The organism is Paenibacillus sp. FSL R5-0475 (genome assembly GCF_038004585.1).
In the GTDB taxonomy this organism is placed as follows: Bacteria; Bacillota; Bacilli; order Paenibacillales; family Paenibacillaceae; genus Paenibacillus_AQ.
Genome location: NZ_JBBORK010000001.1, coordinates 2,824,047 through 2,881,717, shown reverse-complemented (window position 1 = coordinate 2,881,717; position 57,671 = coordinate 2,824,047). Strand labels below are relative to the sequence as shown.

At 44.2% G+C, this 57,671-nt stretch carries 52 protein-coding genes and 1 pseudogene (2 of these 53 cut by a window edge); all 53 read left to right on the top strand.

Translation table 11 applies throughout. From position 1 onward, the window contains the following. Positions 1-455: the 3' portion of a FliA/WhiG family RNA polymerase sigma factor gene (locus MKX41_RS12890; RefSeq protein WP_042189430.1), read on the top strand. 334 nt of this gene lie to the left of the window's left edge; only the last 455 of its 789 coding nucleotides appear in the window; its start codon lies beyond the left edge, outside the window; it ends in the stop codon at positions 453-455. Positions 456-483: 28 nt separating this feature from the next. Then, on the top strand, positions 484-1,887 hold the full coding sequence (locus MKX41_RS12885; protein WP_076299235.1) for a DUF342 domain-containing protein: 1,404 nt from the start codon (positions 484-486) through the stop codon (positions 1,885-1,887). Positions 1,888-2,036: 149 nt separating this feature from the next. Further along, positions 2,037-2,348 (top strand): hypothetical protein, encoded by a 312-nt coding sequence (locus MKX41_RS12880; protein ID WP_445164939.1) that lies wholly within the window; start codon positions 2,037-2,039, stop codon positions 2,346-2,348. 39 nt (positions 2,349-2,387) lie between these two features. After that, entirely contained in the window at positions 2,388-2,966 is a 579-nt protein-coding gene (locus tag MKX41_RS12875; RefSeq protein ID WP_339796794.1) for a hypothetical protein, read from the top strand. Then, positions 2,963-3,607, top strand: coding sequence for an endolytic transglycosylase MltG (locus tag MKX41_RS12870; RefSeq protein ID WP_339796791.1), 645 nt, complete (start codon positions 2,963-2,965; stop codon positions 3,605-3,607). The genes MKX41_RS12875 and MKX41_RS12870 overlap by 4 nt, the downstream gene beginning before the upstream one ends. 161 nt (positions 3,608-3,768) lie before the next feature. After that, positions 3,769-4,470 (top strand): 30S ribosomal protein S2, encoded by a 702-nt coding sequence (gene rpsB / locus MKX41_RS12865; RefSeq protein WP_036688493.1) that lies wholly within the window; start codon positions 3,769-3,771, stop codon positions 4,468-4,470. A gap of 132 nt (positions 4,471-4,602) precedes the next feature. Continuing rightward, entirely contained in the window at positions 4,603-5,253 is a 651-nt protein-coding gene (tsf, locus tag MKX41_RS12860; RefSeq protein ID WP_042189425.1) for a translation elongation factor Ts, read from the top strand. A gap of 105 nt (positions 5,254-5,358) precedes the next feature. Next, on the top strand, positions 5,359-6,087 hold the full coding sequence (gene pyrH / locus MKX41_RS12855; protein ID WP_036688491.1) for a UMP kinase: 729 nt from the start codon (positions 5,359-5,361) through the stop codon (positions 6,085-6,087). Beyond that, entirely contained in the window at positions 6,087-6,641 is a 555-nt protein-coding gene (gene frr, locus MKX41_RS12850) for a ribosome recycling factor (protein WP_042189424.1), read from the top strand. Before pyrH ends, frr begins: the two co-directional genes overlap by 1 nt. A gap of 78 nt (positions 6,642-6,719) precedes the next feature. Then, positions 6,720-7,487: an isoprenyl transferase gene (locus MKX41_RS12845; RefSeq protein ID WP_042189423.1), complete on the top strand. Its 768-nt coding sequence runs from the start codon at positions 6,720-6,722 to the stop codon at positions 7,485-7,487. A gap of 21 nt (positions 7,488-7,508) precedes the next feature. After that, positions 7,509-8,312, top strand: coding sequence for a phosphatidate cytidylyltransferase (locus tag MKX41_RS12840; RefSeq protein WP_042189422.1), 804 nt, complete (start codon positions 7,509-7,511; stop codon positions 8,310-8,312). Positions 8,313-8,332: 20 nt separating this feature from the next. Next, positions 8,333-9,472, top strand: a complete 1,140-nt coding sequence (locus MKX41_RS12835; RefSeq protein WP_042189421.1) for a 1-deoxy-D-xylulose-5-phosphate reductoisomerase — start codon at positions 8,333-8,335, stop codon at positions 9,470-9,472. Between the two features lie 247 nt (positions 9,473-9,719). Further along, the gene (rseP, locus tag MKX41_RS12830) at positions 9,720-10,994 is read left to right on the top strand and encodes an RIP metalloprotease RseP (protein ID WP_042189420.1); all 1,275 of its coding nucleotides are present in this window, start codon (positions 9,720-9,722) and stop codon (positions 10,992-10,994) included. Between the two features lie 25 nt (positions 10,995-11,019). After that, positions 11,020-12,468, top strand: a complete 1,449-nt coding sequence (proS, locus tag MKX41_RS12825) for a proline--tRNA ligase (RefSeq protein WP_042189419.1) — start codon at positions 11,020-11,022, stop codon at positions 12,466-12,468. Positions 12,469-12,837: 369 nt separating this feature from the next. Then, positions 12,838-17,166: a PolC-type DNA polymerase III gene (locus MKX41_RS12820; protein WP_339265620.1), complete on the top strand. Its 4,329-nt coding sequence runs from the start codon at positions 12,838-12,840 to the stop codon at positions 17,164-17,166. A 199-nt stretch (positions 17,167-17,365) separates the two neighbouring features. Then, positions 17,366-17,833, top strand: a complete 468-nt coding sequence (gene rimP, locus MKX41_RS12815; protein ID WP_042128863.1) for a ribosome maturation factor RimP — start codon at positions 17,366-17,368, stop codon at positions 17,831-17,833. Between the two features lie 26 nt (positions 17,834-17,859). Next, positions 17,860-18,957 carry a transcription termination factor NusA gene (gene nusA / locus MKX41_RS12810; protein WP_042189417.1) on the top strand — a complete coding sequence of 366 codons (1,098 nt, stop codon included), beginning with the start codon at positions 17,860-17,862 and terminating at the stop codon, positions 18,955-18,957. Between the two features lie 27 nt (positions 18,958-18,984). Next, complete coding sequence (gene rnpM / locus MKX41_RS12805; protein ID WP_042189416.1) at positions 18,985-19,293, top strand: RNase P modulator RnpM; 309 nt, start codon at positions 18,985-18,987, stop codon at positions 19,291-19,293. Continuing rightward, positions 19,286-19,607: pseudogene (locus MKX41_RS12800) on the top strand (YlxQ family RNA-binding protein); the annotation flags it as partial. The gene rnpM and the pseudogene MKX41_RS12800, both read left to right, overlap by 8 nt. Continuing rightward, positions 19,602-22,247: a translation initiation factor IF-2 gene (gene infB, locus MKX41_RS12795; protein WP_340970911.1), complete on the top strand. Its 2,646-nt coding sequence runs from the start codon at positions 19,602-19,604 to the stop codon at positions 22,245-22,247. The pseudogene MKX41_RS12800 and the gene infB, both read left to right, overlap by 6 nt. Before the next feature lie 18 nt (positions 22,248-22,265). Continuing rightward, positions 22,266-22,613, top strand: coding sequence for a 30S ribosome-binding factor RbfA (gene rbfA, locus MKX41_RS12790; RefSeq protein ID WP_042128856.1), 348 nt, complete (start codon positions 22,266-22,268; stop codon positions 22,611-22,613). Between the two features lie 70 nt (positions 22,614-22,683). Beyond that, entirely contained in the window at positions 22,684-23,661 is a 978-nt protein-coding gene (locus tag MKX41_RS12785) for a DHH family phosphoesterase (RefSeq protein ID WP_339242105.1), read from the top strand. Further along, positions 23,658-24,572, top strand: a complete 915-nt coding sequence (truB, locus tag MKX41_RS12780; RefSeq protein ID WP_042189413.1) for a tRNA pseudouridine(55) synthase TruB — start codon at positions 23,658-23,660, stop codon at positions 24,570-24,572. Before MKX41_RS12785 ends, truB begins: the two co-directional genes overlap by 4 nt. A gap of 37 nt (positions 24,573-24,609) precedes the next feature. After that, positions 24,610-25,557, top strand: coding sequence for a bifunctional riboflavin kinase/FAD synthetase (locus tag MKX41_RS12775; protein ID WP_340970902.1), 948 nt, complete (start codon positions 24,610-24,612; stop codon positions 25,555-25,557). 148 nt (positions 25,558-25,705) lie between these two features. Next, positions 25,706-25,975 carry a 30S ribosomal protein S15 gene (rpsO, locus tag MKX41_RS12770; protein WP_036656390.1) on the top strand — a complete coding sequence of 90 codons (270 nt, stop codon included), beginning with the start codon at positions 25,706-25,708 and terminating at the stop codon, positions 25,973-25,975. A gap of 392 nt (positions 25,976-26,367) precedes the next feature. Beyond that, positions 26,368-28,470, top strand: coding sequence for a polyribonucleotide nucleotidyltransferase (pnp, locus tag MKX41_RS12765; RefSeq protein WP_340970901.1), 2,103 nt, complete (start codon positions 26,368-26,370; stop codon positions 28,468-28,470). 247 nt (positions 28,471-28,717) lie between these two features. Continuing rightward, positions 28,718-29,701 carry a polysaccharide deacetylase family protein gene (locus tag MKX41_RS12760; RefSeq protein WP_340970899.1) on the top strand — a complete coding sequence of 328 codons (984 nt, stop codon included), beginning with the start codon at positions 28,718-28,720 and terminating at the stop codon, positions 29,699-29,701. A 76-nt stretch (positions 29,702-29,777) separates the two neighbouring features. Next, the gene (locus MKX41_RS12755; RefSeq protein ID WP_042189409.1) at positions 29,778-31,046 is read left to right on the top strand and encodes a M16 family metallopeptidase; all 1,269 of its coding nucleotides are present in this window, start codon (positions 29,778-29,780) and stop codon (positions 31,044-31,046) included. Then, positions 31,021-31,467 (top strand): dUTP diphosphatase, encoded by a 447-nt coding sequence (gene dut / locus MKX41_RS12750; protein ID WP_197071224.1) that lies wholly within the window; start codon positions 31,021-31,023, stop codon positions 31,465-31,467. The genes MKX41_RS12755 and dut overlap by 26 nt, the downstream gene beginning before the upstream one ends. 195 nt (positions 31,468-31,662) lie before the next feature. Further along, positions 31,663-32,559, top strand: a complete 897-nt coding sequence (gene dpsA / locus MKX41_RS12745; protein ID WP_340970894.1) for a dipicolinate synthase subunit DpsA — start codon at positions 31,663-31,665, stop codon at positions 32,557-32,559. 1 nt (position 32,560) lies between these two features. After that, positions 32,561-33,157: a dipicolinate synthase subunit B gene (locus MKX41_RS12740; protein WP_042189406.1), complete on the top strand. Its 597-nt coding sequence runs from the start codon at positions 32,561-32,563 to the stop codon at positions 33,155-33,157. Between the two features lie 355 nt (positions 33,158-33,512). Then, positions 33,513-34,736: an aspartate kinase gene (gene dapG, locus MKX41_RS12735; RefSeq protein ID WP_340970891.1), complete on the top strand. Its 1,224-nt coding sequence runs from the start codon at positions 33,513-33,515 to the stop codon at positions 34,734-34,736. A gap of 13 nt (positions 34,737-34,749) precedes the next feature. After that, complete coding sequence (gene dapA, locus MKX41_RS12730) at positions 34,750-35,625, top strand: 4-hydroxy-tetrahydrodipicolinate synthase (RefSeq protein WP_340970888.1); 876 nt, start codon at positions 34,750-34,752, stop codon at positions 35,623-35,625. Between the two features lie 510 nt (positions 35,626-36,135). Then, entirely contained in the window at positions 36,136-37,815 is a 1,680-nt protein-coding gene (locus MKX41_RS12725) for a ribonuclease J (RefSeq protein WP_042189403.1), read from the top strand. A gap of 215 nt (positions 37,816-38,030) precedes the next feature. Further along, the gene (locus MKX41_RS12720; protein ID WP_340970881.1) at positions 38,031-38,810 is read left to right on the top strand and encodes a ClpP family protease; all 780 of its coding nucleotides are present in this window, start codon (positions 38,031-38,033) and stop codon (positions 38,808-38,810) included. Then, the gene (locus MKX41_RS12715) at positions 38,807-39,019 is read left to right on the top strand and encodes a YlzJ-like family protein (protein ID WP_042128829.1); all 213 of its coding nucleotides are present in this window, start codon (positions 38,807-38,809) and stop codon (positions 39,017-39,019) included. The genes MKX41_RS12720 and MKX41_RS12715 overlap by 4 nt, the downstream gene beginning before the upstream one ends. Before the next feature lie 78 nt (positions 39,020-39,097). Then, positions 39,098-41,758 carry an FtsK/SpoIIIE family DNA translocase gene (locus MKX41_RS12710; protein ID WP_076299228.1) on the top strand — a complete coding sequence of 887 codons (2,661 nt, stop codon included), beginning with the start codon at positions 39,098-39,100 and terminating at the stop codon, positions 41,756-41,758. Between the two features lie 651 nt (positions 41,759-42,409). Further along, positions 42,410-43,276: a spore cortex-lytic enzyme gene (sleB, locus tag MKX41_RS12705; RefSeq protein WP_339242088.1), complete on the top strand. Its 867-nt coding sequence runs from the start codon at positions 42,410-42,412 to the stop codon at positions 43,274-43,276. 136 nt (positions 43,277-43,412) lie between these two features. Then, entirely contained in the window at positions 43,413-44,690 is a 1,278-nt protein-coding gene (gene yfmF, locus MKX41_RS12700; RefSeq protein WP_042189400.1) for an EF-P 5-aminopentanol modification-associated protein YfmF, read from the top strand. A 2-nt stretch (positions 44,691-44,692) separates the two neighbouring features. Continuing rightward, complete coding sequence (yfmH, locus tag MKX41_RS12695) at positions 44,693-45,973, top strand: EF-P 5-aminopentanol modification-associated protein YfmH (protein ID WP_076285440.1); 1,281 nt, start codon at positions 44,693-44,695, stop codon at positions 45,971-45,973. A 39-nt stretch (positions 45,974-46,012) separates the two neighbouring features. Further along, entirely contained in the window at positions 46,013-46,741 is a 729-nt protein-coding gene (gene ymfI / locus MKX41_RS12690; protein ID WP_339271710.1) for an elongation factor P 5-aminopentanone reductase, read from the top strand. 136 nt (positions 46,742-46,877) lie between these two features. Beyond that, entirely contained in the window at positions 46,878-47,141 is a 264-nt protein-coding gene (locus tag MKX41_RS12685) for a DUF3243 domain-containing protein (RefSeq protein WP_042189396.1), read from the top strand. 176 nt (positions 47,142-47,317) lie between these two features. Beyond that, on the top strand, positions 47,318-48,085 hold the full coding sequence (locus MKX41_RS12680; protein WP_042128818.1) for a DUF3388 domain-containing protein: 768 nt from the start codon (positions 47,318-47,320) through the stop codon (positions 48,083-48,085). A gap of 48 nt (positions 48,086-48,133) precedes the next feature. Beyond that, positions 48,134-49,096 carry a helix-turn-helix domain-containing protein gene (locus tag MKX41_RS12675; protein ID WP_340970866.1) on the top strand — a complete coding sequence of 321 codons (963 nt, stop codon included), beginning with the start codon at positions 48,134-48,136 and terminating at the stop codon, positions 49,094-49,096. Between the two features lie 79 nt (positions 49,097-49,175). After that, the gene (locus MKX41_RS12670) at positions 49,176-49,337 is read left to right on the top strand and encodes a hypothetical protein (protein ID WP_179086684.1); all 162 of its coding nucleotides are present in this window, start codon (positions 49,176-49,178) and stop codon (positions 49,335-49,337) included. A gap of 201 nt (positions 49,338-49,538) precedes the next feature. After that, on the top strand, positions 49,539-50,030 hold the full coding sequence (locus tag MKX41_RS12665) for a YajQ family cyclic di-GMP-binding protein (RefSeq protein ID WP_042128814.1): 492 nt from the start codon (positions 49,539-49,541) through the stop codon (positions 50,028-50,030). 153 nt (positions 50,031-50,183) lie between these two features. Further along, entirely contained in the window at positions 50,184-50,771 is a 588-nt protein-coding gene (pgsA, locus tag MKX41_RS12660; RefSeq protein ID WP_036688397.1) for a CDP-diacylglycerol--glycerol-3-phosphate 3-phosphatidyltransferase, read from the top strand. A 109-nt stretch (positions 50,772-50,880) separates the two neighbouring features. After that, positions 50,881-52,167 (top strand): competence/damage-inducible protein A, encoded by a 1,287-nt coding sequence (locus MKX41_RS12655; RefSeq protein ID WP_042189391.1) that lies wholly within the window; start codon positions 50,881-50,883, stop codon positions 52,165-52,167. Positions 52,168-52,466: 299 nt separating this feature from the next. Further along, on the top strand, positions 52,467-53,534 hold the full coding sequence (gene recA, locus MKX41_RS12650) for a recombinase RecA (protein WP_042128809.1): 1,068 nt from the start codon (positions 52,467-52,469) through the stop codon (positions 53,532-53,534). A gap of 165 nt (positions 53,535-53,699) precedes the next feature. Then, the gene (locus tag MKX41_RS12645; RefSeq protein ID WP_094870271.1) at positions 53,700-54,431 is read left to right on the top strand and encodes a regulatory protein RecX; all 732 of its coding nucleotides are present in this window, start codon (positions 53,700-53,702) and stop codon (positions 54,429-54,431) included. A 316-nt stretch (positions 54,432-54,747) separates the two neighbouring features. Next, entirely contained in the window at positions 54,748-56,289 is a 1,542-nt protein-coding gene (gene rny / locus MKX41_RS12640; RefSeq protein WP_042128807.1) for a ribonuclease Y, read from the top strand. Between the two features lie 142 nt (positions 56,290-56,431). Next, complete coding sequence (locus tag MKX41_RS12635) at positions 56,432-57,226, top strand: TIGR00282 family metallophosphoesterase (protein WP_042189389.1); 795 nt, start codon at positions 56,432-56,434, stop codon at positions 57,224-57,226. A 200-nt stretch (positions 57,227-57,426) separates the two neighbouring features. Further along, positions 57,427-57,671, top strand: partial view of a stage V sporulation protein S gene (locus tag MKX41_RS12630; RefSeq protein WP_019910496.1) — the 5' portion only. The gene runs 16 nt beyond the window's last position; only the first 245 of its 261 coding nucleotides appear in the window; the start codon lies at positions 57,427-57,429; its stop codon lies beyond the right edge, outside the window.

The window sequence follows — 57,671 nt, the reverse complement described above, 5'->3', positions numbered from 1 at the left end:
AAAAAATCGAGGACGCTTATCAGCAGTTGGAACAGAAGTATTTGAGATCCGTTAGTGATGAGGAAATGAGTCTATACCTGAATATTAGTGTAACTGAATTTCAAAATATGTTGCAGGATGTGGCTGTAATGTCACTATGTTCACTGGAAGACCCGATTCGTGAAGAGGAATCAGAGACCCGAATGTCCATACTGGTGGACGATAAAGCTAAGAATCCGGATAGCAAGGTAAATGAGTTCTACTTACGCGAAGCCCTCACCAAAGGTATTGAGAAATTAACGGTGAAAGAACGGACCGTTGTGTCCCTTTTATATTATGAAGATTTATCATTGAGCGAAATCGCAGAGGTCATGTCACTATCTCCTTCACGGATTTCGCAGCTTCATTCCAAGGCTATTTTGCGGCTGAGGGGAACGCTTGAGAAGAATCGCGATCTACTTATGCAGAACGATTAACCGTTAGTGGTGACAAGGGGGAGCAAAATTGATCGGTCAAAATGCTTTGGATCAGTACTTAAGTATTACTTTTTCGGATGACAAAGGGATCGCGTATTTGCAGTTCTCCAAAAAGGATGAGAATTTTTCCTGCTCTCCTACAGAATTGGAAAGCTTCCTGCACAGTCACAATATTCGCTACGGGGTCCAGCGTGATATTGTTGGACGTATTTGTAGTCATCCGGAGGAGTTTTTTTGGAGTAAAGTCGCTATTGCTACAGGTGAACCTGCAGTAAATGGAGTCGACGGAAGTATTATGCTTACTGTTGATCTGGAAGAGGATCGCAAGCCGCTTGAAAAAGCGGATGGTAAGGTGGATTATAAAGATTTAGTTCGGCTTCGTAACGTCCTCAAAGGAAAGCTGATAGCTAGAATTATCCCTGCTCAGCCTGGTAAGCATGGTAAGACTGTAACTGGTGATGAGCTTGCTTTCAGAGCTGGAAGGGAAGCTCATTTTAAAGTGGGTAAGAACGTACTCGTTGATAACAATGGAACCTCGATGTATGCTGCAATTGACGGTCTTGTTACTTTAACTGATAGCGGTAAAATCAATGTATTTCCTGTGTATGAAGTGAATGGTGATGTGGACTACAGTACTGGGAACATTGATTTTGTAGGTACCGTTGTTATTCGAGGAAACGTACTTTCAGGATTTTCTGTAAAGTCCGCCGGTGATATTCGTGTGGTTGGTGGAGTTGAAGGAGCGGAATTAATCTCTGGGGGATCCATCGAAATTACGGGTGGAATTATCGGCTATAACAAAGGACATGTAACTGCTGGGAAAAATGTTAAGGTCTCTTTCATTCAAGATGGTAATGTAACAGCTGGTGAAGATGTCATTGTATCCCAGAGCATTATGCATTCCAATATACGTGCGGGCAGAGACGTTCTTTGTAATGGGGCTAAGGGATTGATAGTTGGCGGAACTGTACAGTCAGGGGAAAGAGTCGTAGCACGTACCATAGGCAATACCATGTCCACAGCGACTTCTATTGAGGTAGGAGTAGTACCTGAGCTCAGAAATGAGATTAACGAGCTACGTCAATCACTGCGTCAATTACTTGAAAATGAGGACAAAACGTCTAAAGCGTTGTATCTATTAAATCAATTGGCAACTAATGGTCAACTCCCTGCAGATAAAGTGGCACTTCGCGTTAAATTGAATGCTACTAAACAGTCTCATCAACGTGAGGAAAAAAGAATTAAAGAACGTGTACTAGAGATTGAAAGAATGCTAGAAGATACAGGCAGAGCTAGAGTTGAAGTGATCAAAACGATCTATGGCGGATCCAAAATTATGATCGGTAGATATACACGATTTGTAAAGGACCCCACAGAACGCGTTGTGTTTGTTTATAGTGAAGGTGATATATCCTTAACGCCATACAATTAATCAGGTGGGCAGCAATAGCGGCCGGCCATTCTTGAAATATAAGAAAGTATAAGTTTCACGTTATACATTATCCTTATATTTTTACGAGAAACGGTTATCGTCTTCATAAAGATGACAACATCGTTTCTTCTTATGAGAAGAGGGTTATGATGAGCCTAAAACCAGTGGAACTGCAAATTGCACTACCTCGGACTACGGAAGCGGGTAAGGTTCAGAATGAATCTCAGCAGCGCCCCGCTATTGATCAGCATCAACTGGCCGGACAAAATGTGAAACAAAGTCAGGAAATGACCATGCGAAGCGCTGAAGTGGATGAATCTTCTGAATCTGCTTTACGCGATGGCGGAGATAAAGGCAATCAACATTCCGGAGGGAATCCTTCCTCGGAGAAACGTTCGAAGTCAGGCACTCGTGATGCGGAACATCCTTACAAAGGACAGCGCATTGATCTGAGTCTTTAATAAGTAATTATATTTGATATGTAAAAGGAGATAAGGCACTTGCAACCATGGGTGTATATTGTGCTAGTAGGTGTCGCCGCTATTCTTTATGCCCTTTTACTTCCAGCGCGTATGAAGGAAGGAAAAGCAGAGCAGCAAAGCCTCAAAGAAACGGAGGCAGCGCTTGAGCTATATATGGCGGACATAGAGCGCGAGAATGAAGAGCTAGCACAGTTGGTCAGCAGTATTAAACAGCAATCACAAACTAATCATGTAGCAATGCAAGGGCAGATTAGTGATTTGCAGCATCAATTGACAGAATTACAACAAAGCTCTTTATTACTAGAGGGCCGAGTAACTAACGAAGAAAAGCGGTTAAGAGAGTTGGAAGTTTCGGTTGAGAAGGGTTCGTATGCTAAGGTTGCGGCGATCGGAGACCCGTCTGCCGGAGCTGAATTGAGTTCAATACAACCAGAAGTGAAAGCGAAACCCATTAGTTCTATTAAATTGCGGTATCCAAGATTATTTGAACTACATGAGCAGGGGAAATCGATAGACTCCATTGCCAAGACGGCTGGACTTCAGCGGGGAGAAGTGCAACTGATTCTGCAACTCGCCAAACAGGAGGAATCGGTATGATGAAGAACCGTTCTTTTTTGTTCGGTCTTGGCACAGGGCTAATTGCAGGCGCACTATTACTTCAGTTAATGATATCCGGTGGAGCGGCTCCACTCACCAAGGAACAGGTAATACAAGGTGCTGAGAAATTGAACTTGAAGGTTATCGACGAATCTACTGAACCTCCTTCTGATGAGTCTGCTTTGGAGGATGCTGTTCAAGGTCAGAAGACAGACGGCGTTAATGAGGGAAGTACGGAGAACGTGGAACCTTCTAAGCCTACAGTAGCGGCTTCTCCCGCTCCTGTAGTATCTCCTACAGTATCTGATAACCCTAATAAGGTTGTCCCTCCTAAAGAGCCCTCAACGCCTAAAGAAGGCACTATTGAGAAGCCAGAGGTCACTACTGCACCATCTGCTGTTGCACCTGATAAGCCTAAAGCCACTGCGAATGCAGGGGTTGTTGTTCGTATACCTTCAGGTAGCACACTGACAAAAACAGCAGATATTTTGGAGAAGGCTGAAGTCATTAAGGACAAGGCTAGTTTTCTTAAAGCCGCCAATCAACGCCAGATCAATACGAAGATTCAATCGGGTTCTTATACCTTTAATAAAGACGAGAGTCTAGATTCTATACTAGAAAAATTAATAAGTTTTCAATGATCGTTGCATACACTAATAAAATATGGTATAGTAATTGACGGTGTTAAAACACACGCCGGTTGATTTCGACAAGGGGTGCTTTCTTCTGAAGAAAGTCTTGCTGAAAGATGACGCACGGCGGAGGAGACACACAATAAACCAAACTTAGGAGGTGTGTGAAGATGGCAGTAATCTCCATGAAACAGCTTCTAGAAGCTGGGGTACACTTCGGTCACCAGACTCGTCGTTGGAACCCAAAGATGGATCGTTATATCTTCACTGAAAGAAACGGAATTTACATTATTGACTTGCAAAAAACAGTCAAGAAGGTAGAAGAAGCTTACAACTTTGTGAAAAGCGTCGCTGGTGACAACGGCACAATCCTATTCGTAGGAACAAAGAAACAAGCGCAAGATTCCGTAAAAGAAGAAGCAGAACGTTCCGGTATGTTCTTCATTAACCAACGTTGGTTGGGCGGAACTCTTACTAACTTCCAAACTATCCAAAAACGTATTGATCGTTTGAAGAAATTGGAATCTTGGGAAGAAGACGGCACTTTCGAAGTTCTACCTAAGAAAGAAGTTATCCTTCTTCGCAAAGAGAAAGATCGTCTTGAAAAATTCTTGGGCGGTATCAAGAACATGAAAGGTCTACCAAGCGCGTTGTTCATCATTGACCCGCGTAAAGAGCGTATTGCAGTTGCAGAAGCTCGCAAATTGGGTATTCCAATCGTAGCTATCGTTGATACTAACTGTGATCCAGACGAAATCGACTACGTAATTCCAGGTAACGACGACGCTATCCGCGCCGTGAAATTGTTGACTGGTAAAATGGCAGACGCTGTTGTTGAAGCTCACCAAGGCGAAGACACAACTACTGCTTAAGTAGCGACTAACACATACAAGAACTTAAATGAAAAGGGTGGTTGGCAGGTGGATAACCTCTCACTGCCCTTTTTTTAGGATAAAAGCCTTGAATAATGTAAGAAAACGACAATTACCTGGAGGGAATAAACAATGGCAGTTGATGCAAAAGCAGTAAAAGAACTTCGTGAAAGAACAGGCGCTGGTATGCTTGATTGTAAAAAAGCGCTTGAAGAAGCTAATAACGATATCACTAAAGCGGCTGAATTGCTTCGTGAAAAAGGTTTGTCCGCAGCAGCAAACAAAGCAGGACGTATTGCTACTGAAGGCGTTGTAGAATCTTACATCCACGCTGGCGGCCGTATTGGTGTACTTGTAGAAATCAACTGCGAAACTGACTTTGTAGGTAAAACAGATTCCTTTAAGGATTTTGCTCGCGATATCGCTATGCAAATCGCTGCAGCAAACCCGCGTTATGTTCGTCGTGAAGAAGTTCCACAAGAAGATGTAGAAAAAGAAAAAGAAATCCTGAAAGCTCAAGCTTTGAATGAAGGTAAGCCTGAGAAAATCATTGAAAAAATGGTTGAAGGACGTATTGGTAAATATTACGAAGAATATTGCTTGCTTGAGCAAACCTTCGTTAAAGACCCAGACAAAACGATCTCCCAATTGCTGAACGAAAAAATCAGCACAATCGGAGAAAACATCTCGATCCGTCGTTTTGCTCGTTTTGAACTAGGCGAAGGTTTGGAAAAGAAAGTGGATAACTTTGTTGAAGAAGTTATGGCACAAGTAAATAATTAATATCAGCTTCATCATAAATGTGAAGAATTGAATAAAGGCAAGCATCAGAAGAGCGGAACACGTACACGTAGTGTTCCGTCTTTTGCAGAAAGTGAGGGTATACATTTGGAACAGCCGGTATTTAAGAGAGTAGTCCTTAAGGTAAGTGGAGAGTCTTTGGCAGGACAAAACGGATATGGTATTGATGCCGACATGATTATTTCCATCGCTGAACAGATCAAGGAAGTAGTAGAGCTTGGCGTTCAGGTTGCGATTGTTTGTGGTGGAGGTAACATTTGGCGCGGGATCGCTGGTAGTGCAAGTGGCATAGATCGCGCTACTGCAGATTATATGGGCATGCTGGCAACAGTAATGAATTCACTTGCTCTGCAGGATGCATTAGAACAAATCGATGTGCCAACAAGAGTGCAGACTTCGATCTCGATGCAGCAAATTGCTGAACCGTACATTCGTCGTCGTGCGATTCGCCACTTGGAGAAGGGCCGTGTTGTTATTTTTGCAGCAGGCACAGGAAACCCTTTCTTCTCTACAGATACTACTGCAGCACTTAGAGCAGCAGAAATCGAAGCAGAAGTTATTCTGATGGCGAAGAACAAGGTTGATGGTGTATATTCAGCAGATCCGTTTAAAGACAGCACAGCCGAGAAATTTGAACAGCTCACTTACATGGATGTTCTGAACAAAAACCTTGGTGTTATGGATTCAACAGCTTCATCTCTATGCATGGATAATAATATACCGCTCATTGTATTTGCCATTACTGAACAAGGCAATATCAAACGTGTCGTTCTCGGTGAGAAGATCGGAACGATTGTTAAAGGGAGTGTAGATTAATGCCACAATCGGTCAAAAAAAATGCCGAAGAGCGTATGGAAAAAGCGATTTCATCGCTGAAACGTGACTTGGCAACATTGCGTGCAGGACGTGCAACAACATCACTGCTAGATCGCATTCAAGTTGAATATTATGGTTCCCCAACTCCAATCAATCAGCTGGCGAACATCAGTACTCCGGATTCCCGGACACTGTTAATCCAGCCGTGGGACAAAACATCGATGTCTGACATTGAACGGGCGATTATGAAATCTGATATCGGTTTGACGCCTGCTAATGACGGCACAATCATTCGTCTTTCTATCCCTCCGCTGACTGAAGAACGTCGGACGGATTTGGTGAAATTGACGAAGAAATTTGGTGAAGAAGCGAAAGTAGCGATCCGCAACATTCGCCGTGATGCCAACGATGATATTAAGAAGATGGAGAAAAACGGTATCTCGGAAGATGAGTCTCGTGGCCATCAGGAAGACATTCAAAAGACAACGGATAAGTTCATAGCCGAGGTCGACAAAGTGCTTGTATCCAAAGAAAAAGAGATTATGGAAGTATAAAGATATTCTAGAGACTTAAGGCCCCTCCGTTAATGGTGGGGTTTGTCTCTTTCTGATAAGAGCTTGGAGGAAACGGAAATGATCAAACGGGTTCAAGCGTGGCTGAGCCGTAAAGACAGGCAACAGCCAGTCGAGATTTCACCGGATAACATTCCCCGGCACGTGGCTGTTATTATGGACGGCAATGGGCGTTGGGCTAAGCGTCGCGGGTTGCCGCGCGTTGTGGGTCATCAGAATGGCATGAAGGCTGTTAAACGTGCTACAATCGCTGCAGACGAACTGGGTGTTGAGTTTTTGACGATGTATGCGTTCTCGACAGAAAATTGGAAACGACCAAAGGAAGAAGTCGATTATCTGATGCGCTTGCCAGTGGAGTTTCTAGCCATTGAGCTTGATGAACTGATTGAGAAGAATGTCCAAGTACGTATGATGGGGGATACTGATGCATTACCTTCATATACACGTAAGGCTATGGAAGAAGCGGTTTCCCGAACACAGGGCAATACTGGACTTATATTGAATTTTGCTCTCAATTATGGGGGACGTAAAGAAATTGAGGACTGCATGCGCAGCATTGGTAAGGACATCCAATCAGGGGCTTTGTCACCGGAAGATATTACGACTGATCTAATCGATAGCCGAATGTTATCTGGTGGGTTACCAGATCCGGATTTGCTTATACGTACAAGCGGAGAAATGCGACTTAGCAATTTCATGCTATGGCAGCTTGCTTATAGTGAGCTGTGGTTTACTGATGTGTATTGGCCTGAATTTGATAAGGAGCATTTGCATCAGGCAGTTGCTGAATATCAACGCCGTACACGCCGTTATGGTGGACTGAAGTAGCTTGATAGGAGATGGAAACCTTTGAAGCAGCGATTGATTACCGGAATTGTTGCCGGAGCACTATTTTTAGGCTTATGCGTGTTGGGAAACTGGCCATACCAGTTGTTACTTACTGCCATGGCTTTTATCGGGTTTTATGAATTTGTGAAAATGATAGGGATACCTGCGCTTTCCGGTTCTACCGTTCTTGGTTATGCAGCCATTCTAAGTTTTATGATCCCTTGGAATTTGCTTGGGATCTCTGCACCCTTATCGTGGGAACAAGGAATTTGGATTCTGCTGCTGTTGTTCCTTTTAGTTACAGTTTTTACTAAAAATAAATTAGATATTCGAGTAACAGCCTTGCTGTTTACTGGTATAGTATACATTGGAATGGGTTTTTCTTATATGGCCATGGCTCGTGCATCGGATGACGGACATGGTTTGTTCTGGACTTTTTTACTCCTTTTCTGCATTTGGGGTAGTGATGCCGGGGCTTACTTTGTTGGAAGAAGCATGGGGAAGAACAAACTTTGGCCAGCCATCAGTCCCAACAAAACGGTGGAAGGTGCAGTAGGTGGGGTACTGATCTCGATGCTAATCGCGATCGTGTTTGCAATATTTGCTCCTGAACATCTAGCGATAGGACGAGCGCTACTTATAGGGCTTTCTTGTGCGGTCTTGGGTCAGCTTGGTGATCTTGTGCAATCTGCCTATAAGCGTGCGTATGGTATCAAAGATTCAGGCACACTTCTGCCAGGTCACGGTGGTATTCTTGATCGATGTGACAGCTGGATTATCGTATTTCCATTCGTACATATCCTAACGCTCATGCCTTACTATTAACGGAAGGAGAGGGTATAACTATGAAAAAAATAAGTGTTCTTGGTTCCACAGGTTCGATCGGCACTCAGACTCTAGATGTCATCGCTATGCACCCAGACTCTTTTCAAGTAGATGGCTTGGCAGCTGGAACGAATACAGCGTTATTGCTGGAACAAGTCCGTCGGTTTAATCCTCGTCGTGTTTCTGTTGCAACAAAGGAGTTGGCAGATGAGATTAGATCCAGTCTGCCTTCTGGCATACAGCTATACAGCGGGAATGAAGGTCTTGTTGAGGTGGCAGCTGGTGGAGATGCCGAAATGGTCGTAACGGCTGTTATGGGTAGTGTAGGCCTCCAATCCACGTTAGCTGCGATCGAAGCAGGCAAACATATTGGACTAGCTAATAAAGAGACTTTGGTAACGGCAGGACACCTCGTCACTGATCTAGCTAATCGTAAGGGTGTTAAGTTGTTACCTATTGATAGCGAGCATTCTGCTATTTTTCAGTGCTTAAATGGTGAGAATCTCGCGGATATTGCTTGCATCACTTTAACGGCTTCTGGTGGATCCTTCCGGGATTTCACTCGTGATCAACTCAAGAATGTAACAGTAGAAGATGCACTTCGTCATCCGAATTGGAGCATGGGCGCGAAAATCACGATTGATTCTGCTACAATGGTGAATAAAGGGCTTGAGGTGATTGAAGCGCATTGGTTATTTGGTCTACCTTATGAACAAGTAAATGTACTTTTGCATCCAGAGAGTATCATTCACTCATATGTGGAGTTCCGCGATAGCAGTATTATTGCTCAGCTTGGTAATCCCGATATGCGTGTCCCGATTCAATATGCGCTCACGTATCCCGAACGCTGGGAATCGCCGGCACAGCGTTTGTCGTTAGCTGAAGTTGGACGTTTGACTTTCCGAGAAATGGACTATGAACGATTCCCTGCGCTTAAGCTAGCCATGGATTGTGGAAAAGCTGGAGGGACAGCTACTACTGCTTTTAATGCTGCGAATGAAATTGCTGTTGCTCGTTTCTTGAGTCATGAGATCCCATTCCTGCGCATTGAGGAGATCATCGGGGAAGTGCTGCATCGTCATATTAACGAGGACAATCCGAATTTGGAACAAATTGAATCCTGTGATAAGCGTGTTCGTGAGCTGGCAGCAACGCTGTAGAAGGTAGAAAGATCTCTTTTTAAAAATATAAGAAAGTATAAGTTTCACTTTATACATTATCCTTATATTTCTCGCGTAAACGCGTACCGTCTCCTTAAGGGACGCCGATGGCGTTATTGCTTGACTGGAAATACTTACTTTGCCCTAAAAATAGGTTGGGACAGTTGATTCTCTTGTGCCTGATCGGAGAATAATGATAAATTAAGAGGACATACTTCGGTCTTACACCTAAAGGGGGATGATACGTTTGGAAATGGTTCAAGTCGTTTTATTAACGGTGCTCATGTTTTTTGTCCTGGTGACTGTACATGAATGGGGTCACTATTATTTTGCCAAACGCGCCGGTATTCTCGTGAGGGAATTTGCTATCGGTTTCGGTCCGAAACTGTTTTCTTATAAACGGAATGAGACACAGTTCACTTTGCGTTTACTGCCTTTTGGCGGTTATGCTCGGATGGCTGGTGAAGATCCGGAAATTATTGAAATTGGCTCAGGACAGACCATTGCAGTAAGACTCGGTCAGGATAATAAAGTAAAAAATATTTATCTGGACGCACTGGATACACGTAAAAATGTAATCCGTGGTGAGGCTTTGCATACTGATCTTGAAAATGATCTGCAAATCCGCTTGGATGTGGATGGCGAAGTTACTACTTATGATGTTCATCCTCAAGCGATGATGATTAAAGGAACGCAACAGACTCAAATTGCGCCTAAAGATCGCCAATTCGGTAGTAAAACCGTGGGTCAGCGTGCATTGGCTATTGTTGCGGGTCCTGTGATGAACTTCCTGTTAGCCTTTGTTCTGTTTGCCATCCATTTGCAAATGGTTGGAATTCCGGTGGAGAATCCTACTTATGTTAAGATCGGTGATGTCTCTGAAGGAATGCCTGCACAAGAGGCGGGATTGCAGAAGGGTGACATTATTGTCTCCATCAACGGTGAGAAGATTGGTGCCGATTACCAAAAAATGATTGACTTAACCTCGGAGTCCAAAGGGAAAGAAATGAAATGGATGCTGCAACGTGGTGATGAGACCCTTAATGTGACTCTCGTTCCTCGTAGCATGGAGGGACAAGAAGGCGGTAAAATCGGGATTACACCTGAGCTTCCTACCCGCAAAGCAGGGGTTGGAGAGACGTTGACAGGTTCAGGTAAAGCTATGGTCGATACGACGGAAGCTATCTTTCTGGGCTTTAAGCAATTGATCAATAAATTCAATATGGATGATATTGGAGGTCCGGTTCGTACCTTTGAAGTAACCGGTCAAATTGCCCAACAAGGCATTCAGTATCTTACCTATTGGGCTGCTATCCTAAGCTTGTATCTGGGGATTTTCAACCTATTGCCGATTCCAGCACTAGATGGAAGCCGTCTGGCGTTCCTAGGTGTGGAGGCATTACGCGGTAAACCTGTAGATCCGAGTCGTGAAGGTATGGTTCACTTTGTTGGATTTGCACTGTTATTTTTATTAATGATTGCTGTTACGTATAATGATATTTTACGTTTGATCAGCGGCTAATTTTCTTCGGGAGGCATTCCATTACATGGCAAAAGATAAGCAATTCGTTACGGAAATCACGCCGCAAAGCGAGGATTTCTCACGCTGGTATATTGATGTTATAAAAAAAGGAGACTTGATGGACTACTCTCCTGTTCGTGGCTGTATCGTATTTAAGCCAGAGGGCTATGAAATATGGGAGCATATTCAGGAGGAAATGAACCGTCGCCTCAAGGAAACTGGGCATCGTAATGCTTATTTTCCAGTGTTCATTCCAGAGAGTTTCTTTCAAAAGGAAAAGGATCATATTGAAGGCTTTAATCCCGAACTGCCATGGGTAACTGAGGCTGGTGGAGACGTGCTTGAAGAACGTCTGGCTGTCCGTCCTACTTCTGAGACCATGTTCGGGCACATGTATTCCAAATGGATTCAGTCCTATCGTGACCTTCCTGTACTTATCAATCAATGGGCGAACGTGGTTCGTTGGGAGAAGCGTACTTTACCATTTATCCGCACTACTGAGTTTCTTTGGCAAGAAGGGCATACTGCGCATGAGAATGAAGCCGAAGCTCGTGAAGAAACCATGAAGATGCTGGATAACTACCGTGATTTTGCCGAGACATTCCTTGCCATTCCGGTGATCACTGGACAAAAGACACCTTCCGAGCGTTTTGCTGGTGCAGTAGATACGTATTCTATTGAGGCGATGATGAAAGATGGACGTGCTGTTCAGGCTGCTACCTCACATTACTTGGGTACCAAGTTTGCAACAGCATTTGAGATCCAGTATTTGAGCCGCGACAATAATTTAGAATATGTGCATACGACCTCATGGGGATCCACTACACGCTTGATTGGTTCGCTGATTATGGTACATGGCGATGACCGTGGTCTTGTTCTGCCACCTAAGGTAGCGCCAACTCAAGTGATTATGATTCCGATCGGACCTCCTAAAACTCGTGAAGCCGTGATTGGACGGACAGACGAGCTGTTCAAGGAGCTGAAGAACGCAGGTGTTCGTGTACGTGTGGATGATCGTTCGGATGTAACGCCAGGTTGGAAGTTCAATGAATATGAAATGCGCGGTATACCTGTGCGCTTGGAGCTTGGACCACGCGATATGGAGAATGGCGTTTGCGTTATCGTATCCCGTGTCACAGGTGAGAAGAAGGTAATTCAGCAGGAGAACCTTGTTGAAGAGGTACAAGCAATGCTCGAGCAGGTTCATAATGAAATGTTCGAACGTGCCCTGAAATTCCGTGAGGACCATTTCTATTCTGTAGATTCCTTGGAAGAAATGAAAGCTTCAATGGAAGAAAAACGCGGCTTTGCACTAGCTGGCTGGTGTGGTTCCGAAGAATGCGAGTCCAAAGTTAAGGAAGAGACAGGTGCGGGTAGCCGTAACATTCCTTTCGATCCGGCGGAGAAGAAACAAGTCTGCATTTGCTGTGGTAAACCAGCTGAGCATACTGTGGTTTTTGCAAAGGCATATTAATCTTTTGGTACCGATCAACAGTCTTGTAGTATTTTAATCTAGCTTCTGGAGAGAGGAGTCAGCGGGCCGAAAAAACCCAATGCTTTTTGAATCCAGAAGCTTTTTAAAATATAAGAATTTATAGGCTTACGTAATAAATTATCCTTTTATTTCTCGCATAAACACTTACCGTCCTCATAAGGACGCTGAAGGCGTTTATGCTTGAAATATAAGAAAGTATAAGTTTCACACTATACTTTATCCTTATATTTTTACGAGAAACAGTTATCGTCTTTAAAAGACGACAACGTCGTTTCTTCTTATCATATTGTACTTTCACTGAATATCATTGATTGTGTTTTACGGAGTTATCAAAGGTGGGAGGAAAGCATGGAACAAAACCAGGAGAGAAGAAAAAGATTCGAGCTCTTGATGAAGCAAGGTGAAATTCCACCTGCAATTATGGATCCCTACTTTTTAGATGGATATATAGAGCGTGTAGAGATCAGCCGTGGTAACCGAGACTGGCAAATTGTGATTGCGAAAGAAAGTCTGGTTCCAGCGCAGGTATACCGGACATTTTGCCTCAGAATGCGCGAGAAGCTACAGCATATAGCCAAAGTAAGCTTTTTATTCGTATATGATCAAAAAGTTAGTAGAGCAGAGCTAGTCCAAGAATATTGGGGATTGTTTCTGGAGTGGGTGACTCGCGAGATCCCTTCGGTTAATGGCTGGCTGACACGTTCTACCCAAGAGCTTAAAGATGACACTTTAATGCTGACGATGAGTGACTCCACTTCTATGGAGCTGGCTCGTAAAAAAGGCATCGATGGGGCAATTATTAAATTTTATGATAAGTATTTCGGTCTCTCCTTAAAAGTTAAAGTGCTAATGGCAGAGAACGAAAATAATAATGTTGAAGCATACGAAGAATTTCAGCAAAAGCTTCAGCAAGAACAACGCGAGATCGTTGAGCAGATGATGACTGCTGTAGAAACAGAAGCTCCTGCTGATGATAGCGATCCTAATGAAGTAATTAAGCTTCAAGTGGGGTATGAAATTAAGGAACAGGCCGTGCCGATTCTTGAAATTCAAGATGAAGAGAAGAAAATTACAATTCAGGGTACTATTTTTGGTCTGGATCGTAAGGAACTTCGCAATGGCAGTACTTTGTTCACCTTCAGTTTGACCGATTTCACGGATTCTCTACAAATGAAGATGTTCGCGAAGACTAAAGATGATCTGAAGGTTATGAGTCAGCTAGCAAACGGTAAATGGGTAAGAGCACGCGGAAAAGTTGAATATGACCGTTTTATGCAGATTCCTGAGCTCGTGATGATCCCTTCGGATTTAACGGAAGTTAAGGCACCGCCTGCGCGTAAAGATACGGCTCCTAAGAAACGGGTGGAATTCCACCTTCACACTACGATGAGTACGATGGATGCGGTCACTCCGATCACTACCTATGTCAAAACAGCTGCCCAGTGGGGGCATCCTGCGATTGCTATTTCTGATCATGGCGGAGTTCAGGCTTTTCCTGATGCGAACCATGCAGCTCATAAGCATAAGATAAAAATGATTTATGGCGTGGAAGCCAATGTTGTGAATGACTCTGTGAATATTGTCGAGAATGCTCAGCCTTTGGACTTGAAGACAGCTACCTATGTAGTGTTTGATATAGAGACCACGGGGTTATCGATTACCCGCAATAATATTACGGAGCTGGCGGCCATTAAAATGTGTGAGGGTAAAGAAGTAGACCGTTATTCTACTTTTGTTAATCCGCATGAGAAGATCCCTTATCATATTCAGCAATTGACCAATATTACGGATGAAATGGTTAAGGATGCTCCTGATCTTGAGCCAGTGCTGCGTAAGTTTGTTGAATTTGTGGGTGACAGTATCCTTGTTGCTCATAACGCCAGATTTGATATGGGTTTTATTCAGGCCTCGTTACGTAAAATAGGTGAACCTGTGCTTTCGAATCCATCTCTTGATACGCTTGAGCTCGCTCGGTTACTATATCCAAGCATGAAGAATCACAGGCTGAACACATTAGCCGATAAATATAAAGTTCTTCTGGAAAGCCATCACCGTGCGATTGATGATACCATAGCACTCGGCGGTATATTAACAGGATTGCTCGCAGATGCTGAAAAGATGAAGGGCATGACCCGCCTTGATCGACTAAACGATTATGTGGGTAATGATCTTTCGAACACAAGACCGTTCCACTGTAATATTTATGCACTTAATCAAGTAGGCAAAAAAAATCTCTATAAGCTCATTTCCATGTCACATACGGAATATTTCAAACGTGTACCTTGTATTCCGAAATCCAAGCTGGAAGAGCATAGAGATGGACTGCTCGTGATTTCTGGTTGTGAACGTGGAGAGTTTTTTGAAGCAGTACTCAACAAAACGACTGAGGAAGCCATGGAGGTTGCTCATTTTTATGATGTGCTGGAGATTCAGCCATTGACCATGTACATGCACTTGGTGGACAAGGGCTTTGTAGCAGGCCCTGATGAGCTTCGCGATGTAGTCCGCAAGGTTTGCGAAATAGGGGAACAGTTGAATAAACCTGTTATCGCAACGGGGAATGTGCATTATCTTGAACCCCGGGACAAGCTGTATCGTGATATTACGATTAATGGGATCACAGGCTTTAGTCCGCTTAAAGACCAACGCAAACCGGATGCACACTTCCGCACAACGGATGAAATGCTGTCTGAATTCGAATTTCTCGGTGCTGAAAAAGCGATGGAAGTCGTGGTTACGAATACAGTTGAGCTGGCAGAACGTTTTGAAGAGCTGGAGCTATTTCCAGATAAGCTATTTACACCAATTCTTGAAGGGGCGGACGAAGAAATTCGCGAGACCTGTTATAACACTGCCAAATCCATTTATGGCGAAGAACTACCTGAAGTAGTTATTGCCCGTTTGGAGAAAGAGCTTGCACCGATTATTAAATTCGGGTTCTCTGCCAACTATTTGATTTCTGAACGTCTCGTTAAAAAATCAAATCGAGATGGATATCTCGTAGGCTCGCGGGGTTCTGTAGGTTCTTCTGTAGTAGCTACATTTCTTGGAATTTCAGAAGTTAATCCTTTGCCTGCGCATTATATTTGCCTAAACCCCGAGTGTCGCCATAGTGAATGGTTCCTGGACGGTAGTGTGCGGAGCGGATTCGATTTACCAGATAAAGTCTGCCCGGATTGCGGTCAGAAGCTCAAAGGTGAAGGCCAGGATATTCCGTTCGAGACCTTCCTTGGATTTAAAGGGGATAAAGTTCCCGATATCGACTTGAACTTCTCAGGGGAATATCAGCCGAATGCACATAACTTTACCAAAGAAATGTTTGGTGAGAAAAATGTATTCCGTGCCGGAACGATTGGTACCGTAGCTGAGAAGACAGCTTTCGGATTTGCAAAAAAATACGAAGAACTTCACCAGAAACGTTGGCGTGGAGCTGAAGTTGGCCGTCTGGCGGCCGGTTGTACAGGCGTTAAACGTAGTACGGGACAGCATCCGGGTGGTATAGTCGTTGTTCCAGACTATATGGAGGTAGAAGATATTACGCCAGTACAATTCCCGGCGGATGATGTCAATGCCGAATGGAAGACCACACACTTTGATTATCACGCTTTTGACGCGAATCTGCTGAAGCTTGATATTCTGGGTCATGATGATCCGACGATGATGCGGATGCTCCAGGATTTGACAGGTGTTGATCCAACTTCTATCCCGATGAATGATCCGAAAGTAATGAGCATGTTTAACTCTACAGATGCGCTTGGAGTGAGACCTGACGAAATCAGATCACCGGTTGCGACCTATGGTGTGCCCGAAATGGGTACCAAATTCGTACGTCAAATGCTTATTGAGTCGAAACCATCCAGCTTTGCTGACTTACTACAAATATCAGGTTTGTCTCATGGTACTGGAGTTTGGCTTGGTAACGCGCAAGAGCTTATAAAGAATAACACTTGTAACATTAAGACCGTTATCGGTTGTCGGGATGACATCATGCTCTTCTTAATTTATAAAGCGGGAATGGATGCGAGCTTGGCCTTTAAAATTACCGAGAGTGTTCGTAAAGGTAAAGGTTTATCTGACGAATGGATCGAGGAAATGAAAAAGTGCAAGGTTCCACAATGGTATATTGATTCTTGTCTGAAGATTCAATACATGTTCCCGAAGGCGCATGCTGCTGCATACGTAATTTCTGCAGTACGTACCGCCTACTTCAAGCTGTATCATCCTATTGAATATTATGCGACTTATTTCTCTGTACGTGCAGCAGATTTTGATATTGAATTGTGCTGTAAGGGATATGAAGCGATCAACCGTCAGATCGTAGAAATTGAGCAAAAAGGATTTCAAGCTTTGCCTAAGGAAAAGGCTATGTTGCCTGTCCTTGAGATGGCTTTGGAGATGACGGCACGTGGGTTTACATTCAAAAACATTGATCTTTACCGTTCGGAAGCGAATAAGTTTATTGTTGATGACAAGAGTTTGATTCCTCCGTTTTCCGCATTAGCGGGAATTGGTGAGAATGCTGCTATCAACATTGCCGCTGCGAAAGATGCCGGGGAATTCCTTTCTATTGAGGATTTCCAGCAAAAATCCAAGGCGAGTAAGACAGTTATTGAGCTGCTAACCAATATGGGCTGCTTCCGCGGCTTACCGGAGAGCAATCAACTTTCCCTATTTTAAAGGCTTTAACAACACTTATTTCATGGCTAGAAAAGAGAGCTCCAAAGGGGGAGTCAAGGGCTAGCACTTGTCAGTCCAGACTCACTATGGTATAATTTCTTTGGTAATAATGAGATAAGTCCGTTGTGTAAAGAGTGGGGAAACCCACTCTTTATCTTTGGTATATAGCAAAAGACAAGTTCGTGGAGGTAATTTTCTTTTGAGCACACCCAAATCTAAAATTAAACAAACGGTAGAGCAGATGCTCGGGCCCTATCTCGACGACAATGGTTTCGAACTGGTGGACGTTGAATACGTGAAGGAAGGCTCCAATTGGTTTCTGCGTATATTCGTAGATAAAGAAGGCGGCATTGATATTGATGACTGCGGAAGCATTAGCGAATATTTCAGTCAGCAGTTGGATGAGAATGATCCTATCCCTGAGGCATATTTCCTTGAGGTTTCCTCACCGGGAGCAGAGCGTCCTCTCAAAAAAGCTGCGGATGTAGCTAAAGCGGTAGGTAAGGACGTGTATGTGACTGTTTATGAGCCGATTCAAGGACTCAAAGAATTTGAAGGTCGTTTGCTCTCGTTCGAGAACGAGGAACTGCTCATCTCCGCGGGCAAAAAAGAACATGTAGTACCGTACGCCAAAGTCGCAAGCGCGAGATTGGCCATTATTTTTTAACGTCTTGAAAGGGGGGCCGGAAATTCATGAGTATGGAGTTTATTGAAGCAATGAATGAGCTGGAAAGGGAGAGAGGCATCAGTAAAGATGTGCTGTTCGAAGCGATCGAAGCGGCGCTGATCTCTAGTTATAAACGTAATTTCAATGCAGCACAGAACGTGCGTGTTGACATGAACCGCAACACAGGTGTCATTAAAGTGTTTGCCCGCAAGCTAATTGTTGAAGAGGTCCTAGATACAAGGACTGAAATCTCATTGCCGGCAGCCAGAGAAATTAACCCGCATTTCCAGCTTGAAGACATTGCTGAGCTTGAAGTAACACCACGTGATTTCGGGCGTATTGCTGCACAGACTGCAAAGCAGGTTGTAACACAACGGATTCGCGAAGCAGAGCGTGGACTCATCTATAATGCCTTTATTGACAAAGAAGATGATATTGTAACAGGACTTGTACAACGTCAAGATATGCGGAACATTTACATTGATCTTGGTAAAATCGAAGCGGTCTTGCCGCTTAGTGAATTGATGCCAGGTGAGAAGTTTAAACAAAGCGAGCGTATCAAGGCTTATATCACTAAAGTTGAGAACACCACTAAAGGACCGCAAATTATGCTGTCCCGCAGTCATCCCGGATTGCTGAAGCGTCTGTTCGAACTAGAAGTTCCGGAAATTTTTGATGGTGTAGTTGAAATTCGTTCCGTAGCTCGTGAAGCTGGCTTCCGTTCGAAGATTGCTGTGTATTCCCGCAATCCGGAAGTGGATCCAGTTGGTTCTTGCGTAGGCCCAAGAGGAACACGCGTTCAAACCATCGTTACTGAGCTTCGTGGCGAGAAGATCGATATCGTCCGTTACTCTGATCTGGTGCAGGAGTATGTCGCTAATGCACTCAGCCCTTCTAAGGTGCTTGAAGTTCAAGTCTTTGAAGCAGAGAAAATGGCACGGGTGATCGTTCCTGATTATCAATTATCACTGGCTATCGGTATTAAAGGGCAAAATGCACGTCTTGCCGCTAAGCTTACCGGCTGGAAAATTGATATCAAGAGTGAAAGTCAAGCGGAGCAGGAATACGGTAGACCGAGAACTTCTATTGATGAAATGCATCAGGATTCCGTCTCCATTGATTAATTAACCTGCTTGACGGGAGGCGTATGTATGAAACAAAGAAAGGTGCCGCTGCGCAAATGCGTTGCTACCCAAGAGATGATGCCGAAAAAAGAGCTGATTCGAGTGGTTAGAACGCCCGAGGGCGAAGTACTGATTGATCTGACAGGTAAGAAGTCAGGCCGTGGTGCTTACATATGCGGCAAGCTTGAATGCTTTAAGCTGGCACAGAAGAATAAAGCACTTGACCGCGCTTTGAAATGTCAAGTGAGTCCTGAAATCTATGACCAGCTTGCCCGGGAGTTTACTTCCGTGGAAGAGCAGTTTCTAGCAGCAAAGGATAGTGAGGATAATGAGTAAGGCGCTTTCTTATTTAGGGCTTGCCATGAGAGCAGGCAAGATAGTCACCGGCGATGAGGCTGTACTCAAAGCTGTACGGTCTTCAGAGGCGAAGCTGGTCGTTCTGGCAGGTGACGCTTCAGATAATACCCAAAAAAAGTTCCGTGATAAATGCGGAACCTACGATATTCCACTAGTAATCGCATTTCACCGAGACAGCCTCGGTGCAAGTATTGGTAAAGACCAGCGTGTAGTACTGGCCATTACGGATAAAGGATTCGCGGAAATGATCTCCAAGCAACTCGGAGATACTGTCGGAGGTGGATTTATTGACTAAAGAAGAGAACAAAGATAAATTGCGCGTGTACGAATACGCCAAGTCACTAAACATGAGCAGTAAAGAAATTATTACAATTCTGAAGCGTTTGAATGTCCCTGTGAATAATCATATGAGTGTCATGGAGAACGGTTCCGTGAACAAAGTAGAGCAATTCTTCAAGGATATCAAGTCGAACGCTGCAGCCAAACGGGATACCAGCTCTAGCAGCCGTCCGGTGACAACCGGTGCGGTAACTGCCGAACCCCAAAGTGCTCAGAATGCCAACAAAAATCAACAGGAAAAGCAGGTAGGTATGAACAGTAACCAAAACAACAACCAATCGACGACGTCCCCAAGGCCCCAAAGCGGACAAGATTCCCGCAGAACAACAACAGGTTCAACGCAGAATGCACGTCCGCAACAAAGCGGAGCTCCACGTACTAACAGTACTAGCGGAAGCCGTCCGCAAGGAAGTAGCACAGGCGGCAATCGTCCACAAGGTAGCAACACTGGTGGCAGCCGTCCGCAAGGAAGTAATACTGGCAGCCGTCCACAAGGTAGCAGTACCGGTGGTAGCCGTCCGCAAGGTAGCAGCACTGGTGGCAGCCGTCCGCAAGGTAGTAATACCGGTGGTAGCCGTCCACAAGGAAGCAATACTGGCAGTCGTCCGCAAGGACAAAGCAGTGCACCTCGCACTGACAGCCGCCCACAAGGTCAATCTGGCACTGGCGGTGGCTTCACACGCGGTGACGACAGAGGTCCTAAGAAGAACACAACTGGTGGTAGACCAAATACGAACAATAGACGGTTTGATGATGGCAAAGGCGGTAACTACCGCGGTCGTGGTGGTAAGAATGGCCGCGGCAAGAATCAGCCAATGGTTCACCGTGAGAAGATCGATAACACACCTAAGAAGATTATCGTTCGTGGTAGCATGACTGTTGGTGAAACAGCAAAATTGCTTCACAAAGACGCTTCTGAAGTAATTAAGAAGCTGATCTCTATGGGTGTTATGGCAACCATCAACCAAGAGCTGGATATCGACACCATCCTGCTACTCGCTGCTGAATTCGGCGTAGAAGTAGAAGTGAAGATTCCTGTTGATGAGGATAGCTTTGAAACTGTGGAAGAGAATGATGCTGAAGAAGAACTTCAGTCACGTCCTCCAGTAGTTACGATCATGGGTCACGTTGACCACGGTAAAACTACTTTGCTGGATGCCATTCGTTCGACGAGTGTATCTCTAGGCGAAGCAGGCGGAATCACACAGCATATCGGTGCTTATCAAGTTGAAATCAACCAGAAGAAAATCACGTTCCTAGATACACCTGGTCACGAAGCATTTACTGCTATGCGTGCTCGTGGTGCACAGGTAACAGATATGACTATTATCGTAGTTGCTGCTGATGACGGTGTTATGCCTCAGACCGTTGAAGCTATTGCACACGCTAAGGCTGCTGGACTTCCGATTATTGTCGCTGTTAATAAAATCGACAAGCCGGGTGCAGATCCTGACAAAGTGAAGCAAGAGCTTACAAGCTATGAACTCGTTCCTGAAGAGTGGGGCGGAGATACCATCTTCGTTAACCTTTCTGCAAAACAACGTATTAACTTGGAAGAACTGCTGGAAATGATTCTGCTCGTTGCTGAAGTAAATGAGTACAAAGCGAACCCTGACAAACGGGCACGCGGTACGGTTATAGAAGCTGAGCTTGATAAGAATCGTGGACCAGTTGCACGTGTTCTGGTACAGAATGGTACATTGAAAGTCGGCGATGCTTTCGTAGCAGGTAACTGCTTCGGACGTGTACGTGCGATGGTTAATGATAAAGGACGTAAGATCAAGGAAGCTAGACCTTCCACTCCAGTAGAAATTACTGGTTTGACTGAGGTACCACAAGCTGGCGATCCGTTTATGGCTTTCGAAGACGAGCGTAAAGCCCGTGCGATTGCTGATAGACGTTCCACATCCCAACGTCAATCTGAGCTGAATACGAACACCCGTGTAACATTGGATGATTTGTTCCAGCACATTAAAGACGGCGAGATCAAAGACCTTAACGTTATCATTAAAGCTGACGTACAAGGTTCAGTCGAGGCACTTAAAGGTTCCCTGGCTAAGATCGAAGTGGAAGGCGTCCGCGTGAAGATCATTCACAGCGGTGCTGGTGCCATTACGGAATCCGATATTACACTTGCAGCAGCATCTAATGCTATTGTTATTGGCTTTAACGTTCGTCCGGACGCTCAGACCAAGGCAGCTGCTGAACAAGAAAAAGTAGATGTTCGTCTCCATAACATCATCTACAATGTAATCGAGGAAATCGAAAGTGCAATGAAGGGTATGCTTGATCCTATCTATAAAGAGAACGTTATCGGTCACGCTGAAGTACGTAGCGTCTTCAAAATCAGTAAAGTGGGTACCATTGCAGGTTGTATGGTAATTGATGGTAAAATTACCCGTAATGCTGAAATGCGCTTGATCCGTAGCGGAATCGTTGTATTTACAGGTAAAGTTGATACCTTGAAACGCTTTAAAGATGATGCCAAAGAAGTGGCGCAAGGTTATGAATGCGGCATAACTTTGGAACGCTATAATGACGTCCAAGAGGGCGACATTATCGAAGCGTTTCTTATGGAAACTGTAGAGCGCTAAGCGAAGAGGTGAATATAGATGTCTAAAATTAGAGCAGGACGAGTGGGCGAGCAGATCAAGAAAGAGCTTAGTCAACTTATCCAAAGCGGACTGAAAGATCCTCGAATCGGTTTTGTAACTGTAACTGGCGTAGACGTGACTAACGATCTGTCGCAAGCGAAAGTATACCTAAGCGTGTTCGGGGATGAAGAGCAGAAGTCAGGCTCCCTTAAAGCGATTGAGAAAGCTAATGGTTTTCTTCGCTCCGAGCTTGGCAAGGCGATTCGCCTTCGGCATACACCAGAACTGATCTTCAAGATCGATGAATCTGTCGCTTATGGCAGTCACATTGAGAAACTTCTTGGAGAGCTTCATAAGAACGATTAGAAATAGGTACTAAAAGGAGTTCAAAATAGCTTAAGGCTATTTTGAACAACCTTTATAAAGGAGACGGCGAATGCAGAGCTATGAACAAAGTCTCCAGCAGACCCGTGAGTTTCTGCTGGAACACGACGATTACCTTGTAGTGTCGCATGTTCAGCCGGACGGAGATGCAGTCAGCTCCACCCTAGCGGTGGGCTGGCTTCTCTCATGTCTGGGCAAAAAATACACTATGCTGAATGAAGGACCGATACCGAAGCGGATGGAATATTTATGGCATTCGGATGAAATCATCAATATGGCCTCTAGTGAGCCGCCCCGTCAATACAGCAATGTGATCTGTGTGGATTGTGCTGATTTTCAGCGAGTAGGATTGACTCATCGCTATTTTGCGAAGGATGCTCTAATCCTGAACATTGACCATCATCCCACTAACAACGGTTATGGACTTGTGAATTTAATCAAACCGGATGCTGCTGCGACTGCGGAAATTTTGTTCGATCTGCTGAAGACGTTCGAGATTGAATGGGACATTGATATCGCCACAGCTTTATACACAGGTCTTTTGACAGATACTGGTGGATTTCGATATACCAACACATCACCAAAAGTAATGGCAGCCGTATCTGAACTGCTTTCTTATGGCGTTAACGGTCCTGAACTGGCTGAGACATTACTTGAAGAAATGACATTGCCGCAGATTAAAATTTTAAATAAAGCGTTAAATACTCTTCAATTATCACCCGAAGGGGATATTGCCTGGCTCTATGTTACACCGGAGGATATGATTGAATGTGCTGCTGCTAATGAAGATTTAGAAGGTCTCGTGAACTACCCTCGCAATATTAGAGGTGTGGAAGTAGGGATTCTGTTCAAAGTCATTCATGAACATGCGGTTAAAGTTAGTTTGCGTTCTGCGGGTAAGGTCGACGTGGCTGATCTAGCGCAAACGTTTGGAGGTGGCGGTCATACCCGTGCTGCAGGTGCGCGTATAGAAGCTACACTCGAAACGGCAATAGCGCAGGTGCTCGAGGAGGTAAGACGTCATTTATGAGTGAATTAGAAGGTGTACTGGCGGTTTACAAGCCAGCCGGGTTCACTTCACATGATGTTGTGGCCAAGGCACGTCGTATTCTCGGCATGAAACGGATCGGACATACGGGAACGCTTGATCCACAGGTAACAGGTGTGCTGCCACTTTGTCTGGGCCGTGCTACTCGTGTCGTGGAGTATATTCAGGAGTTGCCCAAAGAATATGTGGCAACACTGAGACTAGGGATGTCCAGTGATACTGAGGACTTAACTGGGACTATTATAGAAACTGTAGATGAGGTGCATGTAACTGAAGAAGAGATTCTATCAGTGCTCGCTTCATTTAAAGGGGTTATTTCTCAGGTTCCACCGATGTATTCTGCGGTTAAAGTTGACGGCAAACGTCTTTATGAGTTAGCAAGAGAAGGTAAAACCGTTGAACGTAAAAGCCGTGAAGTAGAGATTTATGAAATTGAAATGACGGATATGACTTGGGAAGGCAATCATCCCGATATCACATTCCGGGTGCTTTGCTCTAAGGGGACGTACATTCGTACGCTCTGTGTCGATATCGGACGAGCACTTGGACTGCCGGGTGTGATGGTGAAACTAGAGAGAACGATGTCGGCAGGGATTTCTGCCAGTCATTGTCTTACGCTAGAGGATATTGCGACTCACAAGGAAGCCGGAACATTGGAAGATCATTTAATCGCTGCAGACGAAGCCATTTCTCATATGCCAAAGCACACTGTAATGGATGAGAAAAAGAAGGCAGCTTTGCAGGGGCAGCGTTTGTCCTCACGATTTATAGCTCCAGAGGTGAAGACGAACAGTCAATTTCGGCTATACGATCTTCAAGGTGGATTTCTTGGCATTTATGAATTGGAAGATACAGGTGCAATTGCTCCAGTGAAGGTATTTGCACAAGCTTAAATCAATTTTACCAAGTGAATTGTAGGTGAGAAACAGCGTGAGAACCGTAACGTTAACTTATCCGATGTCTCCGGAGACTGCTGCAGAGTGGGCTCAGCCTCAAGTGGCTGCTCTAGGGCAGTTTGACGGATTGCATCGTGGACATGCTAGCGTCATTACATCCGCTGTGGCCCTAGCCCGTAAACAAGGTGTGCCGGCCGCAGTCCTTACATTTCATCCACATCCTAAAGATGTTATGGGTAAGGGTGATTATGAAGGGTATTTGACGCCACCCGTAGAAAAGCAGGAGATTCTTGCTAGTTTGGGTGTCGATATCTTATATGTTATTGAATTTAACGAGCAGCTTTCCCGTGTAAGTCCACAGAATTTTGTCTCTGTTATGCTTTTGCCGCTACATATTGTAACTGCAGTTGTCGGCTTTGACTTTCGTTTTGGTTATCAAGGTGAAGGCGATGTTGAAATGCTTCGCAAGCTGGGTGAAGGTGTTATGAATGTAGAGGTTGCTCCCCCTTTTCTGCTAGATGGTGAGAAGGTCAGCAGCTCCGGCATTCGTAAAAGTCTCCAAAACGGGGATTTAGAGCTGGCAAACTCCTGGTTCGGACGTTGCTACTATCTGCGTGGTGAAGTGGGTCACGGTGAGAAGAGAGGTCGCACCATTGGTTTTCCAACGGCGAATTTGAAACTCAGTGCTCATTTTGTCATTCCGACTAAAGGTGTATATGCGGTCCGAGTCTTTTATAAGGATAAAGTTTTGTACGGGGTCATGAATGTGGGTGTTAAACCTACCTTTCATGAGGGGGTATTGACTCCAAGCTTTGAGGTCCATCTGTTTGACTTCGAAGGTGATTTGTATGATCAAGAGCTCAAGGTGGAATTAGTATCATACATTCGTCCTGAACGAAAATTCGAATCCATAGATGCATTGATCACTCAAATCGGTGAGGATGCAGAAACCGCGAAGAAGATTTTGGGGTATAATCTATAGTCATCCCGGACAAGCCGTTTACTTTTGTTAATGGAGATGCTATACTAATAAACGTTGCTGGCTTACAGCACCATAACCTTAGCTTGGTTGCACGTTCTCACCGACGGTGACGAGGCTAATGGCGATTATATTGAAGGAGGTGAACAGGATGGCATTAACTCAAGAACGTAAACATCAATTGATCGACGAGCACAAAACTCACGAATCCGATACTGGATCCCCTGAGGTGCAAGTTGCTATCCTAACGGAGAACATCGTTAATTTGACTGACCACTTGCGTACGCACAAGAAAGATCATCACTCCCGTCGCGGATTGTTGAAAATGGTTGGACAACGTCGTAAACTTCTGGCGTATTTGAAAAACAAAGACATCAGACGTTACAGCGCCCTGATCGAAAGACTGGGATTGCGTCGTTAATTTTCCATAAGATAACCCTTAAAGCAGCCTGGTTGTATACCGTATGTCCTTCTCGGAGCGACAGCGGGACAGCTGGGTTGCTTTTTGAAAATTTAGGGAAAACTTTATAGCAAGACTGATGAGATTATTCGTAAAAACGGCCACTTTACATCATCTGTAAGACTTAGCCGTTTCTTCTTATATGTATACAGAACAGGCTACATACCTTAAATTATAAGAAAGTATATGTTTCATGCTATACTTTATCCTTATAATTCTCGCATAAACGCTACCGTCTTTATAAGGACGCCGAAGGCGTTTTTAGCTTGGGGACAAGCCTTTCCGATTCATTAGATCGATATGTGAACCTGCAATATTTGACTGCGGGTCTACTACTATTCAAGGAGGTATTTATGGAAAAACGTGTAGAAATGCAGCTAGGCGGAAGACACCTTGTGCTGGAAACGGGCCGACTAGCTAAACAAGCAAACGCAGCCGTTATGGTGCGTTATGGGGATACTTCGGTATTATGTACCGTTACGGCTTCGAAAGAGCCGAAGGACCTGGATTTTTTCCCGCTTACAGTTAACTATGAGGAAAGATTATATGCGGTAGGTAAAATTCCGGGCGGATTTATTAAACGGGAAGGCAGACCGAGTGAGAAAGCGATTCTGTCCAGCCGTTTGACTGACCGTCCAATCAGACCACTGTTCCCTGAAGGTTTCCGTAACGATGTTCAGGTATTGAACATGGTAATGAGTGTGGATCAGGACTGCGCACCAGATATTGCTGCTATGATCGGTACTTCAGCTGCACTTAGTATTTCCGATGTGCCTTTTGATGGACCCATCGGCGGCGTTGCTGTAGGTCGGATTAATGGAGAATTTGTGATCAATCCGGATATGGCTCAGCAAGCAATCAGTGATATTTATGTAGTGGTTGCTGGAACGAAGGAAGCAATCATGATGGTTGAAGCAGAAGCGAACGAAGTGACGGAAGATGTGATGCTCGAAGCGATTATGTTCGGTCATGATGAAATCCGTAAGATCGTTGCAACCATTGAAGAACTGGTCAAAGTGGCTGGTAAAGAAAAAATGGCTGTGAAGCTGCATGCAGTGAATGCTGACGTGAATACTGAGGTCCGTGCATTTGCTGAAGCTCGTCTGGTGGAAGCCGTTAAAATTGCTGAAAAACATGCTCGTCAGGAAGCGATTGATGTCGTTAATGATGAAGCGGTTGCGTATTTCGTAGAGAAGTACATAGAAGCACCGGAGCTTCTGAAAGATGTTAAAGAAGTCCTACATGATATCGTGAAGGATGAAGTAAGACGTCTAATCACGCATGATAAGGTTCGTCCAGATGGACGTAAACTTGATGAAATCCGTCCGATTGAATGTGATACAAGCCTGTTACCGCGTACACATGGTTCCGGTCTGTTCACACGTGGACAAACACAAATCCTTAGCGTTTGTACCCTTGGAGCTCTAGGTGATGTTCAAATCCTCGACGGAATCGATCCTACTGAAACGAAACGTTTCATGCACCATTACAACTTCCCGCCGTTCAGCGTAGGGGAAGCTCGTCCACTTAGAGCACCAGGACGTCGTGAAATCGGTCACGGAGCACTTGGAGAACGTGCATTATCCAAGGTAATTCCTAGTGAAACTGAATTCCCGTACACGATTCGTCTAGTATCAGAAGCGATTGAATCTAACGGTTCTACCTCCCAGGCAAGTATCTGTGCCAGCATTCTGGCTATGATGGACGCTGGTGTGCCAATCAAAGCACCAGTAGCCGGAGTAGCAATGGGTCTGATCAAAGACGGAGATCATGTCTCCATCCTGACGGATATTCAAGGTATGGAAGATCATCTCGGAGATATGGACTTCAAGGTAGCTGGTACAGCAGAAGGTGTTACAGCTATTCAAATGGACATTAAGATTGCCGGTATCGACCGCAACATTCTTCAAGATGCACTTCAGCAGGCTAAAGAAGGCCGTCTGTTCATCTTGGACAAAATGAATGAAGCGATCTCTGCGCCAAGACCTAATCTGTCCAAATATGCTCCAAAAATCATTATTATCAACATCAATCCGGACAAAATCCGTGATGTTATCGGTGCTGGTGGTAAGATTATCAATAAAATTATTGAAGAAACCGGCGTGAAAATCGACATCGAACAAGATGGCCGTGTCTTTATCGGTTCTTCAGATGAAGAAATGATCCAAAAGGCTCGTTCGATTATCGAAGGTCTTGTGCGTGAAGTACAAGTCGGAGAAATCTATGTGGGTACAGTTAGACGTATTGAGAAATTTGGTGCATTTGTTGAACTTATTCCGGGCAAAGACGGATTGGTACACATTTCCCAATTGTCTACTGAGCGTGTAGCTAAGGTAGAAGATGTTGTTGCTATTGGTGACACCATTACCGTTAAAGTTACCGAGATCGATCCACAAGGCCGGGTTAATCTGTCTCGTAAAGCAGTGTTGACTTCGGAAACTGGAGCTAAAGCGTAAGATTGATCTTAGTAATAACCTTTACTAAAGGGATCTAATTTCATTATTAAAAGAGACAGAAGCGATTTGCGTTCTGGCTCTTTTTTTATATGAACTAAGCTGGAAAACTGTAGCAAACATTCCTATCTATTAGTCTTGTATCTGTTCATGACATAAAATCCTCCCTTGTCTCATAGATTGGGACAAAGTGTCTTTGTAATCGTGTGGAACGAACCTGAAATTCGTTTCTACCGGGGAGGAAGTCGTCATGAAGACGGAAAAAGTGGCATTAGTGGTTGCTTGTGTAGCAATCGTGATAGGAATTGGTAGCACACAGGGACCAGTCAAAGACATGCTTGCGCAATTGAAGCCGCAGGATGATCTCGCGGTGTGGATGGATATCCCTAAGGCGGCGAACAACGATCTTCGTCTGAGGATTGAGACCGCCGCGGCCAAACTAAATGCACCTCCAGTGGATGCAGTGGTTGACCGGGTGTGGAAAGCCATTCCGGGCTATAACGGACTTGAGATTGATGTAGAGAGTACCTATCGGAATGCTCTTTTGGCACCAAAAGAGCCCATAAAGTTAGTGTATCGGCAGATCGAACCAAAAGTATCGTTAAATGAACTGGGAGCAGAACCTATATATCGAGGAAATCCGGCGAAGCCGATGGTATCACTGATGATTAATGTGGCTTGGGGGAATCAGTATATCGTGCCAATGCTGGATATTTTGGATGAAGAGAACGTGAAAGTTACGTTTTTTCTGGATGGAAGCTGGCTGAGTAAGAATCCAGAGCTTGCTACAGAAATGTTAAAGCGTGGTCATGAGTTGGAGAATCACGCCTATACCCACCCCAATATGAGTACTTTAAGTCGAGCGCGGGCTACCGTTGAGATTGAGAAGACGCAAAAGCTGCTAAAGGAATCGCTTGGAGTCACTAATAAATGGTTCGCGCCTCCATCTGGTGATTTCGATCAAGAGACAGTAGAAATCGCTAGCAGCTTGGGCTTAAAGACTGTACTCTGGACTGTAGATACGGTGGATTGGCGCAATCCTTCTCCTGAATCTATAGTTGCCAAAATCACAAGCAAAGCTGAACCCGGCACACTTGTTCTAATGCATCCTACTGCCTCATCCTCCAAGGCGCTGAAGGCCATGATACGCGGGATAAAGGCAAAAGGGTTACAGCTAGGAACAGTTAGCCAAACGCTGTCAGCGGAGCGTCTAATCCCCTCTGATGTTGAGTGAGTGATCTATTTCTGGTAGGATTATAGGCACGTGTATTAATTTAGATAGAACATGGCTATTGCCAGGAGGACATGAAGTGGAAAAAATAGTATTATCCAATGGATTACGAGTAGTGATGGAAAAAATTCCGACCGGCCGGTCCGTTTCATTTGGAATATGGGTGAAGACAGGTTCGCGGAATGAACACCCTGGAAACAACGGGATATCCCATTTTGTAGAGCATATGCTTTTTAAAGGTACGGACCGATATAGTGCTAAGGATATTGCCGAACAGTTCGATGCTATTGGCGGCAATGTAAATGCGTTTACCTCTAAGGAATATACTTGCTATTATGCAAAAGTACTGGATGAGCATCTGCCTATCGCAGTAGATGTGTTAGCAGATATGTTTTTCCGTTCACGTATGGATGCTGAAGAGCTGGAGAAAGAAAAGAACGTCATCCTTGAGGAAATTTCTATGTGCGAAGATACACCAGACGATCTTGTGCATGATTTGATGTGTGCTGCTGCTTACAAGGATCATCCGCTTGCGTATTCTATCCTTGGCTTAAAGGAACGGCTGATGGAGATGAAGCCGGATGATCTTCGTGCCTACATGAAGGAGCAGTATACGATTGAGAATACGGTAATTAGTGTAGCGGGGAACATCAGCGATGGATTGATTGAGCTGCTGGAGCAGCATTTTGGCTCTTTTGCTAATCATGGCACATCTGCGCCGTTGACTCCACCGGATTATTATGGGGACTTGTTGTTTCACCGCAAAAAAACAGAACAGAATCATATCTGTCTTTCCCTACCAGGGGTCCGCTCTGGCGACCCATTGCAATATGCTATGGTGCTTATTAATAATGCCATTGGCGGCGGTATGAGCTCACGGATGTTCCAAGAGATTCGCGAAAAACGTGGCCTAGCCTATTCTGTATATTCATACCACAGTTCTCAAGCGGATTCTGGTTTGTTCACGGTCTATGCTGGAACAGCACCGAAGCAAACTAAGGATGTAACGGAGCTAATTAAGGAAATGATGTACGAACTTGCTACTGAGGGTCTTAGTGAAGATGAACTGAGAAAAGGCAAGGAGCAGCTTAAAGGTAGCCTTATTCTTAGCCTGGAAAGCACTAGTAGCCGGATGAATCGGATTGGAAAAAATGAACTTATGCTCGGAAAACATAACACATTAGACGATATGATCGCCAAGATTCAGTTAGTAACGATGGACAATATCAACAGTGTGCTTGATAATATGTTTGCTGAGCCGCTTTCTTTAGCGATGGTAGGTTCAACAGATAAAGCTATTGCAAATGTTAGGAGAGATGATCTTGTCTTATTACGTACAAATCAATAAACTAGCTGGAAACGAGGATGTTAATCTTCCTTGTAAAATGTCAGAACAGGCTTCCGGGTATGATCTATATGCCGCAGTTGGTAGCGAAGTCGTGCTTGCACCTGGAGAACGTGCATTAATTCCAACAGGCATATCATTAGCTATGCCAGACGGATTAGAAGCTCAAATTCGTCCACGAAGTGGACTAGCCTTGAAGCATGGGATTACGTGTTTGAACACACCTGGAACGATTGATGCTGATTATCGTGGAGAGATCAAAGTCTTGTTGATCAATCTAGGGCAAGAGCCATTTGCTATCGCTCGTAATGAGCGCATTGCCCAAATGGTATTTCAAGCGGTTCCAGTGGTCACTTTGGTTGAAGTAGATGCTTTATCCGAAACAGAACGTGGAGCCGGAGGCTTTGGTCACACTGGCAAATAATATGACTTATTAAAAAGCTTGCGAATTTATGCCTAATCGGCGTGATTCGCGAGCTTTTTTTCGTTTGAATATGACAATTTATAAGTTTCACATTTAAGCCTGCATGGTAATTCTTCTCCGCTTTTCACCCATTAAGAATGCCCAGCATAAGATGCTCTATAGTCGATAGTGTATGTTGAAAGGAGCGTCATCCCTATGCTTACTGGCGTCAGGATCGTGTTCCTGGGCGGGGACGCGAGACAGCTTGAAGTGATTCGGAAATGTGTGGAATTGGATGCGACGGTAAGCGCTGCCGGGTTCGATAAATGGGAAGCCCCTTGCCCAGGGGTGAGCCTGGAACAGATGACGGTAGAGCTGCTTAGTGATGCAGATGTATTAGTGTTGCCTACGGTTGGTTGTGATGATGAAGGGAATATTAGTGCTTTATTTTCTTCTGAACGCTTGATGCTCTTGGAAGAACATTTTGCTGCTCTGCCACCCCATTGTTTGGTGTATAGCGGTATGGCTAAAAGCTACTTACGCGGCATGTGCGCCAAGCATTCGTTAAAGTTAATTGAATTGCTTAATCGTGATGATGTAGCCATCTACAACTCCATCCCAACAGCGGAAGGGGCACTGGTTATGGCCATACAGAACACGGATTTTACCATTCACAGTTCCAAATCGATGGTACTGGGCTTGGGCAGAACGGGTTTTACAATGGCAAGAAGTCTACAAGGATTAGGTGCTAGTGTCAAAGCCGGTGTTAGAAAACAGGAACATTATGCACGTGCTGAGGAAATGGGCTGGAAGCCGTTTATGACCAGTGAACTGTTGCTTCATGTGCCGGATGTTGATCTGATATTTAATACGATTCCAAGTATGATCATCACCGCACAAGTACTCTCACGTATCTCACCGCATTGCTTAATTGTCGACCTGGCTTCCGCTCCAGGTGGATGTGACTTTCGTTATGCTGAGAAAAGAGGAATTAAAGCGATGCTGGCACCTGGACTCCCTGGCATTGTAGCTCCTAAAAGCGCTGGGATTATTATGGCAAATGCGCTGGTTCAGTCGATATCGGACGAGGCTTTAATCAAGGGGGACGAATAAAATGGATTGGCACGGAAAAACAGTAGGGTATGCGATTACCGGATCTCACTGCACATTTGCGGAGGTAATGCCGCAAATTCAACGCTTCGTAGATGGAGGAGCAAACGTAGTGCCCATAGTTTCAGCATCCGTACTAGGCACCGACACCCGCTTTGGAACATCGCAAAATTGGCTAAAACAGTTGAAAGATATAACAGGTAATGATATCATTTCTACAATTGTTGAAGCGGAACCGCTGGGTCCTTCCAAGCTGCTGGATGTGCTGACGATAGCACCTTGCACTGGAAATACAACGAGTAAATTGGCAAATGCTATGACCGATAGTCCAGTGCTCATGGCTGCAAAATCGCAGATGCGCAATGGACGTCCACTTGTTCTCGCGATATCTACCAATGATGGCTTAGGTCTTAATGCCGCAAATATTGCAAAGCTTCTAGTGGCTAAACATATTTATTTTGTGCCATTCGGACAGGATAACCCTGAGGGCAAACCTAATTCGTTAGTAGCGCGTATGGATCTTATCCCAGAAGCTTGCTATGCCGCTTTGCAAGGTAAACAACTACAGCCGATGATTATTGAAAAGTTTCATTCCGTCTAGAATAGGGCGGAATCGGTGGAGCTAGTTGCGGACATAAAAAGGGGAGATGCACTAAATGAGCAATGAGAAGTTAAATGCCGCCTTGGTCGGAGTTACTTCTTAATCAATAGATACGGTCGTAAACATTCAAAGCCAAGATCTGCTAAACCCATTGCTGAGATCATTGCCACCAAAAAATATAAGCTTTACTGCTACCGTCCTCATTTCGAGGGCGGTACAACCATTTTTCAAAATAAAAGAAAATTACTTAAGAAATAAGCTTACGTACTGTAAAGGAATTTCTCATTAGAGACGAAATGAGTTCTATTTACGAACGATTAGTGTGTTTGCTTTGACAATAATGGAGGAATTATACATGGGTATTCTGGTACAAAAATTCGGAGGAACATCACTTTCAACACCACAAGCTAGAGAGCACGTCATTCGTAATGTCAAACGGGAGCTCGCTAGCGGCTATAGTTTGGTCATTGTCGTTTCGGCAATGGGCAGACGCGGAGAACCTTATGCAACAGATACTCTGCTGGATTGGGCTGTTCAGAATGGAGATTCACTCCCAGAGCGTGAGAAGGATCTCTTGATGTGCTGTGGTGAGATTATCTCTGCTACTACACTTTGTGGCCTGCTGGAGAATGAAGGGATTGCTTCTACGGTACTAACGGGAGCTCAGGCTGGTTTTATGACAGATAGCAACTATGGCAATGCAAGAATTCTAGATGTACGTCCTGATCGTATTCTTCGTGAACTGCGTGAAGATAAAGTAGTTATAGTGACCGGGTTCCAAGGACAGACTGAAGCTGGTGATTTGACGACTTTGGGCCGTGGAGGAAGTGACACCTCTGCGACTGCACTGGGTGCTGCCCTTCATGCAGATATGGTTGATATCTATACAGATGTTAACGGGATTCTTACAGCAGATCCGCGGATCGTTGAAGATGCAAAACCGCTAACGTATGTTAGTTATACAGAAATTTGTAATATGGCTCATCAAGGAGCAAAAGTGATCCATCCACGTGCGGTTGAGATTGCTATGCAGGCACAAATTCCAGTACGCGTTCGTTCAACATTTTCTGAGACTGAAGGTACGCTGGTTACGAATCCTGAAGGATTCAACGACATTCAGTCTGGCGGCATTGTAGATCGCTTCGTAACAGGGATTGCTTATGTCAGCAACGTCACACAGATTTCTGTGGAGTGTCCAGATGGAAATGGTACGGGCGTTCAACTGCAAATTTTTAAAAGTATGGCCGACAACGGAATAAGCGTTGATTTTATTAATGTAACACCTACTGAAGCTCTTTATACTGTGTTCGATGACAAATCAGAAAAGGCCATCTCAGTTCTTCAGCAATTGGGCTTGCGTCCTAAGAGTTTATCAGGTTGTGCAAAAGTTTCCGTTATCGGGGGCGGAATTAATGGTGTGCCTGGTATTATGGCGCGTATCGTTGAGGCACTTAGCTCACAAAATATTCAGATTCTCCAATCCGCAGATTCGAATACAACGATTTGGGTGCTGGTGAAGAAAGAGGATATGGTGCAGTCCCTGCGTTCGCTGCACGCTATGTTTGAATTGCACCGCTAAGGAGGAATTCAAAGTGGATTTCGGAAGATTAATAACAGCCATGGTAACCCCCTTTGACGGGGATGGAGAAATCAACTGGGATGTAACTTCACAGCTTGTCGATTATTTAATTGAGGAACAGAAATCAGAGGCATTGGTTGTCTGTGGTACAACTGGGGAATCCCCAACGTTAAGTGATGAGGAGAAACTGCAGCTGTTTTCTTTTGTACTTGAGAAGGCGAATGGTCGCTGTAAAATTATTGCTGGAACAGGCAGTAATAACACGAAGCACTCTATTCACCTCACGAAGGAAGCGGAGAAAATAGGTGTGGATGGCATACTTTTGGTCGTTCCTTATTACAATAAGCCTAATCAGGAAGGGCTCTATCAGCATTTTTCTGCGATTGCTACGGAGACTTCATTGCCAGTCATGTTGTATAATGTTCCCGGTCGCACGGGTGTAAGTATGAGCGTGGACACAACCCTTCGACTTGCTGAAATATCGAATATTGTTGCGACAAAAGAATGTGCATCTGTCGATCAAGTAACACTTATCGCTTCTGCGTGTTCCGATGACTTCCGTGTATATACTGGTGATGACTCTGCGGGCTTAGCTAGTCTAGCCGTAGGAGGATACGGAATTATCAGTGTAGCTAGTCATGTGGTTGGTGCACAGATGTCAGAAATGATCTATGCATTCACCTCAGGAAATGTTCAGCGAGCGGGAGAGATCCATCGGCAATTGTTCCCTATTTACAAGGGGTTGTTCGAATGTCCACAACCTTTACCGAATCCTTCAGCGGTCAAATATGCTTTAAGTCTGAAAGGTCTGCCTGTTGGAGGCGTCAGATTGCCGCTTATTTCACCTACTGAAGCTGAGGCGGCCTTTATCGAGGCACTATTTCACTAAGTGCTGAACAATGATATTCTAGTCTTTAAACCGGCTTCTCCTGTGGAGAGCCGGTTTTTATATTTATTATATTTTGCTAAAATAATGGGTCACATTTAAGGAAAGAATTTGGATACGAGATAGGGTGACTTGTCTTTTGCCAAAAAAATCATGTATAATGATCTTAAGTGACTGGGTGCGGTTAAAATTAAATATGCGGTAATCTTCCGTCAATGGTATACATTGTGAGACAGGATAGGTCCCAAGATGAGTCTGTGTAAATGATTGAAATGTCTTCGCGCGAGGGGCGCGACGGTGAATTTTGACGGCATTTGTCCGCTTCAATATGAACTTTACTGCCCGGAATCGGGAGCTTTCGCATTGCGCATTTTACAGATATCAGGAATATCCTTGTTAATTAAGGAAGCTATCAGCTGTTTGAAGAATGTGTTCAGCGCCGCTGAAATAATCGAAGTTCAATATTTACCAATAAAAGTATGACGTCCAACATCATAGGAGGGTTAGATTCATTTGTCCAAAAAAAACAACAACGATAAATTGATGATTTTCGCATTGGGCGGAGTCGGAGAAATCGGGAAAAACATGTATGTCATTCAATATGGAGCTGACATTGTAGTCGTGGATTCGGGACTTAAGTTCCCGGAAGAAGATATGCTCGGTATTGATATTGTAATTCCTGATATCTCTTATTTGACAGAGAACCGTGACAAGGTAAGAGGGATTGTACTTACCCACGGACACGAGGATCACATCGGTGGTCTCCCATATGTCCTGAAGAATTTGAATGTTCCGGTTTACGGAACAAGGCTTACATTAGGCCTTGTAGAAAACAAATTGAAGGAAGCAAACTTGTTGGGTGACACCAAACGAATTCTGATCAATGAAGATTCAGAAATTCAACTGGGAAGTTCGCTCAAAGTTACTTTCTTCAGAACCAATCACAGTATTCCTGATTCCGTCGGTGTATGCATAGAAACACCGGAAGGTAACGTAGTTCATACGGGAGATTTCAAATTTGACCACACTCCAGTCAACGGTCAATTTGCAAATCTGCATCGGATGGCTGAAATTGGTCAGAAGGGCGTGCTTGCTCTTTTGTCGGATAGTACAAATGCTGAGAAACCAGGCTTTACCCCATCTGAGAAAAATGTCGGTATCGTTCTGGAAGACATTTTCCGCAAAGCTGAACAACGTGTCGTTGTAGCAACTTTTGCTTCCAATGTGCACCGCATTCAACAAGTGGTTAATGCAGCAGAATCCACAGGTCGTAAGATTACAGTAATTGGCCGTAGTATGGTAAACGTTGTATCCATCGCTTCTGAGCTTGGATATCTGAACGTACCTGACGGTATGCTGATCGAGCCTGAAGAAATGAACAGAATGGCAGCGAACCGTGTCGTTGTTCTTTGCACAGGATCCCAAGGCGAGCCAATGTCCGCATTGACCCGTATGGCACGTTCCAGTCATCGTAAAGTAGATATCTTGCCAGGTGATACTGTTATTATTGCAGCAACACCGGTACCAGGTAACGAGAAATATGTAGGTCGTACCATTGATGAATTGTTCCGTCTTGGCGCTAACGTAATTTATAGCGGTTCCAATTCTGGCGTTCACGTATCCGGTCACGGTAGCCAGGAAGAGCTTAAGCTCATGCTCAACCTGATGAAACCAAAATATTTCATTCCAATTCACGGTGAATACCGTATGCAACGCAAACATGCGCTTTTGGCAGAATCTGTTGGCGTAGAGTCTCAGAACATTTTCATCACTGAAATCGGTGAGATTGTGGAAATTCAAGGCGGTGCCGCTCGTAAAGCTGGTAAAGTAACGGCTGGTAACGTATTGATTGACGGTCTGGGTGTAGGTGATGTAGGTAATATTGTATTGCGTGACCGTAAGTTGCTGTCTCAAGACGGTATTTTGGTTGTCGTGGTTACACTAAGCAAACAGAATGGTGCAATTGTCTCCGGACCTGACATCATTTCTCGTGGTTTCGTTTATGTTCGTGAGTCCGAAGGACTGCTTGACGAAGCGAACCGAATTGTTTCCAGTACACTGCAGCGCCTGATGAGTGAGAAAGTAAATGAGTGGGCATCGCTTAAAACAAGCGTAAAAGATTCACTCGGTCGTTTCTTATACGAGCAAACGCGTCGTAGACCGATGATTTTGCCAATTATCATGGAAGTGTAAGGAGAATTCTCCTTAAATAAATATATAGCTTGGGCATTGGCCCCTTTTCCCCGGAAATATTGGACGGTTTCTACGGGAAAAGGGGTTTTTGTATTGTTTATATTCACATCATGAGGAGAGGTTTGCATAATGCGGGGCCCTGAAATGTCATACTAATGAAAGTTAGTAAGGCTATAGCAGACCAGAGCTGCATAAGAAAAGGGAGAGCTGCGAAAATGAACTACATGAATGGATCAAATGGAGCAAAGAATGAGGAAGTTATACCACAAGAGGGAAATCCAAGTAAAAATGAAAACATGCCGCCCACTACAATGGGTGCACTTAAAGAGCTTGGACAAACAGCGGTTCCTACTGGTGAACCGGATATCTTTTGCATAACGATCATCGGTCAGATTGAAGGCCATATTGTAATGCCTCCTCAGAACAAAACGACGAAATACGAACATATCATTCCCCAGCTGGTGGCAGCTGAACAGAATAAGAATATTAAAGGTCTGCTTATTATTTTAAATACTGTTGGTGGAGATGTAGAAGCTGGTCTAGCGATTGCCGAAATGATTTCTTCGCTCTCTAAACCAACGGTAACAGTAGTGATTGGAGGGGGCCATAGTATTGGCGTTCCGATCGCTGTATCCTCTACGTATTCAATTATTGCGGAAAGTGCAACAATGACGATACATCCGATTCGTATGAATGGCTTAGTAATTGGAGTGCCACAGACGTTCGAATACATGGAAAAAATGCAGGAGCGTGTAGTGAAATTCGTTACTTCTCATTCTCGGATTTCTGAAGAACAGTTCCGTGACCTCATGTTTAAAACAGGTGAGCTCAATCGTGATATTGGAACAGCCGTTGGGGGGTTGGACGCTGTTAAATATGGTCTCATGGATGAGGTGGGCGGGATCGGAGCTGCCTTAGCGCATCTTAACCGCATGATTGGTGGAGATTTCTCTGCAGCGCCTACAGCAGCGATTTCGGGAGGGCTTACGCAATGACACTCTATACGATAATGTCGATGGAACAGGTCTGGGAGGGGGCGTTTAATAATTACGCTACAACGCGAGAAGTAAGTGTTCAGGGGATGCTCATGCAGGTTGAGCCGATGGAGGAAGGACGCGCGCGCATAGTAAGATTGCTGGATTGTCCTTTGGAGCGATATTTAGATCCGTCGTTCTCTCCTGGAGCGATAATTACGTTAACATAAAGATTCATTTTTTGACAAAAGAGAACATAGGTACGCCACGCCATTATATGGTATAATGTTGTTCCGGGGGTGGCTGGCGTGGCTAAACGAAAAAAGAAAAAGAAAAAAGCGCTGCTCGGCAGTGTTTTAAAATATGAAATTTACGGAATTTTACTAATAACGATATCCGTTATTGCTCTGTCTGGTGAAGCGGCGGTAGGACGGTCACTTTCAAGTATGGCGGGTTATTTATTAGGGAGATTTTATTTTGTGTTGCCGCTTATTGGTATTTTTTATGGGCTTATGGTTATGATCCATCGAAGATGGCCTTCTTCTTGGAACAGTCGACATACAGGCGTGCTTCTGCTTCTGCTATCCATGTGCCTTATGAGCACTATTTCTGCAATGGAGCAGAAGCTTGGCCCGTTGTCCTTGCTCCATCCTGGCAACGTGATGACACAAATACATAATGATCTTTCGGGATCTCTTTCGCCCGGTGTTAACAATAGTAATGTCTATATGCTGGGTAAGGATATAAGTGGTGGATATATCGGTGGATTGGAGTATGCTGCACTGCTGTGGCTCTTTGGTAGTCTGGGAGCTAAGCTGCTCATGATCGTTATGCTTGCCATCAGCTTTATGTTAATTACAAATCTCTCCTATGTAGAGATTATTACTCTTTTGCGAGTTCGTACGGTTAAGTTTGTGGAGGGGATTCGTCTCCATGCGGCAAACCGTCCGAAGGCAGTCCCAGTAGCTGCTAGACCTTCCAAAGCAGCCGCACCCGCAAAGACTCGGCCGGTGAAGCAGCCTGTCTATGACGAAGATGACGAAGAGGAAGAAGACGATCGATATTTACCTAATCGTAAGCAACCTGTTCTATTGAAAAAAATATCCGGTTGGTTCACAGGCTCCACCCGTTCAGAGGCGGAAGCCGATTCTGAGGATGATGATCAAGGTCCAATTGTAACAAGTGCTTCGCACGGTCCGATCATTTCTGGGCTTTCAGTAGATAGTCGTGTGACTCCACTTGAGGATATCCATCATGATTTTGATGATGCAGATATGGATATGGAACCTGTGACTCCAATTATTCGCGACTTCTTTGAGCATATCCGCTCAGAAGGGCTGAATGAGGAAGATCGGGAGGAATGGAGTGAATTCTCTCCAGCAGCTCGTGGTGTTACCGTCAAAGCTCCTGTTGCCGGGGTTAATCCAGTTAGTCAACAGCCTTCAGATGAGCCTGAGGAGAATGTGACTATAGACTTGGATGGATTGCTAAGCGCTACTCCTGATGGACAGATCATTCCTGCTCCACCGGCACCACCTCCACCAAAACCTTATAAGCTGCCATCTTTCCGACTTCTAGCCAAACCTAACAACAGCGGCAAAGCGGGAGATCAGAATGATTATATGCAGACCGCCCGTAAGCTAGAAGCTACCCTAGAGAGTTTCGGTGTTAGAGCAAAGGTTCTCGAAGTAGTTAGAGGTCCAGCGGTTACACGGTATGAGATTCAGCCGGATATCGGTGTCAAAGTTAGCCGCATTGTTAATCTGACGGATGACATTGCGCTTGCGCTTGCAGCCAAAGATATACGTATGGAGGCGCCAATTCCGGGTAAATCAGCCATTGGGATAGAGGTACCGAATTCCGAAGTGTCTATTGTGACCATGCGTGAAGTTATGGAGACACAGATCTTTCAGGAAGCTGAATCCAGATTATCGATTGCTTTTGGACGTGATATTTCGGGTCAAACGATTATCGGTAATTTAGCGAAGATGCCCCATTTATTGGTGGCTGGTGCAACGGGTTCTGGTAAATCGGTTTGTATTAACGGGATTATTACGAGTATTTTATACAAAGCTAAACCTGATGAAGTCAAATTCCTGATGGTGGACCCGAAGATGGTAGAGCTGAATGTCTATAATGGGATTCCGCATCTTCTGGCTCCAGTCGTTACTGATCCGAAGCGGGCGAGCTTAGCTTTAAAGAAGATCGTTGTGGAAATGGAGAAAAGGTATGAACTCTTCTCCAAATCAGGAACACGCAACATGGAAGGCTATAATAAGCTGATGGCAGAGAACCCAGCTGCTATACTTCCGTATATCGTTGTTATTGTGGACGAGCTTGCGGATTTGATGATGGTTGCCGCTAACGATGTAGAGGATGCTATCTGTCGGCTTGCACAGATGGCGCGTGCAGCTGGTATACATTTAATTATCGCCACTCAGCGTCCTTCCGTGGATGTCATTACAGGTTTGATTAAGGCGAATATTCCATCTCGTATCGCTTTCGGCGTATCTTCCAATGTAGACTCACGTACCATTCTGGATATGCCAGGTGCGGAGAAGCTGTTAGGTCGGGGAGACATGCTGTTCTTACCGATGGGGGCTTCTAAACCGATTCGTGTGCAGGGTGCCTTTATGAGCGATCAAGAGGTTGAGACGATCGTTCAATATGTCAGCAGTCAAGGTGAAGCAGAATATGATGAGTCCATTGTTCCAGAGGTTGATGACACAATTGCTGAAGACCAGGAGCCACAGGATGAATTATATGAGCAGGCCGTAACGATCGTGCTTGAAGCGAAGCAAGCTTCAGTCTCGCTACTACAGCGCCGGATGAGGGTTGGTTACACCCGTGCAGCCCGTTTGATTGACTCTATGGAGGCTCGTGGGGTAATAGGGCCTTACGAGGGCAGCAAGCCGCGTGAGGTGCTTGTATCACTTGAGCAGTATCAGCATAACAAGATCAGTTCTTAAGCTGAACAAGTCAGTTTAAACCTTAAATAGACAGTAAAAAGGGGCCGTCCCCAAGTAGTTTGTACTACTTGGGGACGGCCCCTTACTCGTGCTGAAGAAGTGTAAATGACACTTCAAATAATGGCTTTAGTGAAGCTACGAATGAGGCTCCGAGTGAAGCTTCATTAAAATAATTAGGGAATTTCTCCCTGAAATTCTGAGATTATTGGTTCTCAGACTTATAATTAGGGAAAAGCTCCCTATAATTTATTAATTTTGGTAAGAAATAAAGGAATTGGCCTGATTTTTAGGGAGGAATTCCCTAATTCCATTCATTATCAGAGAATATCCACTATTTTCAGGGAGTTTTTCCCTAAAAGTGCGAACCTGTTACTTGGACTATTATGAATTCATATCACTAAAATGTTGAAAAGTATGACTCATATCTATAATTTCAATTCATGCGTGGTTCCACAGTAAAATGTGGTCCTTTAAATTCAGATTCATATCAACTTCATGGTTTTCTTATTTCGTATTATAGTTGATAATTATTCTCAATTATAATGAAAAGCTATTTCTTCTTTTTTAGTAATGCATAGGATGCGCTGACAGTCGTCATAATAACTTTAGCCATCCATGCAGAACTTACAAAAGAAAGGTAGAGCGAACCCTATGAAGAAACAAAAGATGTGGATATTTGCTGCTTTAACTCTTGCACTTGCTGCCGCGCCGTTTGCAGGAACGTTTTTCAAGGGGAATGGCATTGTTCAGACCAAGCAAAGTGCTGCTGCGTCATTTGTCCACGAGTTAAATAATCCTGACGAAGAAGTCTTGCCGGCTTTCAGTACAACACCCATTAAACTTGGGTCCACGGGTCAGGATGTCTATGAATTGCAGGGGCGATTAAAGCATTTAGGTTATTATGCCGGAAAAATAGACAGTCATTTTGGGCCAAAAACGAAGAATGCAGTAACTTGGTTTCAATGGAAATTCGGAATGAAGTCTGATGGCATTGTGGGTGCCAAAACTAAGCTGAAGCTGTATAACGCCACGAAGAACTGGAAGCCGACTGAGCCTTCTACGGGCACGGGAAATAAGACAGCACAGAATAACACTGGCAATAAAACAAATACGTCCAATAAAACGAATTCGCCAGGATTGTCTTCAGGTAATTCGATGGGCTTATCGGAGAATGATCTCAAGATCATGGCTAATGCCGTGTATGGAGAAGCCAGAGGTGAGCCTTTCGAAGGTCAGGTTGCTGTTGCTGCGGTCATTTTAAACCGAGTGAAATCACCTAGTTTCCCGAATACGCCGTCTGGCGTTATTTTTCAACCGGGAGCATTTACAGCTGTGGCCGATGGTCAGATCTATCTGGAGCCCAATGAGCAAGCACGTAAAGCAGTGCAGCAAGCACTCAATGGTTGGGACCCTTCAGGTGGATGTTTGTATTACTTCAATCCTAAAACAGCGACCTCTAAATGGATTTGGACCCGTCCTCAGGTGAAGACGATTGGTCAGCATATTTTCTGTATGTAAAAAGAAGGATAGAGAATTCAGAGAGCAACCGGGAAGAGGCTTCCGGTTGCTTCCTTACTTTGGAATGGTTTAGAATGGTTAATAATTCATAAACATGATGTAGAGCAACTATCCACGCCGTAAAGGAGTTTTGGACTTGACTAATAATGTATTTCAGCATGGCACCGTAGGAGGCTTGCGCATTCACGTTATGCCAACCAAGGCGTTCAAGACCTACGCGATCTCACTTTATGCGGGGATCCCTCTTGATGAGAATACAGTAACTTCTACTGCACTAGCTCCATTCGTGCTTCGCAGAGGTACCGCGACTTATCCGGAGACCACGCAATTCCGCGAGCGTTTGGAGGAACTGTATGGCGCTGGATTCGGGTTTGATATTTATAAAAGAGGCGATTATCAAATCGTTCAGTTCCGCATGGATACTATTAATGACTCTTTTGTGCAAAGCCAGGAGAGCTTACTTGAACAATCCTTCGCTTTCTTAGGTGAAGTACTGACTCGTCCATTAGTTGAAGACGGCAGCTTCCGACCTTCGTATGTTGCAACGGAGCGTGAAACCGTTCGCAAGAAGCTGGAGTCCATCGTAAATGACAAGATACGTTACGCTGCTGAGCGCTGTATTGAGGAAATGTGCCGTAACGAGCCATATCGTCTTCACCCTCTGGGGCAAAGAGCGGATCTGGATCAAATCACTCCGAAAAGTTTGTATGAATCGTATAATTCCTGGCTCGATGATGCCATCCTTGATCTCTATGTAGTGGGTGACACAACAGCTGAGGAAGTAGAAAAGCTTGTACAGCGTCATTTCGGTCGGGTTCAGTCCGAGGTGGGCTTATATAGCTCTAAGTTCGTACCTGTATCAGTTAATGAGGTGCGGACTGTAGAAGAGAAGCTGGATGTCAGTCAGGGCAAGTTGAACCTGGGTCTACGCACCTCTATTACTTATAAGGATGATAATTACGCGTCCGCACTTATGTACAACGGAATATTAGGAGGGTATCCCCACTCTAAACTCTTCGTTAACGTACGTGAGAAGGCAAGCCTTGCCTATTATGCTTCGTCTCGTTATGACGGCCACAAGGGCATTGGAACGATTCAATCAGGCATCGAAACGCAAAATTACGGCAAAGCCGTGGACATTATAGAGAAGCAATTGGAAGAAATGAAAGCTGGCAATATCAGTGATCTTGAACTGAGTCAGACCAAAGCTATGATCCGCAATCAGCTTTCCGAGATTCCGGATTCTGCTTTTGAAATGATCTCTTACGACTTCAACCGCCAGTTGTCAGGAAAAGAACGGACAGCGGATCAGCTATTGGAGCAGGTGGAACAAATAGGTGCTGAAGATGTAAAAGCTGCCGCCGAAACCTTTCAGCTGGATACGATATATTTCTTGACAGGAAAGGAGGAATAACGATGGAACAAATTCATTACGACAGACTTCAAGAGACCATTTATCATGAGGTCATGGATAACGGACTTCAGGTATATGTGTTGCCGAAACCAACCTTCAAAAAGACCTATGCTACATTTGCAACTAAATACGGTTCCGTTGACAATCATTTTCATGTCGCAGGTGGAGAAGAGACCACTGTTCCTGATGGTATAGCTCACTTTTTAGAGCACAAAATGTTCGAAGAGCCAGAAGGCGATATTTTTGCTACCTTTGCTTCAAATGGAGCCTCGGCCAATGCTTTTACAAGCTTTGATCAGACAGTTTATCTTTTCTCAGCAACAGAAAATATAGAGACCAATCTTAGTACGCTCGTTGATTTTGTTCAGCGACCTTATTTTACAGATGAGAATGTAGAAAAGGAAAAGGGAATTATTGGTCAAGAAATCAATATGTATGCTGATAATCCGGACTGGCGCGTGTATTTTGGCCTTATTGAAGCGATGTATTCGAAGCATCCGGTTCGGATTGACATTGCAGGTACGGTAGAATCGATTAGTACGATCACGAAAGAAACGCTGTACACATGTTATAACGCTTTTTATCACCCTAGCAATATGTTGTTGTTCGTGGTTGGGGGTGTGGACCCGGAGAAAGTATTTTCCTTGATTCGCGCTAACCAAAAGGGTAAAACCTACGGCAAGCAGGGTGAAATCAAGCGTATTTTTGAAGATGAACCCGAACAAGTCGCTACAAAACGGCTAGAAAGCAAGCTTGCTGTTTCGATGCCGAAAATCATGTTTGGTTTCAAGGAAAAAGTAGAAGATCTAACAGGTGAAGCTTCTCTGAAACGCGACCTGATAACGAAGCTAATGCTCGATTTGTTGGTAGGTAGTAGCACAGCATTGTATCAAAAGCTTTATGATGAGGAATTGATCTCGGACAGCTTTGGACATGAATTTAATAGTTCTCCGCAGTATGCTTTTTCTGCAATGGGTGGGGATACAAAGGATCCGGACTTGCTTTTAAAACGAATTAAAGAAGAAGTAGATCTAATCTTAAAGTCTGGCTTTGCGGAGAAGGATTTCGAGCGGGCACGGAAAAAGAAAATTGGCGGTTATTTGCGCATGCTGAACTCCCCTGAAAGTATCGCACATGAATTTACACGCTACCAGTTCCGTGGTGGTGACCTGTTTGAAGTTCTGCCTATGTATGAATCGATCACTCTGGCAGAAGTAAATGAGCGTCTGCAAGCCCATGTAAACTGGGAACAGCTTGCCGTTTCATTGGTGGTGAGTCCTTAGGTGAGCGTTTTGGGAGAGAGCAGCAAACCACTAGGGGAAATGACAGTGCTCATTACAGGGGGAAGCGGAGGGATCGGCGGCGCCATTGCGGAACGATTTGCTTCTGTGGGGATGAATATAGTTATTCATTACAGACACTCACATGAAGCTGCGAATGATGTCGCTCGGCGTTGTATGGCCCTTGGCGCAAAGGTAATGACAGTAAACGCGGATATGAAGGATCGTAGTCAGATTGTACGTATGGCGGAAAAGCTTGAGAGTAATGGGATGCAGCCGGATATTCTCGTCAATAATGCCGGTAAATCGCATTACGGAATGCTAGCTGATGTGACCGAAGAGGAATGGGATGACATTATGTCCATTAACTTGAAGGGAACCTATATGTGCAGTCAGATCTTTATGCCGTACATGGTATCGCAACGTTATGGTCGTATCATCAACGTTTCTTCCGTATGGGGAATCACTGGAGCTTCTTGCGAAGTAGCTTATTCGGCTAGTAAGGGTGGAGTGAATGCCTTTACAAAGGCTTTAGCTAAAGAGCTGGCTCCATCTGGTGTAACGGTTAACGCGGTAGCTCCAGGAGCGGTTAATACGAACATGTTGTCCAATTTACAGGAGGATGAAGTCCGGATGCTGGAGGATGAGATTCCAGTAGGGCGTTTGGCTACGCCTAATGAAATATCTTCACTAATTTATTTTTTGGCTTTGCCTGAGTCCGGGTATATCACTGGCCAGATTATTAGTCCAAATGGTGGATGGATTACCTGATCTTCAGTTGGAGAAAAGCTCCAGCATAATAACTTAGCTTCTAAGACATATTATAAGTGTTGTTTTTAAATCTCACGTAAGGCGGCTTACAGCCTGTATGCAGGTGTTTGACCGTAAACATGAAGGAGGATTTAAGATGACACAAGAAGATAGCGTAATCAAAAATTTTGACACCTGGAAGAAATTTCTGGGAAAACGAGTTGTACAGGCGGAGAAACTTGGGATGAGTGAAGACACAATCTCAAAGCTGGCTTTTGAAATTGGGGAATTCCTCGATGAAAAAGTGGATCCAGCAAACACTCAAAACCGTGCAATCAAAGAGCTATGGGACGTCGGCAACGATGAAGAAAAGCAGACGATTGCTAAACTCATGGTCAAGTTGGCGAAAAATCACGCCTAAGCTTGCGGAAAAGCTCCCCTTGTGGGAGCTTTTCTGCAATTATTACAGGACTGACCTTGCCTTTCATTTTTATTTTATATATCATTAACATGACCCGTGTTTCAGACCGCTTTGTCTGAACGGCATTTTTTTGATGTATATCAAAGTGCGGGAAAAGGAATCTATGAGGTGTACAAGTGGAATATAAACAATGGTATATGGAATACAAGATTCACAAGAACAGACCCGGTCTGCTTGGTGATATCGCTTCAATGTTAGGGATGCTAGAAGTCAACATTCTGACGATTAATGGCGTTGAAGGAAAGACTCGAGGAATGTTGCTGGAGACCAATGACGATGACAAAATAATGCTGATGGGCGAAATGCTCAAGAAAGTTGATAATATTACAGTTTCAGCTCTGCGGTCTCCAAGACTCGTAGACAAGCTGGCTGTGCGCCATGGGCGATATATTGAACGGGATTCAGATGATCGGAAGACGTTTCGTTTTACTCGGGATGAGCTTGGTCTATTGGTCGATTTTCTCGGGGAACTGTTTAAAAAAGATGGAAATCAGGTAATAGGACTTCGAGGTATGCCCCGTGTAGGAAAGACGGAATCAATTATTGCTGGCAGTGTCTGCGCGATGAAGCGTTGGACATTTGTCTCCTCGACACTTTTACGTCAGACGGTTCGAAGTCAATTAGCAGAAGATGAGATGAACCCACATAATGTATTTATCATTGATGGTATTGTTAGTACGATCCGCTCTAATGAGAAGCATTATAATTTATTACAAAATGTTATGAGTATGCCAAGCACGAAAGTGATCGAGCATCCAGATATTTTTGTGCGGGAATCTGAGTACACCTTTGATGATTTTGATATTATTATCGAGCTTCGCAATAATCCAAATGAAGAAATATTGTACGAGTCGTTTACGACTAGCTACAGTGATGATTTATAGAACAAGAATGAACAATGATATTCATTGAAATTTACAGGAGGTGATGGTATGTCGGAACTGGGCCGGCAATTGAAAGAGGCGCGTCTGCAAAAAGGGATGAGTCTTGACGATGTCCAGGAAGTAACGAAAATTCGCAAAAAGTATTTGGAAGCCATCGAGTCTGGAGACTATAAGGTGCTTCCAGGAAGTTTTTATGTTAGGGCGTTTATCAAAACGTACGCAGAGGCAGTAGGGATGAGTCCTGACGAACTGCTAGAGGAGCATGGGAATGTACCTGCCCCTCCCGAAGACACAGCCATGGAAACGGTGATTCAAAAACGCAGCCGTAGACCTGAAACCGAACGGAATGCAAAATGGCTGCCAACAGTGCTAATGTGGACATTTCCAATATTAATTATTGTTGTGATTTACATTTATGCATCTAGTTTGAACAAACCGGACCCTGATCAGATTGATCAGACGAATCTGACGAATGAACAGCAGGATCCTACGACTGCTAAAACATCTCCACCGGCTTCAGGAGGTGGAGTTGTGGCGCCAACTTCTTCGGCAGGAACAGAAGCAACAACTGAACCTACTGCAGAGCCAACGCCATTACCAACACCTACGCCTTCCCCGCAATCCATTACAGTTACACCGGATGGGAAAGCAGGAAAAACAACAAAATTCAAGGTTTCAGCTCCGGCTGGAAGTGAAGTGAAGGTTGAGATTTCAGCTACTGGGGTAAGCTGGCTTGAGGTGTATAAAGGTGAGAACTCTAAAGGTGAAAAACTCTCATTTGGTAACACAGCGGCAGGAGATCGTATGAGCTTTGTGCTTGGAAGTGAAGGAATGTATATTAAATCTGGTTATTCACCAGCTACTGAGATTACTGTCAATGGACAAGTAATTACGGATGAAAAGACCTCATCTCGTCTGCTACTTAATCTGGATGATGGTACAGGAAGTGAAACGACCCAGAATGAAGGCACCACCGATACTACCGACCAGACTAATGAAACAGGCCAATAAGAAAAATGATGCATAGACTTTGGCTTTGCGGGGAACATAAGACTGTTTCTAGTTCTTAGCCAAAGTGGGGTGTACATTCATGATTGTTAGCTGGATTGTAGCTGGACTTGGGGTTGTTGTCAGTCTTATCGGATACTATATGACACCAAGTGCTTGGGGTTATGGAATTCTCGGGTTCGGTCTTGCACATATCGTGCTTGGAATTCTGGATATGTTTCGAAGCCCGCTTCGAAGCAGATAGAGAATTTAGAATGTGCGTCTCCAAGGATATTTTCCATTGGAGACGTATTTCTACCTGAAACACAACTCATTTCGAAGGAAAAGCTCCACTATGTGGGGCTGTTTTCTGTGTCGGGTGAGGTACATATTATCCAATATTAGACTTAAGGGTATCATTCTTTTATAATAGTAGCAGACTAAAAAGTACAAAGGACGTGTAGTTATGAGTTCAGAAAGTTCATTTGATATCGTATCTAAAATGGATATGCAGGAATTAACCAATGCGATCCACCAAACAGAGAAAGAAATTGACAACCGCTTTGACTTTAAGAACAGCAAGAGTAGTCTGAAGCTGGAGAAAGACGCACTTATTATCGCCTCTGAGGACGAATATAAGTTAAACGCTGTTATTGATATTTTACAATCGAAGATGGTGAAGAGAGGTATCACGCTGAAAAACTTGGATTTCGGCAAAGTGGAGCCTGCTTCTCTGGGTAGTGTTCGTCAGCGTTTAGGTCTTAAGCAAGGAATTGATCAGGAGAACGCAAAAAAAATTAACATCCTGATTCGTGATTCGAAATTGAAGGTGAAGAGCCAGATTCAAGGAGATCAGATCCGTGTAACTGGTAAGAGTCGCGATGATTTACAACAAATTATCCAGATTTTGCGTAAAGCTGATTTGCCGCTGGACCTGCAGTTCAACAACTTAAAATAGCATTTTGTACCCCGCAGTGCTTATCAGCGCCATTATGCGGGGTGCTTTGTATTTTTTTTGACACCTATTTATAGCTATAATATACTTGCTTAAGTAGAAATAGATGAGCCTGACTCAGGCAATTTGTATGAACGATTTAGGGGAGGAACTTCAGTGAATTTGCCCAACCGCATCACGCTAGCACGTATTTGCCTGATCCCGATTATGATGTTTTTCTTACTGGTGGATTTCAGTTTTTATCCAGAACCGATACATTGGGGCTCTTTTCAGCTATCTGTTAATCATTTGGTGGCAGCTGTAATCTTTTTGCTTGCAGCGAGCACAGATGGAATAGACGGCTACATAGCAAGGAAATATAATATGGTCACCAATCTCGGTAAGCTCCTTGATCCGTTAGCGGACAAGCTGTTAGTTTCTGCAGTTCTGATTTCACTTGTGGAATTGGGCAGATGTGATTCATGGATCGCAATTGTTATCATTAGTCGTGAGTTCGCAGTAACCGGGCTTCGCCAGATAGCATTGTTAGAGGGAAAAGTGGTTGCCGCCAGCAAATGGGGTAAGATAAAGACGGTTGTACAAATTGTAGCGATCTCACTGCTGTTGTTGAATAATTTCCCATTTCAATTCGTCAGCATTCCTGTAGACGATATTGCCATCTGGGCTGCAGCCTTGATCACTATTTACTCTGGAATTGATTATTTTGTGAAGAATAAGGATCTATTACAGCTGCATAATGCTTAAGCGTTTTAGGCAGCTACATATAGGAGAGGTAATAGGTAAAGCACCTATTACCTTTTTTAAACCCTAAAAGCAGTGTATCTACATTATAACGAGGAGGCGAAAGCCAGGTATGAAAGCGGAGATTATTGCAGTAGGCACGGAGCTTTTGCTCGGTCAAATCGTAAATAGTAATGCCCAGTTTTTGTCTATTGAGCTAGCTGCTATTGGGATTGATGTATATTTTCAAACCGTAGTTGGGGATAACAGCAGTCGCTTGCAGCAAGCCATTGAGATCGCTCAAAGCAGAGCGGATGTTATCATATTTACCGGTGGTATTGGTCCTACAGAAGATGATCTAACGAAGGACGCGCTGGCTGCTTCCTTAGGTCGCACACTTCATATAGATCGCTTGGCAATGGATCATGTACAACGTTTCTTTGATGATCGAAAGATTGTAATGACGGAGAATAATCGTAAACAGGCACTTATAATTGAAGGAACTACACCTTTGCCAAATGAGATTGGTCTTGCTGTTGGCATTGCTTTTGAGCATGAAAAAAAATATTATATTGTGCTTCCTGGTCCGCCTCGCGAGATGAAGCCGATGTTCGTAGATAAAGCTGTACCGTGGCTCCAGCAGCACGCTCTAACGACAGAAATGCCACTTTATTCTAAAATGCTTAAATTTGCCGGTATCGGAGAATCACTGCTTGAGGATAAGCTCATTGATCTTATTCACAGCCAGACAGACCCAACCATAGCTCCTTACGCTAAAGAGGGAGAGGTAACCGTTCGTATTTCGACAAAGGCGCCTTCCGAGCATGAAGCTTACAAGAAGCTGGAGATTCTGGAGAAACAGATCAAAGAGATTTTGCCAGAACATTTATATGCAAATATTGATGTGCCACTGGAGCAATTGATTGTGGATTGGATGGCGGATGCAGGTCTGACTTTAAGTGCGGCAGAGAGTTGCACGGGAGGCTTGCTGATGGAGAGTATAACTAACATTCCAGGCAGTGCTTCGATGTTTGCGGGAGGAATCGTCTGTTATTCCAACGACCTGAAGAAAAAACTTCTGAATGTGCCAAGTGCTTATTTGGAGGGGCCAGATGCTCCAGGGGCAGTTAGTCGTGAAGTTGCCGAGGTGTTAGCTGATCAGGTGAGAATGATCGCAGATAGTGATTTCGGTTTATCTGTAACTGGTGTAGCAGGACCAGGCTATTCTGAACGTAAGCCAGTTGGACTTGTATTTATTGGTTTAGCTGAACGCGGGCGTAAGACAGAAGTATACGAGCTTAATCTTAAAGGTACACGTGAAAATATACGACTGCGTACTGTTAAAGCTCTGTTGTATCGTCTATGGCGCAGACTTGAGGAACGGAAGGTGGAGACACCTCTTGAAGGCTCAGACTTGTAATGGGAGATTAGCCCAGTTATAATTGAGACATACGGAAGAACCGTGGCACTGAGATTTCTTTGCTGCGGTTTTTTGTATATCTGCGGAGATTTTGATCGCTGTTTTGGTTTTGATCATAAGTCGTTGATGTCCGGTGAAGTAGAGAAATCAGTTAACTTCTATTTCCGGAGGGAGGCTTACAATAAAAGGGATAATTAACGCTTGAGACAAAAAAAACGAATGTATGTTCGAAAAAAAGCTTGGCAAGACCTCAAAAACACGTTATTATATTATTATAAACAGTGAAGGAAGTGGTCTGATTGTCAGATCGTCGTGCAGCGCTTGATATGGCGCTTCGTCAAATAGAAAAACAATTTGGTAAAGGTTCGATCATGAAACTGGGAGAATCCACTCATATGCAAGTGGAAGTTGTACCTAGCGGATCTTTGGCACTTGATATTGCGTTAGGTATAGGCGGACTTCCAAAGGGACGTATTATTGAAGTATACGGGCCTGAATCCTCCGGTAAAACGACTGTTGCTCTTCATGCTATTGCAGAAGTGCAAAAACAAGGAGGACAAGCTGCATTTATCGATGCTGAGCATGCGCTCGATCCGAAGTATGCACGTAACTTGGGCGTAAACATTGATGAATTGTTGCTATCTCAGCCAGATACGGGTGAACAGGCACTTGAGATTGCTGAAGCACTTGTCCGTAGTGGTGCAGTAGACATTATTGTCGTTGACTCCGTAGCTGCGTTGGTTCCTAAAGCGGAAATCGAAGGTGATATGGGTGACTCTCACGTCGGCCTACAGGCTCGTTTGATGTCTCAAGCGCTTCGGAAGCTATCTGGTGCCATTAGTAAATCGAATACAATTGCTATCTTTATTAACCAGCTTCGTGAGAAAATTGGTGTTATGTTCGGTAACCCTGAGACAACACCGGGTGGTCGGGCGTTGAAATTCTACTCTTCCGTACGGTTGGATGTTCGCCGTGTCGAAAGTATTAAGATGGGTAACGACGTTGTAGGTAACCGCACCAAGATCAAGATTGTGAAGAATAAGGTAGCACCTCCATTTAAACAAGCTGATGTTGATATCATGTATGGTGAAGGGATTTCCAGAGAAGGAAGTCTTGTAGACATCGGTACTGAAATGGACATCGTGAATAAGAGTGGTGCTTGGTATTCCTATGAGGGTGAGCGTCTCGGTCAAGGACGTGAGAATGCCAAACAGTTCTTGAAAGAACATCAAGATATTGCACTTATCATTGAGAACAAGATCCGTGAAGCAAGTAACCTGTCCACTATTGTTGCTGCACCAAATGAAGCGGAAATCATTGCAGAGCAAGAGGAAGAAGAAAAGCTACTTCTCGAAATCGAACAATAGAATTTACTAAGGAATAGGACGCCCTGTGATTCATTGTTGCAGGGTGTCTTTTCTTAACAGTGTAAGAACATATATATTTGGGGTCCCCCCAAAGTACCTGAGTACGCACCGAAGTTAAGCTGCACTTTGTGGGGATATTTTATTGCTATGAGGTGACAAGCAACTATGGTAATACAGCTGGATATGGATTTTGAATCGGATGAGCAGGACGTACAGGTCCTATCTGATTTTCCTGATGGAGAACTTTTAGAAATTACTAAGGTAGAACGTCAGAAGAAGTCGGACCACCGCTACATCATACATTTCGGAGCCTATAACATGACTGTACACGAAGACGTCATGATTAAATATCGGATGATTACTGGAAATTCTTTTATGAAAGCCGATTTGGAGGAAATTGTTGTTGCTGATGAGCGACAACGAGCTTATGTAGAAGGACTTCGTTATCTAGAACGGAAGCCACGTACCGCTATGGAAATGACTCGCCGTTTACGGCAGAAGGAAATAGGGGAGACTATTATTGCGGAAGTGGTGCAACGGCTACAGCAGGAAAGATTTCTTGATGACCCCTTGTATGCAAAGCAATGGGCCGAGCAACGCATTACGAACCAGCGAAAAGGGAAAATGTGGATTCGCCAAGAGCTACGTGAGAAAGGAATCGACAAAACCTTGATCTCGGAAGCACTGGAGAATGTCAGTCCTGAACAAGAACTAGAGAGTGCACTTCAGATTGGTCGTAAGAAATGGAATCTTATTCGTGGTGAAGCCACAGATAAGCGCAGAAAGACTGGAGCCTTCTTAATGCGGCGTGGATTCTCGGGTGATATGGTGCGACAAGTGATCAATACTTTACTTGAGGAAGACAATTATGAGGGTGAAGATGAGGAATTTTACTAGACTCACTGATTCTCTTGACATTAATGCGCATATCGACTCTCTTGACAATGTCTTTTTATAAATAATAAAATATAACATGAATCGGCATAAAGTAAGAATCCTTTTTCCTTCCCAAAAAGGTGACTTTTTAAAACGGTTCGCGTACAACTCATATGAAATGTAATCGCCGGATAAGGCGGGCAGTGTGCATGTGCAGCATGTGCAGTATGGCAATCGGTTATTTACCGGTTTTTTGTATGGTGATGAACGGATAGTTTAACAACTGCACAATTCCCAGGGATATACCTTGGAGAGGAACCAACGAGGAGGTGAACAGATGCAAGCATGGATCTGGGTCATTATCGTTCTCGTTGTAGCTGCATTATTCTTTGGGTTCGGTTATTTTATTCGTAAATCCCTTGCAGAAGCTAAAATTCAAAGCGCAGAAAGAGAAGCCGTAGTCATCGTGGAGAACGCGAAGAAAGACGCAGAGGCGCTGAAGAAAGAAACAGTATTGGAAGCTAAGGACGAAGTCCATAGAATCCGTACTGAAGCTGAGAAAGAAACTCGTGAACGTCGGAATGAAATCCAACGGCAAGAGAGACGTTTGCTGCAAAAGGAAGAATCTCTGGATAAAAAAATGGAATCGCTTGAAAGAAAAGAAGAACAAGTAGCTAACAAAGAGAAACGAATTGATGAAACCCAACAGCAAATTGATGTTATTTACAAAAACCAAGTCACTGAATTGGAGAGAATTTCCAATTTAAGCATCGAAGATGCAAGAAGTATTATTCTTAGCAATGTTGAGCAAGAAGTTCGCCATGAAACGGCTCAAATGATCAAAGAGATTGAACAGCAGGCGAAAGAGGAAGCGGATAAGAAATCCCGCGAAATCATCACACTCGCTATCCAACGCTGTGCAGCTGATCACGTAGCGGAGACAACAGTTTCAGTTGTTACCCTGCCGAACGAAGAGATGAAGGGGCGGATTATCGGTCGTGAAGGCCGTAATATTCGTGCACTCGAAACTCTTACAGGTATCGACCTCATTATTGATGATACGCCGGAAGCAGTTATTTTGTCGGGATTTGATCCGATCCGCCGTGAAGTAGCCCGTACGGCACTTGAGAAGCTTGTGGCAGATGGACGTATCCATCCCGCTCGAATTGAAGAGATGGTGGAGAAATCCCGCAAAGAAGTGGACGAACGAATTCGCGAATATGGTGAACAAGCTACTTTCGAAGTGGGTGTTCACGGATTGCATCCAGATTTGATCAAGATTCTGGGTCGTCTGAAATTCCGTACAAGCTATGGTCAAAATGTATTGAAGCACTCCATGGAGGTTGCTTATTTAACTGGACTGATGGCCGGTGAGCTTGGGGAAGACATCGTGCTTGCAAAACGTGCAGGATTGCTCCATGATATCGGCAAAGCGCTGGATCATGAAGTAGAAGGATCGCATGTTGAGATCGGCGTTGAACTAGCGAAGAAATATAAGGAACATCCGGTTGTTATCAACAGTATCGCGTCTCATCATGGAGATTGCGAAGCTACCTCGGTTATTGCTATGTTGGTTGGTGCAGCTGATGCATTGTCAGCAGCAAGACCTGGCGCTCGCCGTGAAACACTGGAAACGTATATTAAACGTCTAGAAAAACTGGAAGAAATCTCAGAGTCATTCGAAGGCGTTGAGAAATCATTTGCTATTCAGGCGGGCCGTGAGGTACGCGTGATGGTACAGCCAGAGAAGATTGACGATGCAGAGGCATTCCGTCTTGCTCGCGATATTACGAAAATGATTGAAAGTGAACTGGATTATCCAGGACATATCAAAGTTACCGTTATTCGTGAGACACGGGCTGTTGAATACGCTAAATAGGTGGAATATAAGGTTAAGGGATAAGATGTAACTTATACTTTCTTATATTTGTTGAGAATTGGCCCCTAAGCGGGGCCTTTTTTCTTTTGAATATGAGGTCTTATCCATTAGATATAGCGGTTAAGATTAGGAGGAGAGAATCATTAAAGTACTATTTATTGGAGATATCGTTGGAAATGTTGGCAGAAAGGCTCTTCGTGAGATGTTGCCCTCACTAAAAAGTAAATATCAGCCACATATCATTATTGTTAATGGTGAAAATTCTGCTGCCGGTAGAGGGATCACCAAGGCGATCGCTAATGAGTTTTTTAACTGGGGCGTTCACGGTATAACTATGGGAAACCACACATGGGACAACAAAGATATTTTTGAGTTCATCGATGATGAGGCTCGGATTATTCGTCCCGCTAATTTTCCGCCAGGAACACCGGGAAGAGGTTATACAGTCGTTAAAGGGAACGGTAAAGAACTGGCAATAGTAAATTTGCAAGGCCGGACTTTCTTACCTGCTATCGATTGTCCTTTCCGTGTCGGGGAAGAAATTGTGGAAGAGCTTCGCAGAGATCACAAATGTATTTTAGTCGATTTCCATGCAGAGGTAACCTCTGAGAAAATCGCCATGGGATATTTTATGGATGGTCGCGCATCGATTGTTGTTGGGACACATACTCATGTTCAGACAAATGATGATGTGATTTTACCAGGAGGAACTGCTTATTTGACCGATGCGGGAATGGTTGGTTCAAGCGAAGGAATTCTGGGTATGGAAAGAGATGCAGTACTTTATAAGTTCACAACTCAGCTTCCAGCACGATTTGTTGTCGATGAAGGCAAGTGGCAGCTTCACGGTTTATTTGCAGAATTAGATGAAAATACTGGTGCGGCGACTCGTCTGGAGAAGATACGGTTACGTGAAGATGAATGGGTTATGAGCTAAACGTAGAACAGAGTATGGTTTAATCCGGGTAATTTCGCTGAGTTAGGGTAAAGTGTGATATTTTTAATATCATAAAAGAGTATCTTTAATACCGTTTTTGGAAGACGTGGTCCGTAAAAAGAAGGAATTATTTCTTCTCTCGCGAATAACATCTAAAGTAGTGGAAGAACACCATTATTTTCCCAGGGGAGGTACTTACTATGGATGTATTAAAAGTATCAGCTAAATCCAATCCAAATTCCGTCGCCGGCGCATTAGCGGGTGTTCTTCGTGAACGTGGATCGGCCGAATTACAAGCTATTGGAGCTGGAGCACTGAATCAAGCAGTCAAAGCAGTTGCCATTGCCCGGGGATTTGTTGCACCAAGCGGAGTAGATTTGATCTGCATTCCTGCGTTCACTGATATAGTGATTGATGGGGAAGATCGAACCGCGATTAAACTGAT

Bases quoted from the DNA above. Each gene is read 5' to 3' on its own strand.
- MKX41_RS12785 (WP_339242105.1), top strand. From the start codon at position 22,684: ATGCAGAGCTATGAACAAAGTCTCCAGCAGACCCGTGAGTTTCTGCTG.
- MKX41_RS12675 (WP_340970866.1), top strand. From the start codon at position 48,134: ATGTCGGAACTGGGCCGGCAATTGAAAGAGGCGCGTCTGCAAAAAGGG.
- MKX41_RS12665 (WP_042128814.1), top strand. From the start codon at position 49,539: ATGAGTTCAGAAAGTTCATTTGATATCGTATCTAAAATGGATATGCAG.
- MKX41_RS12870 (WP_339796791.1), top strand. From the start codon at position 2,963: ATGATGAAGAACCGTTCTTTTTTGTTCGGTCTTGGCACAGGGCTAATT.
- MKX41_RS12685 (WP_042189396.1), top strand. From the start codon at position 46,878: ATGACACAAGAAGATAGCGTAATCAAAAATTTTGACACCTGGAAGAAA.
- dapG (WP_340970891.1), top strand. From the start codon at position 33,513: ATGGGTATTCTGGTACAAAAATTCGGAGGAACATCACTTTCAACACCA.
- sleB (WP_339242088.1), top strand. From the start codon at position 42,410: ATGAAGAAACAAAAGATGTGGATATTTGCTGCTTTAACTCTTGCACTT.
- MKX41_RS12880 (WP_445164939.1), top strand. From the start codon at position 2,037: ATGAGCCTAAAACCAGTGGAACTGCAAATTGCACTACCTCGGACTACG.
- MKX41_RS12760 (WP_340970899.1), top strand. From the start codon at position 28,718: ATGAAGACGGAAAAAGTGGCATTAGTGGTTGCTTGTGTAGCAATCGTG.
- rbfA (WP_042128856.1), top strand. From the start codon at position 22,266: ATGTCTAAAATTAGAGCAGGACGAGTGGGCGAGCAGATCAAGAAAGAG.
- dpsA (WP_340970894.1), top strand. From the start codon at position 31,663: ATGCTTACTGGCGTCAGGATCGTGTTCCTGGGCGGGGACGCGAGACAG.
- pnp (WP_340970901.1), top strand. From the start codon at position 26,368: ATGGAAAAACGTGTAGAAATGCAGCTAGGCGGAAGACACCTTGTGCTG.
- MKX41_RS12655 (WP_042189391.1), top strand. From the start codon at position 50,881: ATGAAAGCGGAGATTATTGCAGTAGGCACGGAGCTTTTGCTCGGTCAA.
- nusA (WP_042189417.1), top strand. From the start codon at position 17,860: ATGAGTATGGAGTTTATTGAAGCAATGAATGAGCTGGAAAGGGAGAGA.
- rpsB (WP_036688493.1), top strand. From the start codon at position 3,769: ATGGCAGTAATCTCCATGAAACAGCTTCTAGAAGCTGGGGTACACTTC.
- MKX41_RS12835 (WP_042189421.1), top strand. From the start codon at position 8,333: ATGAAAAAAATAAGTGTTCTTGGTTCCACAGGTTCGATCGGCACTCAG.
- MKX41_RS12670 (WP_179086684.1), top strand. From the start codon at position 49,176: ATGATTGTTAGCTGGATTGTAGCTGGACTTGGGGTTGTTGTCAGTCTT.
- MKX41_RS12740 (WP_042189406.1), top strand. From the start codon at position 32,561: ATGGATTGGCACGGAAAAACAGTAGGGTATGCGATTACCGGATCTCAC.
- rpsO (WP_036656390.1), top strand. From the start codon at position 25,706: ATGGCATTAACTCAAGAACGTAAACATCAATTGATCGACGAGCACAAA.
- MKX41_RS12645 (WP_094870271.1), top strand. From the start codon at position 53,700: ATGGTAATACAGCTGGATATGGATTTTGAATCGGATGAGCAGGACGTA.
- MKX41_RS12845 (WP_042189423.1), top strand. From the start codon at position 6,720: ATGATCAAACGGGTTCAAGCGTGGCTGAGCCGTAAAGACAGGCAACAG.
- MKX41_RS12720 (WP_340970881.1), top strand. From the start codon at position 38,031: ATGAACTACATGAATGGATCAAATGGAGCAAAGAATGAGGAAGTTATA.
- ymfI (WP_339271710.1), top strand. From the start codon at position 46,013: ATGACAGTGCTCATTACAGGGGGAAGCGGAGGGATCGGCGGCGCCATT.
- tsf (WP_042189425.1), top strand. From the start codon at position 4,603: ATGGCAGTTGATGCAAAAGCAGTAAAAGAACTTCGTGAAAGAACAGGC.
- truB (WP_042189413.1), top strand. From the start codon at position 23,658: ATGAGTGAATTAGAAGGTGTACTGGCGGTTTACAAGCCAGCCGGGTTC.
- proS (WP_042189419.1), top strand. From the start codon at position 11,020: ATGGCAAAAGATAAGCAATTCGTTACGGAAATCACGCCGCAAAGCGAG.
- yfmH (WP_076285440.1), top strand. From the start codon at position 44,693: ATGGAACAAATTCATTACGACAGACTTCAAGAGACCATTTATCATGAG.
- rnpM (WP_042189416.1), top strand. From the start codon at position 18,985: ATGAAACAAAGAAAGGTGCCGCTGCGCAAATGCGTTGCTACCCAAGAG.
- MKX41_RS12820 (WP_339265620.1), top strand. From the start codon at position 12,838: ATGGAACAAAACCAGGAGAGAAGAAAAAGATTCGAGCTCTTGATGAAG.
- MKX41_RS12715 (WP_042128829.1), top strand. From the start codon at position 38,807: ATGACACTCTATACGATAATGTCGATGGAACAGGTCTGGGAGGGGGCG.
- rny (WP_042128807.1), top strand. From the start codon at position 54,748: ATGCAAGCATGGATCTGGGTCATTATCGTTCTCGTTGTAGCTGCATTA.
- frr (WP_042189424.1), top strand. From the start codon at position 6,087: ATGCCACAATCGGTCAAAAAAAATGCCGAAGAGCGTATGGAAAAAGCG.